The 57671-nt window shown below is 33.7% G+C and carries 50 protein-coding genes and 1 tRNA gene (2 of these 51 only partly in view); 29 read left to right on the top strand and 22 right to left on the bottom strand.

Annotation, left to right across the window (positions count from 1 at the left end; genetic code table 11):
• Together ACNQF8_RS06290 and ACNQF8_RS06285 are read right to left on the bottom strand one after the other, a co-directional pair.
• Positions 1-1109 carry the 5' end (the start) of a carboxypeptidase-like regulatory domain-containing protein gene (locus ACNQF8_RS06290; RefSeq protein WP_417953074.1) on the bottom strand. 1594 nt of this gene lie to the left of the window's left edge, so the window shows 1109 of its 2703 coding nt (coding positions 1-1109); the start codon lies at positions 1107-1109; its stop codon lies off the left edge, out of view.
• Between the two features lie 58 nt (positions 1110-1167).
• Positions 1168-2058 carry a GLPGLI family protein gene (locus ACNQF8_RS06285; protein WP_315208739.1) on the bottom strand — a complete coding sequence of 297 codons (891 nt, stop codon included), beginning with the start codon at positions 2056-2058 and terminating at the stop codon, positions 1168-1170.
• A 114-nt stretch (positions 2059-2172) separates the two neighbouring features.
• Here ACNQF8_RS06285 and ACNQF8_RS06280 point away from each other — a divergent pair, with 114 nt between their 5' ends.
• Complete coding sequence (locus tag ACNQF8_RS06280; RefSeq protein WP_417953073.1) at positions 2173-2964, top strand: hypothetical protein; 792 nt, start codon at positions 2173-2175, stop codon at positions 2962-2964.
• A complete protein-coding gene (locus ACNQF8_RS06275) occupies positions 2964-3578 on the top strand; it encodes a deoxynucleoside kinase (protein ID WP_099713600.1) in 615 nt (204 codons plus the stop codon). Before ACNQF8_RS06280 ends, ACNQF8_RS06275 begins: the two co-directional genes overlap by 1 nt.
• Before the next feature lie 125 nt (positions 3579-3703).
• Here the strand turns inward: ACNQF8_RS06275 and ACNQF8_RS06270 are convergent, their stop codons facing one another.
• From ACNQF8_RS06270 to ACNQF8_RS06250, 5 genes are all read right to left on the bottom strand, one after another.
• The gene (locus ACNQF8_RS06270) at positions 3704-6163 is read right to left on the bottom strand and encodes a sodium-translocating pyrophosphatase (RefSeq protein ID WP_417953072.1); all 2460 of its coding nucleotides are present in this window, start codon (positions 6161-6163) and stop codon (positions 3704-3706) included.
• A 111-nt stretch (positions 6164-6274) separates the two neighbouring features.
• Entirely contained in the window at positions 6275-6805 is a 531-nt protein-coding gene (locus tag ACNQF8_RS06265; protein WP_113637499.1) for an inorganic diphosphatase, read from the bottom strand.
• A 106-nt stretch (positions 6806-6911) separates the two neighbouring features.
• Complete coding sequence (locus ACNQF8_RS06260; RefSeq protein WP_417951217.1) at positions 6912-7514, bottom strand: DNA-3-methyladenine glycosylase family protein; 603 nt, start codon at positions 7512-7514, stop codon at positions 6912-6914.
• A gap of 100 nt (positions 7515-7614) precedes the next feature.
• Entirely contained in the window at positions 7615-10098 is a 2484-nt protein-coding gene (locus tag ACNQF8_RS06255; RefSeq protein WP_417951216.1) for a DUF5686 and carboxypeptidase-like regulatory domain-containing protein, read from the bottom strand.
• A 135-nt stretch (positions 10099-10233) separates the two neighbouring features.
• A complete protein-coding gene (locus ACNQF8_RS06250) occupies positions 10234-11214 on the bottom strand; it encodes a pyruvate dehydrogenase complex E1 component subunit beta (protein WP_091204253.1) in 981 nt (326 codons plus the stop codon).
• 290 nt (positions 11215-11504) lie between these two features.
• Between ACNQF8_RS06250 and ACNQF8_RS06245 the strand changes: the two genes are divergently transcribed.
• The 5 genes from ACNQF8_RS06245 (at position 11505) to ACNQF8_RS06225 (ending at position 16357) form a co-directional block, all read left to right on the top strand.
• Positions 11505-12251 carry an electron transfer flavoprotein subunit beta/FixA family protein gene (locus ACNQF8_RS06245; protein ID WP_417951215.1) on the top strand — a complete coding sequence of 249 codons (747 nt, stop codon included), beginning with the start codon at positions 11505-11507 and terminating at the stop codon, positions 12249-12251.
• Between the two features lie 103 nt (positions 12252-12354).
• On the top strand, positions 12355-13323 hold the full coding sequence (locus ACNQF8_RS06240; protein WP_315208720.1) for an electron transfer flavoprotein subunit alpha/FixB family protein: 969 nt from the start codon (positions 12355-12357) through the stop codon (positions 13321-13323).
• A gap of 145 nt (positions 13324-13468) precedes the next feature.
• On the top strand, positions 13469-14092 hold the full coding sequence (locus tag ACNQF8_RS06235) for a bifunctional nuclease family protein (RefSeq protein WP_121343254.1): 624 nt from the start codon (positions 13469-13471) through the stop codon (positions 14090-14092).
• 125 nt (positions 14093-14217) lie between these two features.
• Positions 14218-15501, top strand: coding sequence for a metal-dependent hydrolase family protein (locus tag ACNQF8_RS06230; protein WP_417953071.1), 1284 nt, complete (start codon positions 14218-14220; stop codon positions 15499-15501).
• Positions 15502-15532: 31 nt separating this feature from the next.
• Positions 15533-16357 carry a thymidylate synthase gene (locus ACNQF8_RS06225; RefSeq protein WP_417953070.1) on the top strand — a complete coding sequence of 275 codons (825 nt, stop codon included), beginning with the start codon at positions 15533-15535 and terminating at the stop codon, positions 16355-16357.
• Between the two features lie 24 nt (positions 16358-16381).
• On the opposite strand, the gene ACNQF8_RS06220 is transcribed toward ACNQF8_RS06225, so the two are convergent.
• Positions 16382-16678, bottom strand: coding sequence for an isoamylase early set domain-containing protein (locus tag ACNQF8_RS06220; RefSeq protein ID WP_417951212.1), 297 nt, complete (start codon positions 16676-16678; stop codon positions 16382-16384).
• A gap of 237 nt (positions 16679-16915) precedes the next feature.
• Between ACNQF8_RS06220 and ACNQF8_RS06215 the strand changes: the two genes are divergently transcribed.
• The 4 genes from ACNQF8_RS06215 (at position 16916) to porT (ending at position 19778) form a co-directional block, all read left to right on the top strand.
• Complete coding sequence (locus ACNQF8_RS06215; protein ID WP_417953069.1) at positions 16916-17248, top strand: 2TM domain-containing protein; 333 nt, start codon at positions 16916-16918, stop codon at positions 17246-17248.
• Between the two features lie 13 nt (positions 17249-17261).
• On the top strand, positions 17262-17744 hold the full coding sequence (locus ACNQF8_RS06210) for a dihydrofolate reductase (protein ID WP_417951211.1): 483 nt from the start codon (positions 17262-17264) through the stop codon (positions 17742-17744).
• Positions 17745-18319: 575 nt separating this feature from the next.
• Complete coding sequence (gene ubiE / locus ACNQF8_RS06205) at positions 18320-19051, top strand: bifunctional demethylmenaquinone methyltransferase/2-methoxy-6-polyprenyl-1,4-benzoquinol methylase UbiE (protein ID WP_417951210.1); 732 nt, start codon at positions 18320-18322, stop codon at positions 19049-19051.
• A gap of 22 nt (positions 19052-19073) precedes the next feature.
• Positions 19074-19778, top strand: coding sequence for a type IX secretion/gliding motility protein PorT/SprT (porT, locus tag ACNQF8_RS06200; protein WP_417951209.1), 705 nt, complete (start codon positions 19074-19076; stop codon positions 19776-19778).
• A gap of 3 nt (positions 19779-19781) precedes the next feature.
• Here porT and ACNQF8_RS06195 read toward each other — a convergent pair whose 3' ends face one another.
• Complete coding sequence (locus tag ACNQF8_RS06195; RefSeq protein ID WP_417951208.1) at positions 19782-20507, bottom strand: RNA methyltransferase; 726 nt, start codon at positions 20505-20507, stop codon at positions 19782-19784.
• A gap of 37 nt (positions 20508-20544) precedes the next feature.
• Between ACNQF8_RS06195 and tamL the strand changes: the two genes are divergently transcribed.
• The 3 genes from tamL (at position 20545) to accD (ending at position 25169) form a co-directional block, all read left to right on the top strand.
• On the top strand, positions 20545-23112 hold the full coding sequence (tamL, locus tag ACNQF8_RS06190) for a translocation and assembly module lipoprotein TamL (protein ID WP_417951207.1): 2568 nt from the start codon (positions 20545-20547) through the stop codon (positions 23110-23112).
• Between the two features lie 60 nt (positions 23113-23172).
• On the top strand, positions 23173-24240 hold the full coding sequence (gene fbaA / locus ACNQF8_RS06185) for a class II fructose-bisphosphate aldolase (RefSeq protein ID WP_417951206.1): 1068 nt from the start codon (positions 23173-23175) through the stop codon (positions 24238-24240).
• A 74-nt stretch (positions 24241-24314) separates the two neighbouring features.
• On the top strand, positions 24315-25169 hold the full coding sequence (gene accD / locus ACNQF8_RS06180) for an acetyl-CoA carboxylase, carboxyltransferase subunit beta (protein ID WP_099713614.1): 855 nt from the start codon (positions 24315-24317) through the stop codon (positions 25167-25169).
• A 115-nt stretch (positions 25170-25284) separates the two neighbouring features.
• Here accD and ACNQF8_RS06175 read toward each other — a convergent pair whose 3' ends face one another.
• Positions 25285-26535, bottom strand: a complete 1251-nt coding sequence (locus ACNQF8_RS06175; protein WP_315208686.1) for an ABC transporter permease — start codon at positions 26533-26535, stop codon at positions 25285-25287.
• A gap of 198 nt (positions 26536-26733) precedes the next feature.
• Between ACNQF8_RS06175 and purH the strand changes: the two genes are divergently transcribed.
• From purH to rodA, 6 genes are all read left to right on the top strand, one after another.
• Entirely contained in the window at positions 26734-28260 is a 1527-nt protein-coding gene (gene purH / locus ACNQF8_RS06170) for a bifunctional phosphoribosylaminoimidazolecarboxamide formyltransferase/IMP cyclohydrolase (protein WP_417953068.1), read from the top strand.
• 53 nt (positions 28261-28313) lie between these two features.
• The gene (locus ACNQF8_RS06165) at positions 28314-29342 is read left to right on the top strand and encodes a rod shape-determining protein (RefSeq protein WP_035668436.1); all 1029 of its coding nucleotides are present in this window, start codon (positions 28314-28316) and stop codon (positions 29340-29342) included.
• Between the two features lie 100 nt (positions 29343-29442).
• Positions 29443-30267: a rod shape-determining protein MreC gene (gene mreC, locus ACNQF8_RS06160; RefSeq protein WP_417951203.1), complete on the top strand. Its 825-nt coding sequence runs from the start codon at positions 29443-29445 to the stop codon at positions 30265-30267.
• Positions 30260-30766, top strand: coding sequence for a rod shape-determining protein MreD (locus tag ACNQF8_RS06155; RefSeq protein WP_417951202.1), 507 nt, complete (start codon positions 30260-30262; stop codon positions 30764-30766). The genes mreC and ACNQF8_RS06155 overlap by 8 nt, the downstream gene beginning before the upstream one ends.
• Entirely contained in the window at positions 30763-32715 is a 1953-nt protein-coding gene (mrdA, locus tag ACNQF8_RS06150) for a penicillin-binding protein 2 (RefSeq protein ID WP_417951201.1), read from the top strand. Before ACNQF8_RS06155 ends, mrdA begins: the two co-directional genes overlap by 4 nt.
• 5 nt (positions 32716-32720) lie before the next feature.
• Positions 32721-33956, top strand: coding sequence for a rod shape-determining protein RodA (gene rodA, locus ACNQF8_RS06145; RefSeq protein ID WP_417953067.1), 1236 nt, complete (start codon positions 32721-32723; stop codon positions 33954-33956).
• A gap of 38 nt (positions 33957-33994) precedes the next feature.
• Here the strand turns inward: rodA and ACNQF8_RS06140 are convergent, their stop codons facing one another.
• Positions 33995-34855 (bottom strand): DNA/RNA non-specific endonuclease, encoded by an 861-nt coding sequence (locus tag ACNQF8_RS06140; protein ID WP_417951199.1) that lies wholly within the window; start codon positions 34853-34855, stop codon positions 33995-33997.
• Positions 34856-35088: 233 nt separating this feature from the next.
• Entirely contained in the window at positions 35089-37266 is a 2178-nt protein-coding gene (locus ACNQF8_RS06135; protein ID WP_417951198.1) for a carboxy terminal-processing peptidase, read from the bottom strand.
• Between the two features lie 209 nt (positions 37267-37475).
• Between ACNQF8_RS06135 and surE the strand changes: the two genes are divergently transcribed.
• The 5 genes from surE to ACNQF8_RS06110 all read left to right on the top strand — a co-directional run bounded on the left by surE (position 37476) and on the right by ACNQF8_RS06110 (position 42419).
• The gene (gene surE / locus ACNQF8_RS06130) at positions 37476-38255 is read left to right on the top strand and encodes a 5'/3'-nucleotidase SurE (protein WP_417951197.1); all 780 of its coding nucleotides are present in this window, start codon (positions 37476-37478) and stop codon (positions 38253-38255) included.
• The gene (locus ACNQF8_RS06125) at positions 38248-38520 is read left to right on the top strand and encodes a hypothetical protein (RefSeq protein ID WP_417951196.1); all 273 of its coding nucleotides are present in this window, start codon (positions 38248-38250) and stop codon (positions 38518-38520) included. The genes surE and ACNQF8_RS06125 overlap by 8 nt, the downstream gene beginning before the upstream one ends.
• A gap of 105 nt (positions 38521-38625) precedes the next feature.
• The gene (gene lpxB, locus ACNQF8_RS06120; protein ID WP_417953066.1) at positions 38626-39738 is read left to right on the top strand and encodes a lipid-A-disaccharide synthase; all 1113 of its coding nucleotides are present in this window, start codon (positions 38626-38628) and stop codon (positions 39736-39738) included.
• A 47-nt stretch (positions 39739-39785) separates the two neighbouring features.
• On the top strand, positions 39786-40307 hold the full coding sequence (locus ACNQF8_RS06115) for a C40 family peptidase (protein WP_417951194.1): 522 nt from the start codon (positions 39786-39788) through the stop codon (positions 40305-40307).
• Positions 40308-40379: 72 nt separating this feature from the next.
• Complete coding sequence (locus tag ACNQF8_RS06110) at positions 40380-42419, top strand: ComEC/Rec2 family competence protein (protein WP_417951193.1); 2040 nt, start codon at positions 40380-40382, stop codon at positions 42417-42419.
• Here ACNQF8_RS06110 and ACNQF8_RS06105 read toward each other — a convergent pair whose 3' ends face one another.
• The 4 genes from ACNQF8_RS06105 to ACNQF8_RS06090 are packed head-to-tail and all read right to left on the bottom strand — an operon-like array spanning position 42420 to position 48462.
• The gene (locus ACNQF8_RS06105; RefSeq protein WP_417951192.1) at positions 42420-42881 is read right to left on the bottom strand and encodes a thioredoxin family protein; all 462 of its coding nucleotides are present in this window, start codon (positions 42879-42881) and stop codon (positions 42420-42422) included.
• A gap of 45 nt (positions 42882-42926) precedes the next feature.
• Positions 42927-44732, bottom strand: coding sequence for a peptide MFS transporter (locus tag ACNQF8_RS06100; RefSeq protein ID WP_315208643.1), 1806 nt, complete (start codon positions 44730-44732; stop codon positions 42927-42929).
• Between the two features lie 4 nt (positions 44733-44736).
• The gene (locus ACNQF8_RS06095; RefSeq protein WP_417951191.1) at positions 44737-46281 is read right to left on the bottom strand and encodes a peptide MFS transporter; all 1545 of its coding nucleotides are present in this window, start codon (positions 46279-46281) and stop codon (positions 44737-44739) included.
• A 9-nt stretch (positions 46282-46290) separates the two neighbouring features.
• On the bottom strand, positions 46291-48462 hold the full coding sequence (locus ACNQF8_RS06090) for a S9 family peptidase (protein ID WP_417951190.1): 2172 nt from the start codon (positions 48460-48462) through the stop codon (positions 46291-46293).
• Positions 48463-48641: 179 nt separating this feature from the next.
• Between ACNQF8_RS06090 and ACNQF8_RS06085 the strand changes: the two genes are divergently transcribed.
• Positions 48642-49958, top strand: coding sequence for a hydroxymethylglutaryl-CoA reductase, degradative (locus ACNQF8_RS06085; RefSeq protein ID WP_417953065.1), 1317 nt, complete (start codon positions 48642-48644; stop codon positions 49956-49958).
• Positions 49959-50009: 51 nt separating this feature from the next.
• Positions 50010-50927, top strand: coding sequence for a GYDIA family GHMP kinase (locus ACNQF8_RS06080; RefSeq protein WP_417953064.1), 918 nt, complete (start codon positions 50010-50012; stop codon positions 50925-50927).
• Positions 50928-51031: 104 nt separating this feature from the next.
• Here the strand turns inward: ACNQF8_RS06080 and ACNQF8_RS06075 are convergent, their stop codons facing one another.
• The 6 genes from ACNQF8_RS06075 to ACNQF8_RS06050 form a co-directional block, all read right to left on the bottom strand.
• Positions 51032-53128, bottom strand: a complete 2097-nt coding sequence (locus tag ACNQF8_RS06075; protein ID WP_417953063.1) for a peptidylprolyl isomerase — start codon at positions 53126-53128, stop codon at positions 51032-51034.
• Positions 53129-53236: 108 nt separating this feature from the next.
• On the bottom strand, positions 53237-54496 hold the full coding sequence (locus ACNQF8_RS06070) for a hemolysin family protein (protein WP_417951186.1): 1260 nt from the start codon (positions 54494-54496) through the stop codon (positions 53237-53239).
• A 3-nt stretch (positions 54497-54499) separates the two neighbouring features.
• A complete protein-coding gene (locus ACNQF8_RS06065; RefSeq protein WP_417953062.1) occupies positions 54500-54694 on the bottom strand; it encodes a hypothetical protein in 195 nt (64 codons plus the stop codon).
• A gap of 12 nt (positions 54695-54706) precedes the next feature.
• Complete coding sequence (gene lptC / locus ACNQF8_RS06060; RefSeq protein ID WP_315208620.1) at positions 54707-55261, bottom strand: LPS export ABC transporter periplasmic protein LptC; 555 nt, start codon at positions 55259-55261, stop codon at positions 54707-54709.
• 47 nt (positions 55262-55308) lie between these two features.
• Positions 55309-56559, bottom strand: a complete 1251-nt coding sequence (locus ACNQF8_RS06055) for a BamG family beta-barrel-assembly machinery protein (RefSeq protein ID WP_417951184.1) — start codon at positions 56557-56559, stop codon at positions 55309-55311.
• On the bottom strand, positions 56552-57286 hold the full coding sequence (locus ACNQF8_RS06050; protein WP_417953061.1) for a type III pantothenate kinase: 735 nt from the start codon (positions 57284-57286) through the stop codon (positions 56552-56554). Before ACNQF8_RS06050 ends, ACNQF8_RS06055 begins: the two co-directional genes overlap by 8 nt.
• Before the next feature lie 98 nt (positions 57287-57384).
• Here ACNQF8_RS06050 and ACNQF8_RS06045 point away from each other — a divergent pair.
• Together ACNQF8_RS06045 and ACNQF8_RS06040 are read left to right on the top strand one after the other, a co-directional pair.
• Positions 57385-57457 (top strand) — tRNA-Phe (locus ACNQF8_RS06045).
• 51 nt (positions 57458-57508) lie between these two features.
• Positions 57509-57671: the 5' portion of a GIY-YIG nuclease family protein gene (locus ACNQF8_RS06040; protein ID WP_417951182.1), read on the top strand. 119 nt of this gene lie beyond the right edge of the window; 163 of the gene's 282 nt are visible here — the first part of the coding sequence; the start codon lies at positions 57509-57511; its stop codon lies beyond the right edge, outside the window.

The raw sequence follows: 57671 nt of genomic DNA, 5'->3' as shown, positions 1-57671 counted from the left end.
AGAATTTCAGAAGAATTAGGCTGTAAAATATTCGTTTGTGATTTTGTTTCTAAATCTGTTTCTGAAGAGGAAAGGATTCCAAAACCGCTTAACGTCCAAGCTTTATTTACATTGTAGGAGAAATTTGTAGCTCCAAACTTTGTCTCAATTTCCTTGGCTCTATTATTTCTTAAAAGTGAAATTCCTAAATCATTCGAAGACACATTAAAACTGGAACCCCCTTTTTGCATCATTCCTCTAAAACCGCCCGTGAATTTAAAATAATCCTGAACTGTTAATGGCAATTCGCCAATATTATTAAAATTTGTAATTAAATTGATACTGTATTTTGGACTGTAATAAAACAATTTTGGATTAATCAAATAGCGACTTTCCTCATGCGCCACTCCAATTCCAGCGGTCATATCCCCAAACCAGAAATTTTTCTTTCCTGATTTTAGTTTAATGTTCATCGCAACATTATCCTGATTGTTCTCTACTCCTTTTAACGCACCAATTTCGCTGTAGTTTCTCAATACTTGGATTTTATCAATGGCATCTGCTGGAATATTTTTGACGCCTAACTTAGTATCGCCATCAAAAAAGTCTTTACCCTCTACCATTAATTTGGATACTTTTTTCCCTTCAACTTCGATTTCGCCATCAGCGTTAACCTCAACTCCAGGTAATTTTTTGAGAATATCTTCCAGTTTCCGTTCTGTTCCAGATTTGAAAGAATCGGCATTATAAACAATAGTATCACCTTTTATTGAAACCGGCATTTCACGTACAATTTCAACACCATCCAATTCAATTCCGCCTTCTTCTAATGCAATATTTTTAATGCTGTTTTCTGAAGTTGTGGTAATTTCCAGCTCTTTATTCTGCATTCCCAAATAACTGATTTTTAAGCTATACGTTGTATTTGGTTTTAGATTAAGAAGAAACTTTCCTTTATCATTTGTTATGGCATAAGAATCCATAGCTTTTGTGGCTTTATTTACTGCCATCACATTGGCCATTTCAAGACCAACTGTTTTTGAATCGGTTATGAGACCTTCTAATTTAACGGATTGTGCAAAGGAAATTGAGGTAATAAAAAACAGTGCAATTAGTATTGTATTTTTCATTTAGAAATTATGGATGAAATCTATAGTATTGGTTTTAAACTCTAATTTGGCTTATTTTTTATCCTCCAATTCTCATTCTCATTCCACCATTTCCGCCACGTCCTTGATTCATCTCTCTGAACTCTTCCATTTTTTTCAATACGATTTCGTCAAACTCTTTTTGAGTGGTTACTTTTCCTTTCGTTGCCGCTTTTATTTCGGTTTTAACTTTAGGATTCAGAACTACTTTTGAACATAAAATAACCGTTTTACCATCATTTACTTCTAATATTAAACCTGGCAATCCCCAGTAGTTTTCCGGCCCTTGATTGACTGGAATTTCAGGAGTATACCAAGCTGTAATTATAGTTTCTTTAGGCATATCCAATTCATCCATAAGATTCGTTTTCTTTGCGGCATCAGCTGGTTTTGTAGTTGCGGCATCTTCTTTTTTTGGTCTGAAATTTCTAAAATCTGTTTTGCTTACAGGACGCACCGCAGTTGCTTTAAAACAATTGTAACCACCAATAACTCGGGTTTCACCTTCCATTTTCCATTGTAAATTAGGCAATGAATCTTTTACAAGAAACTCTTTCCCCATGAACTCTTTATCAACGGTATATGATTTGTCTTTTACATTTTTATAATACGTTCCGCCACCACCGGTCATAGACATCATCATTCGCATTCCTCCGCCACCTTGACCGGGAGCATCGAGTTTTTCTTCTTCTTTATATATTGATGCCGATTTATCAAAATTAAGAATGAATGTTTTTTCGAACATTTTTTTCATTCTTTCCTCAATCATTTTTTGCATATCCGGAGTCATCTCCTTATTGCCTTCCATTCGCGTTTTAAAATCGGAGGTGCTGGTTTTCGATTCGTAAACTGCCATTCCTTGAAATTCCTGAGCGTGAAGTCCCATGAATGATGCGACTGCTAATACTAATGTGAAAATTACTTTATACATACTATTGGATTTTGATAAATAAGACTGAAAAATACTATTTTTGTTACAAGTATTCTGTTAAAATAATAATAAGACAATCATAATTGTATAAGGTTTAATTGTAATTTCGCTTTCATGAAAAAATTAGTGCTTTTACTCTTTATCGCCTCGTTTTCAGTTGTATTTAGTCAAAACCAAAAACTGACTCCCCTTAAAATTGATTCCATTCGTTTTGATGGAGATGCGTTTTTAGGATACGATTCATTTGGTTTTTATTACACCATTAAAAACAATGTTTTTTCTAAAATTAATACGCTAGATACTTTAGAATATAAAAATATTTCTTTGGGTAAAATCACCAAAGTTGACTTGCAAAATCCACTTAAAATCGTTTTGTTTTACGAGAATTTCAACACTGTTATAGTATTGGACAATCAATTGAATGAAACCCAAAAAATCAATTTTTCAGAAAATACAATTCCTATTGTGGCTACTGCAATTGGAATAGCTTCTCAAAATCAATTGTGGGTTTACAATACCATGAATCTGCAACTGGGACTTTATGATTATTTAAGTAATAATTACAAGACCATTTCAGTTCCTTTTACAGAAAGCATCAAGAGTTATTCTTCAGATTTCAATGTCTTTCATTGGGTTGACAATAAAAACAACTGGTATGTATGCGACATTTTTGGAAAAATAATAAGTAAAGGAATAATTCCTGATTTTGATTCCATTGTAATTATCAATGAGAATCAATTTTTTTATTCTAAGGACGCTGTTTTGATTTTATATGATTTAGAAAAAGGTAAAAAAACTGAAATTGAAATTTCAGAAAAAACGTTTAAAAAATTCTATTACAAGGACCAAATTTTATCTATTTTTACATCAGCAGGAATTACAAATTATAAAATCACAATACCGTAATGCACATAGCAATAGCAGGAAATATAGGTTCCGGAAAAACAACTTTAACTCGATTATTAGCGAAACATTTTAAGTGGGAACCGCATTTTGAAGATGTAGTTGACAATCCATACTTAGACGATTTTTACCATCAAATGGAACGTTGGTCGTTTAATTTACAAATTTATTTCTTGAATAGCCGTTTCCGTCAGGTGATGCAAATTCGCGAAAGCGGTAAAAAAATCATTCAGGACCGAACTATTTATGAAGATGCACATATTTTTGCTCCTAATTTATATGCAATGGGTTTAATGACCAATCGTGATTTCCAGAATTATTCTTCTCTTTTTGAATTAATGGAATCTACGGTTAAAGCTCCTGATTTATTGATCTATTTAAGAAGTTCTATACCTAATTTAGTGGGGCAAATACACAAACGTGGCCGTGAATACGAAAACTCAATATCTATTGATTATTTGAGCCGTTTGAACGAACGATATGAAGGTTGGATTCAAACCTACGACAAAGGAAAATTATTAATTATTGACGTTGACAACATAAATTTTGTTGACAATCCAGAAGATTTAGGAAATATTTTTAACCGTATCGATGCTGAATTGAACGGGTTGTTTTAGAATCCTCTCCTCTCCCGAAGCTTCGGGACTCTCCGAAGGAGAAGAATTAGAAACTGGAGATAAAAACACATATAAACATAAATGCCTCGCAATTGCGAGGCATTTATTATTTACAAGATTTTTAATTACTTCAAAGAATCAATCTTAGCCTGAACTTCTTCATCAGTTCCTTCAAAAGTTTGAATATCTACTTTTCCGTTAACACTTGTTTTAATAGTAGCTTTTACTTTTCCGTCAACATTTATTTTTTCGATAGAAACTTCTTTAGACATCATATGATTTGGCATTACAGCTGCATTCATAAATTTACACGTTTTACTGTCACATCCTTGAGCAATACACTCTTCTTTAGACATTGAAGTACACATTTCAGTTGTTGCGCAACAGGCTGCTTTATTAGAAATTGTATGACTTCCGTTTCCTAAAATTGGAGCAATTACTAAACCTATCAAACACGTCAATTTAATTAAAATATTCATCGACGGTCCAGAAGTATCTTTGAACGGATCTCCAACTGTATCTCCAGTAACCGCTGCTTTGTGCGCATCAGAACCTTTATATGTCATTTCACCATTAATCATAACTCCTGCTTCAAAAGATTTTTTAGCGTTGTCCCAAGCACCACCTGCATTGTTTTGAAAAACAGCCCAAAGCACACCAGAAACGGTAACTCCAGCCATATATCCACCTAACATTTCTGCAATTAATTGGTTGTTATCTGAATACACTAATTTCCCTAATAAAACAATCGCAATTGGGAAACCAATAGTCAAAATTCCTGGTAACATCATTTCGCGCAAAGCAGCCTTTGTAGAAATATCGACACATTTTGCATATTCCGGTTTTCCGGTTCCTTCCATAATTCCGGGAATCTCTCTAAACTGACGACGTACTTCATACACCATGTCCATCGCAGCTTTACCCACAGAATTCATTGCCAAAGCAGAGAAAACTACCGGTATCATTCCGCCCACAAATAACATGGCTAAAACAGGCGCTTTAAAAATATTGATTCCATCAATTCCTGTAAACGTTACATACGCAGCAAATAATGCCAATGAAGTTAATGCCGCCGAAGCGATAGCAAATCCTTTCCCCGTTGCTGCTGTTGTATTCCCTACAGAATCCAAGATATCAGTTCTGGTACGCACTTCTTTTGGTAATTCGCTCATTTCAGCAATTCCTCCTGCGTTATCGGATATTGGTCCGAAAGCATCGATTGCCAATTGCATTGCTGTTGTTGCCATCATCGCCGAAGCAGCCAAAGCCACACCATAAAATCCTGCAAAAGCATACGATATCCAAATCGCAGCCGCAAATAATAAAACCGTTGGAAATGTAGAAATCATTCCTGTCGCTAATCCTGCAATTACGTTTGTTCCTGCTCCGGTTGAAGATTTTTGAACAATTGCCATAACGGGTTTTGTACCCAATCCTGTATAATATTCAGTAACAGATGAGATAACAGCCCCAACCACTAATCCGACGATTGTAGCATAGAAAACGCGCATCGATGAAATTTCTTTAGTCCCTTCTCCAAAGAAATCCATTTTCATGGTTTCCGGCAACATGTATTGTACTAAGAAAAAACAAGCGACAGCCGTTAATAGAATAGAAACCCAGTTTCCTATATTTAACGCTTTTTGAACATGTGCTTCTTTTGCATTATCATCCGTAATTTTCACTAACATCGTTCCGATAATAGAGAATAAAATTCCAAAACCGGCGATTGCCATCGGTAATAAAATAGGTCCTATTCCGCCAAAAGCATCTTGAATATTTCCGCCCATATCTTTGATAACATAATTACCAAGAACCATAGCTGCTAAAACTGTCGCAACATAAGAACCAAATAAATCGGCTCCCATTCCGGCAACATCACCCACATTATCACCTACATTATCTGCAATTGTAGCGGGGTTACGAGGATCATCTTCGGGTATTCCAGCTTCTACTTTTCCCACTAAATCAGCACCAACATCAGCAGCTTTTGTATAAATTCCGCCACCAACTCTGGCAAACAAAGCAATAGATTCTGCTCCAAGAGAAAAACCGGCCAATGTTTCCAGAACAATGGTCATATCTTCTGTTGAAGTCCAAACTCCATTCATAAAAAAGTGAAAGAAGAAAATAAAGAAAGTGGTCAGCCCTAAAACGGCTAAACCTGCAACTCCTAATCCCATTACGGTTCCACCGCCAAAAGAAACTTTTAATGCTTGCGGCAAACTCGTACGTGCAGCTTGGGTAGTTCTAACATTTGTTTTTGTTGCTATTTTCATTCCCATATTCCCCGCTAAAGCAGAGAAAAAAGCTCCAAAAATAAAAGCAACTACTATTAATATATGTGTAGTAGGGACGATAAATGAAATTCCGGCTAAAACAACACTTGCTCCAATTACAAAGAAAGTCAATAACCTATATTCTGCTTTTAAGAAAGCCAAGGCTCCTTCGTAAATATAATCTGAAATCTCTTTCATCTTACCGTCACCCGGATCTTGTTTTAAAACCCATGCACGTTTTGTAAACATAAATGCCAGTCCAATAAATGCCATGGCTATTGGCAAATAAATCATTATTGTATTCATAATTTTGGTTTGGTTTTTGGTTAATATTAATAGTGTAACGAAACGAATTTAAACAAAAAAGCAATACTCTTAACAGAATATTGCTCTTTTTGTAAAAATTATGATGTAAAATTATTTAATACTAAATAATCCCTCTGGTTTATTTTCAATATCATTAAAACGCTTTGTACATTCTTTGATAATGGCGTACGCTTCGTTTACATCGCCCCAACCACCAACATCGACTGTTTTGTTTTCAAGATCTTTATAAACCTGAAAGAAATGTTCGATTTCTTTTAGTAAATGAGGATTCATGTCTGACAAATCGTTTAAAGAGTTCCAGATTGGATCTGAAACCGGAACACAAATTACTTTTTCATCCGGTCCTTTATCATCTGCCATGTGGAAAACACCGATAGGTTTTACTTCCATTACACATCCAGGAAAAGTTGGTTCGTTTACCAAAACCAAAACATCTAATGGATCTCCGTCTAATGCTAATGTTTCTGGGATAAATCCGTAATCAGCCGGGTACATCATGGAAGAGAATAACATTCTGTCAAAACGCATTCTTTTTATTTCGAAATCATATTCGTATTTATTTCTACTTCCTCTTGGTATTTCGATTAAGACATCGAAAGTTGTTAATTTGTCTGCAGTCATTTTAGTTTTTCTTATCTATATTTATGGGTGCAAAAGTAAGGAAAGTATCCCTTTTTACAATAAAAAATTCATGTTATCTCTTGATTAAATTTTAACAGTGAGTACTTTAGTAAACCACGGTCCTATTTCGTCTCTTTAAATAATGATGCCACAAAAGATAGGTTGCATAAGAACGATACGGACTCCATTGTTTTGCATGAATTTCCATAGCATCTTTATCGTGAATATCCAGCAATTCCTTTATGGTGTTTACGACCGCAATATCTCCTAAAGGCAATAAATCAGGGGATTCCAGACAAAACATTAAGTAAATATCAATGGTCCAGTTTCCTATTCCTTTGATTTTGATGAGTTCTTCGCGTACTTGATGAGCCGTTTTGGCTGGTAAACTTTCTAAATCTAGCTCTTTATTTAATATCGCTGTTGCCAAAGCTTTGATATAAGACGTTTTTTGTCGGCTTACGCCAAGATTCCTAAATTCCTCGTCCGATACGTGAAGAAGAATTTCAGGAGCTATGGCTTTTTGACTGGCTTTTATTTTTAAAAAAGTGGCTTTAGCAGAATCGATAGATACTTGCTGTTCCAAAATCAACAACACCAAAGTCTCAAAACCTTGTGGTCGTTTGGGAATGGTTGGCATTCCGTATTCTTCAATGATTGACTTGAAAATGGTATCTTTTTCTAAAAGGTAGTCGATAGCTTCTTGCATAATCTGATGTTTTGTTAGCCCAGATGGAAACGACATCCTTTTTTATAAGGCGATTTTTCTTCGCCTTATAAAAAGATATAGTGTACAGCTGGAATAGCTCCTAAAAATTAAACCCGAACGATCCTTTTACAGTAAAACGATTCGTGTCGGGCGTGTTGAGATAATTGCCTCGCCAAGAGAAATCGATGCGGAATACTTTGAAGATATTCCCGATTCCGGCGCTGTATTCCCAATAGCCTTTTTCAGGTGCATTGTAAATTAAACCCGATGCATTAATCGCTCGATTTTCATCAGAAATGGTTCCATAAACCCCTTTTACAGATACAATTTCTCTCCAATTGAGTTTACGCATGAACGGAATTCTGGAAAAAATTCGGCCATTGAAATTGTGATTCCACTGCAAAGTAGCATACTGGTCTGACACAAATTCATAGAAATTAAGGTTGCTAAATGTGTTTTCGATTGTAAAATAAGTCTGATTCCCAGGAATAACGCTCAGCAATCCTAACGGCACTTTCCCAAAGGTTTTCCCCACTTCCATAATAATATTTGTTCTTCCTAAAGGCCCTATAATTATGGGCTGTTTGTAATACAATTGTACTTTATCATATTTAAAATCACTGTTCAAAAGCCCTTTGAATCCATGACTGTAATTAATAAAGAAACGACTAAACGGACTGTCAACATTGCTTCTTTCAACCCCAAAACCTATTGTTTTTCGCTTTGGCGAATACTCAATCTGAAAGTTCGCTTCGGATTGTTTGACATCACTTTTAGTAATCGAGTTTGCTATATCCGTATAATAATCTAAACTAAAAGTTGGCGATGCGGACTCCAGCGTACGGTACGAAATACCAGCCTGGAAAATTAAATTTTTAACGGGCTCCATTTCTATCGCCATATTGGTCAAATTGATATTAGTCAATTTCCCGTTGCTACCGGACGAAAACACGGATGACGAAGCAAAACTTCTGCCCAAAACATCGTTGGTAGTGGTTAAACTGGCGCCTATTTGTTCAATGTCACGCCTATTTCCTCCGGACAAAATGATTCGGTTTTTCTTGTCGACCATCCATTTTCCCGAAAGTCCGTATTTGAATTTATCATCATCAAATCCATACGCCGTGTAGGCTTGAATACGCCAAGGATCGTTAGGTCCAAAATAGGTTCTTCCTCCTACTCGCAATCGCACTCCTTCGACTTCATTGTATCCAAATGTGGAAAAAACAGGCCCATAATCGAAGTTTTTAAACTCCACATAACCGCTTCCAAGAATAGAAACCAAACTATACAATCGCTTAAACTTATCTACTGTTTGCAACGTGTCAAGCATTTTATAAACGCCTAATTCATCCTTGCTTAAGTTCTCAAAACGATTTTCATTCCAGTATTCATCAGATTTATTGTAGACTTCGTCATCCATATAATTGACCTCATCCTTATAAAAAGCTACTGGTTGCTCCTTATTAAATTGATGATTTCTATAAAAACTAGTTCGTTTTCCATAAACGCCTTTTGAATTTTCTTTTTTATTCAAAGCAAAGTCCGACATCAAATAATCCTTCGTCAATAAGAAAACCGAATCACTTAATACTTCAAATTCTTGTTCTAAGTAAATATCTTTTACCCAGTTGATATTGGCACTTTTAGTAACCGCCATATTTATTTTCTTGATGGCAAATGTGGAATCATTCACCCAGAAATCCCCTTTGAAAGTCAATTCGTTTTTACGTCTTGGATAAAAAACAATATTATAACACCATTTATTGTCAATATACGCGCTGTCTTTCAACACATAATTATAAACATCAATCCCTGTTTTAGATAACGGACTGGTAAAGCTTTTGTCAAAAAAAGTCAAGTAATTATTATAGATATTATAATCGGAATACAAGTCTTTTACAAAAGATAAAATCTGTTGATTTCCATTAAAACCGGACGTTTTATTAGCTTTTATTTTCTCTTTTACCTTTTTTAATTTGTTGTCTCCATAAACATCATTGAGTGATTCATTTATAAAAATAGGCAAATAGGTTTTCCCGGTTACTCTGGAAGTGTCCATTTGATCGAATATAAATTCCATCCCTTTAAAAAGCTTGCTTTTCATAAAAGCACTATCAATAGAATTCATGTCAAATTCTATTTTTTCATACTTTTCCATCTGGTATTGATCAAACTGATACAACCCATTTTTACGTTTTCTTTCCCAAATTTTCCTAAGAATGTCTAGCGCAGGATTATTTTTTTTGGACGTTTTACCAGCAAAAACAACTACTTCGCTTAAGCTTTCGGCTTCGCTTAACTGAATCTTGAAATTATAATTTACGGGTTTGTCTAAAATAATTTCCTTCTCAGAAAAACCTACTGAAGATATTACTAAAGTGGTATATGTTTTTTGGGATTCTAGATAGAATCGACCATCTTCATTGGTAACAATTCCTTCGCTGGAATCTTTGAAAACCACATTAGCGAATGGAATGGGTTGATTTGATTTATCCAACACAACACCACTCACTTTTGTTTGTGCAAAAACAGCAGTTGCTGATACCAACAACAGCAGGAAAAACAAGAGATTCTTTTTCATAATCATTCAAAAAAAAAACTTCATCAAATTAAATAATTGATGAAGTTTCAAATATAGGTATTTAGACATCTAGATTATTTGAAATTTAGACCGTCGACTGTTAAAGTTTATCTAAAAATCAAATTCTAAAAAAATCTATTTTTTATACATTACTTTTTTAACCGCTTTAACAACATCACCTGCATTTGGCAACCACTCTTTCAATAATACTGGAGAATAAGGTGCTGGAGTATCTGCAGTTGTGATACGTTGAATAGGCGCATCCAAGAAATCAAAAGCACGTTCTTGAACAATATAAGTAATTTCTGAAGCGACACTTGCAAAAGGCCAAGCTTCCTCAAGAACTACTAATCTGTTCGTTTTTTTAACCGATGTTAAAATCGTCTCATAATCCATAGGACGTACCGTTCTCAAATCGATAATTTCACAAGAAATTCCTTCTTTGGCTAATTCGTCAGCAGCAATATGAGCTTCTTTAATAATTTTTCCAAAAGAAACGATTGTTACATCCGTACCTTCACGTTTGATATCAGCAACTCCAAGTGGAATAGTATATTCACCATCTGGCACTTCACCTTTATCACCATACATTTGTTCTGATTCCATGAAAATTACAGGATCATTGTCACGAATAGCCGCTTTCAACAAACCTTTTGCATCATAAACTGTAGATGGAACTACCACTTTAAGACCTGGAGTGTTCGCAAACCAGTTTTCTAATGCTTGTGAGTGAGTTGCTCCTAATTGTCCTGCCGAAGCTGTTGGACCACGAAAAACGATTGGCACATTAAATTGTCCTCCGGTCATTTGACGCATTTTGGCAGCGTTATTTATAATTTGGTCAATCCCCACTAAACAAAAATTGAACGTCATGTATTCCACAATCGGTCTGCATCCGTTCATAGCTGATCCTACTGCAATACCAGTAAAACCAAGCTCTGCGATAGGAGTATCAATAACTCTTTTCTCGCCAAATTCAGCAAGCATTCCTTTAGATGCTTTGTAAGCACCATTATATTCTGCAACTTCTTCACCCATTAAGTATATGGACTCATCGTGACGCATTTCTTCGCTCATCGCTTCGCAAATGGCCTCTCTAAATTGTATCGTTCTCATATTATATGTTGTATGTGTCTATTTTTCGAAAAGCAAAAATAAATATTTTATATCACTTAAAAGCATAAATTACCCTAAATTAATTCAGGATTTACTACGATAATTTTCAAGAGCTATTTCCGGTTATCCGCTGTATCTTCCTGTGGCTAAAGGAGCCACAGGAAGGATGCCGCTGCTATCCGGGCTACGAAATCGTAATAGTATTGAAAAATATTATGCATGCATAGTATATTATTCAAATTAATATTTTAAATTTGTAAAAGAAATTACGAATAATTAAAAATATAAGTATGAAAATATTAGTTTGCATCAGTCACGTTCCTGATACTACTTCAAAAATTAACTTTGTCAACGGTGATTCTGAATTTGACACAAATGGCGTACAATATGTAATCAATCCTAATGATGAATTTGGTTTGACACGTGCCATTTGGTTTCAAGAACAACAAGGCGCAACTGTTACTGTTGTAAATGTTGGAGGACCAGAAACAGAACCTACTTTAAGAAAAGCATTAGCAATAGGTGCTAACGAAGCTATTCGTGTCAACGCAACTCCTACTGACGGATTTTTCGTTGCCAAACAACTTGCTGAAGTAATCAAAAACGGAGCATACGATGTTATTATCGCCGGAAAAGAATCTTTAGACTACAATGGCGGAATGGTTCCTGGAATGATAGCCGGAATTTTAGGATACAACTTCCTTAATTCTTGTACCAACCTGACAGTTGAAGGAACAAACGTAAAAGCAGTTCGTGAGATTGATGGTGGAAAAGAAACTGTAGCTACTACTTTACCATTAATCATTGGTGGACAAAAAGGGCTAGTAGAAGAAAAAGACTTGCGTATTCCAAACATGAGAGGAATTATGACTGCAAGAACTAAAGTATTAACAATTCTGGAGCCAGTTGACGCTACTGTAAATACAAAAGCAGTAAAATTTGAAAAACCAGCTCCTAAATCAGCAGTAAAATTAATCTCTGCTGACAATTTAGATGAATTAATCAATTTATTACACAACGAAGCGAAAGTAATCTAACTGTCATAAAGTCGAATGTCCAAAGTCAAAAGAATAAAAGTTTTACACTAATTTTCCTTTATGACTTTAGACTTTAAAACTTTAAGACTAAAATAAAAAAATCATGTCAATATTAATATACGCGGAATACGCAGAAGGAAAATTTAAAAAAGTAGCATTCGAATTAGCTTCTTACGCAAAAAAAGTAGCGGAGACTTTAGGGACTACCGTTACGGCTGTAACAGTAAATGCAGGAGATGTTTCTGAATTATCAAAATACGGAGTAGACAAAGTATTAAAAGTAAACAACGATAAATTATCAGGATTTACTGCAAAAGCATACGCTGATGTCATCAAACAAGCTGCTCAAAAAGAAAACGTAAAGTTAGTTTTACTTTCATCAACTACAGACAGTATTTATCTTTCCTCACTTGTTGCAGTAGCTTTAGAAGCTGGTTATGCATCAAATGTTGTTGGGTTACCGGTGAGTACTTCGCCTTTTCAAGTAAAAAGAAATGCTTTTTCAAACAAAGCATTCAATATCACTGAAATTGCAACTGATGTAAAAGTGCTTGGACTTGCTAAAAACTCTTATGGGATTTTTGAAACGCCTTCAACCTTAACTGAGGAAGATTTTAACCCGACTATTGGAGACAATGATTTTGGTGTAAAAGTAGAATCAGTTGAAAAAGGTTCTGGAAAAGTTTCTATTGCTGATGCTGACATTGTAGTTTCAGCTGGACGCGGATTAAAAGGTCCTGAAAACTGGGGAATGGTTGAAGAATTAGCTACAGTTCTTGGAGCTGCAACCGCTTGTTCAAAACCAGTTTCGGATTTAGGATGGAGACCTCACGGAGAACACGTAGGACAAACTGGAAAACCAGTTGCTACAAACCTTTATATTGCGATTGGAATTTCTGGAGCGATACAACATATTGCGGGAATCAACTCTTCTAAAGTTAAAGTTGTAATCAACAGTGATCCGGAAGCACCATTTTTCAAAGTAGCTGACTACGGAATTGTTGGAGATGCTTTTGAAATTGTACCAAAATTAATAGAGAAATTTAAAGCTTTCAAAGCTCAGAATTCCTAAATTACAAAAAATCATTAAATCGATTTAAATGCTACTTAAAACAAGATATTTGTATCTTTGCTTTTAAGTAGCATTTTTTTTTACAAAAAATGAAACTTGATTTTCATCAAAAATAAGTACACTGTACTTACCCATTTTAAGAATTATGAGCTTAGTTAAATTATCCATAAAAGGAATTTCATACAGTCAAACTCAAAACGGAGCGTATGCTTTGATATTGAATGAGGTTGATGGAGAAAGAAAATTACCCATTGTCATTGGTGCTTTTGAAGCCCAATCTATTGCTATTGCATTAGAAAAAGAAATAAAACCACCGCGTCCTTTGACTCATGACCTATTTAAAAATTTCGCAGAACGTTTTGATATTGTGGTAAAACAAGTCATTATTCACAAGTTAGTTGACGGTGTTTTTTATTCGAGTATTATTTGCGAAAGAGATAAAATTGAGGAAATTATTGACGCTAGAACCTCTGATGCAATTGCGTTAGCGTTGCGTTTTAATGCTCCTATTTTTACCTACAAAAACATCTTGGACAAAGCAGGAATATACTTGAAAGCGAATCCATTAGAAGCCAATAAAGACTCTCAAGAAATCGACGATGTACTTTCTAATCCAGAAACATTTGGTCATGAAGAAGAAAGCAATCAATCTGGAGAAACCTATTCTAAACACAGTTTACAGGAATTAAACGAACTGTTAGACCAAGCGGTTTCTCATGAAGATTACGAAAAAGCAGCAAAAATTAGAGACGAAATCTCGAAGAGATAACTTTATCTTGATTTTCATTATTGCATTATTTGATACATAAACGATTAACCTCGTAAAAAATGTAGCTGTATTTAATGCCTCACTTTTTTATATATTTTTATTGACATCTGTTATAAAACTAATCTATGAAAACAAAATTTGTCCTTATTGCCGTAACCTTATTTATTTCTACAGTCGTATTTTCTCAAGATTATTATTTACACTGCGGAACAATTCTAAACACTCAATCTGGCAAAGAGTTACCCAACCAAACCATAGTTGTTTCAAAAAACAAAATCATAAAAATACAAGATGGGTTTGTATCTAAATCCAAACCCGAAGACATTGAAATCGACCTGAAAAACAAATATGTATTGCCAGGTCTTATCGATTTACACGTGCACATTGAAGGAGAGCACGACACTAAAAGTTACATGTCAAAATATTTAGACAATGAGGCAGACGTTGCATTTCAAGCAGTTCGTTGTGCAGAAATCACGCTTTTGGCAGGGTTCACCACCGTACGAGATTTAGGAGGAACTGGCGTTAATGTATCCATAAGGAATGCTATCAATAAAGGAATCGTAAAAGGTCCCAGAATATATACTGCAGGAAAATCGATTGCCACAACAGGCGGACATGCTGATCCAACGAACGGAAGCAATAGAAAACTTGTAGGCGACCCAGGCCCACATGAAGGCGTAATTAATTCTCCTGAAGAAGGAGTAAAAGCAGTAAGAGAACGTTATAAAGAAGGAGCCGATGTTATTAAAATTACAGCTACAGGCGGTGTTTTAAGCGTGGCAAAAAGTGGTAAAAATCCTCAATTTACTTTAGAAGAAATCAAAGCTATCACATCAACTGCCAAGGATTATAACATGCTTACCGCAGCCCATGCTCACGGAGATGAAGGAATGCAACGAGCCATATTAGGCGGGATAAAAACTATTGAGCACGGTACCTTTATGAGTGAGGAAACAATGGAAATGATGAAAAAATACGATGCTTATTTAGTTCCTACCCTAACTGCCGGGAAAGAAGTAGAAAAAAATGCAGAAATTACTGGTTTTTATCCTGACATAGTAGTTCCAAAGGCCAGAGAAGTTGGTCCACATTTGAAAGCTACTTTTGCAAAAGCATATAAAAAGGGTGTCAAAATTGCTTTTGGAACCGATGCCGGAGTTTTTGCTCATGGTACAAATGCAAAAGAATTTGGATATATGGTTGAAGCCGGAATGCCTTCACTAGCCGCGATACAATCGGCAACAACAACAAATGCCATGTTATTAGGTATTGGAAATGAAGTAGGTCAAATCAAAGAAAACTTTTTGGCAGACATCATAGCAGTTGATGAAAATCCTTTGAATACAATCAAAACTTTGGAAAAAGTCGTATTTGTAATGAAAGACGGAAAAATATATAAAAACTAAACTTGCTACCGCAAAATAGAATAAAGATACAATGAAGCAATATTTAGACTTAGTAAAACACGTAATGGAAAACGGTTGTCAAAAAGGAGATCGTACGGGAACAGGAACAAAAAGTGTCTTTGGTTACCAAATGCGTTTTGACCTGAATGAAGGTTTCCCAATGGTTACCACCAAAAAACTGCACTTAAAATCTATTATTTATGAATTGCTTTGGTTTTTAAAAGGCGATACAAATATTAAGTACCTTCAGGAAAACGGAGTTAAAATTTGGGATGCTTGGGCTGATGCCAATGGAGATTTAGGACCCGTTTATGGCCATCAATGGCGCAACTGGAATAGTGAAGAGATTGACCAAATCTCAGAACTTATCAAGGAACTAAAAACCAATCCTAACAGTCGCAGAATGTTGGTTTCGGCATGGAATCCTTCGGTTCTTCCTGACACTACAAAATCATTTGATGAGAATGTTGCTAACAACAAAGCCGCTTTGCCTCCTTGTCACGCTTTCTTTCAGTTTTATGTTTCTGATGGTAAGCTATCGTGTCAACTATACCAGAGAAGTGCTGATATTTTCTTAGGCGTTCCTTTTAATATTGCTTCTTACGCATTACTCACGATGATGATTGCACAGGTTTGCGACTTGGAGCCAGGGGAATTCATTCACACTTTTGGCGACGCACACATTTACAACAATCATTTTGAACAACTCGAATTGCAATTGTCCCGCGAGCCTAAACCATTACCAAAAATGATTTTGAATCCCAATATAAAAGACATCTTCGCATTCGATTTTGAAGATTTCACACTAGAAGGCTATGAACCGCATGCCTTGATAAAAGGCAGTGTTGCGGTATAACGTAATAAAAAAACGGTGTTTTAGTTAAACTACTAAAACACCGTTTTCATTTCCTGCAAACTCATTCCATTTGAAAGAATCTGCTTCTGGCTCATTTACAAATGCACCATCAATAACATATTTAAATTCATAAGCTGCATCTTTGTTTACATCGAATACACCTTTGAAAGTACCATTTTTTAATTTGCTTAAAGCACCTTCAGCAACACTCCAATTATTGAAATCTCCAACAACGGAAGCTTGACTTGCATCTTTTGCAGCTACCGAAAAAGTAACTTTACAAACTGGTTTTGTTTTAACGAATTGTTTCTTGATTGCCATAACTATTTCACTTATAGATTTATAAGGCAAAGAAAATAAAAGAATTTGAACTTCCAACAGACACCCGAAGATTTAATAGAATAGCCCAAACAATGTTAATTTATGAATAATTCAATAATTATAAGCGGGCTAAATTTACTATTCAAAAATCAGAAAACGTTTTCATTCTAAATAATCTACAAGCAAAATAGTGACTTTCCAAAATAAATTTTACCTTTATAATCTAAATTTGGATCAATGGAAAAAGAACTACACGAACAGTACGAATATGCAAGGAGAAGAATTAAACAAAAAAAAAGACTGTATTTTCATTTTGTTCTTTTCGTTTTAGGGAGTTTGCTTTTATTTATTGCTAATAAATTTTTCGAAATTGCCGTAGATTCTCACTGGTCAATTTGGGTAATTACCATATGGTTGTTCCTCTTTATTTTACATTTTATAAAAATTTTCATCACGGATCGTTTTATGAATAAAAATTGGGAAAGAGAACAAATAGACCGACTAGTCTCTTTACAACAAAAAAAACTAGATCAATTACAAACACAGGTCAACAACGACGACTTTAAATAACAGTAAATCAATTATGATAATAATGATTGCGGCCGTTGCCGAAAATAATGCTCTAGGGAAGAACAACGAACTGGTTTGGCACCTTCCAAATGATTTCAAAAGATTTAAATCCCTTACTTCCGGACATCATATTATAATGGGTAGAAAGACATTTGAAAGTTTTCCAAAACCATTACCAAACAGAACCCACGTTATAATCACCAGACAGAAAGACTATCAAGCCGAAGGCTGCATCATAGTTGACAGTATGGACAAAGCATTAGCCATTTGTCCAAAAGACGAAGACACATTTATAATTGGTGGTGGCGAAATTTACACTTTAGGGCTTCCTTTTACTGACAAAATAGAAATTACACGAGTGCATCACAACTTTGAAGGCGATGCGCATTTCCCTGAGATTAATGATGGTGAATGGAAAATAATAGCCTCAGAATTTAATGAGAAGGACGAAAAACATCTCTATGATTATTCCTATCAGACATTCATTAGAAAATAAAACAAAAAAACATCCTTTTTACGGGATGTTTTTTTTTTAACCATTAATCAAAGAGATGACCTACTCTTGAAAGAGTATTTGATAACATAAAATAAAAATTACAAATATTAGTAATACTCCAGAAATGAAGATTATAATATTTGATGTTTTCTGAGAATACATCTCAAAAAAGCCTTTAATACCAAATACCACGAAGGTACTAAAGACGAAAAAAATTAAAATTTCCAAAAACAAATTTAATCCTAAGAACGTATGTTGCGCTTTAACTACAACACTGCTATGTAAAACAGTGTTTTCAAAACAGCTAACAAGAACAAATGAGATAAAAAACGCTAAAATTATCCACTTGATTTGGTTGATCGATTCTCTTTTAATCATTTAATATGGTTATTTTCCTGAATAACAAATTTGTACAATAAAATCTTTAGTTGCAATACCCACTTTTAGTGATATTTCAAAAAAAATGAATATTAGTTTTTAGTGTATTTTAAAAACTAAAAATAAAACTTGTTTCTAATTTTTGAAACTGATTTTAAGTTCATCAAGTTTGTATTATATTTGTACAAAATAAAAAAATGTCAGAAAAAATAACGCCCTATAAAGATTCAGCTTTAGGTAAAAAAGAACAAGTTGCTAAAATGTTTGACACCATTTCTGGAAATTATGACAATCTGAATCGTGTCATTTCTTTCGGTATTGATATAAAATGGAGAAAAAAAGTGTTGCAAATTGTTTCAAAATCAAACCCGAAGGTTATTCTTGATATTGCAACCGGAACTGGTGATTTGGCAATTTTGATGGCGCAAACAAATGCTGAAAAAATCATTGGATTAGATATTTCTGCAGGAATGCTGGAAGTAGGCGTAAAAAAAATTGCTGCAAAAAATCTTTCCAATACTATTGAAATGATTTTAGCTGACTCAGAAAACATGCCTTTTGAAGACAATTATTTTGATGCGATAACGGTTGCTTTCGGGGTGCGTAATTTTGAAAATTTAGAAAAAGGCTTAGCTGAAATTTTAAGAGTTTTAAAACCTAACGGAGTGTTTGTAATCCTAGAAACTTCGGTGCCAGATAAAACTCCTTATAAACAAGGATATAGTTTTTATACCAAAAATATTCTTCCATTAATAGGCAAAGTCTTCTCTAAAGACGATGTTGCTTATGGTTATTTATCTGAATCTGCCGCTGCGTTTCCTTATGGAGAAGCGTTAAACAATATTTTGAGAAAAATTGGGTTTATTAATGTTGTAGCCTTACCACAAACTTTTGGTGTAGCTACCATTTACTCAGCTTCTAAAAAATAATATTGAAGATTTTAGCATAAACATGAGAAAAATAATTGTCTTACTATTTTTTGCTTTTATTATAAAAGGACACGCTCAAAAGTCTAAAAATATATTTAGCAGAGACCCTATTATTAATTTGGAAAATTTTCAAAAAAAGAGAATGTACTATGGGTTTTACCTTGGATTCAACTCGTATGATTTCAAAATAGACTATAAAACCGTAGGTCCTGATATTCTTATAAAAAGATCCACTGGGTTTAACGTGGGTATCGTTGCTGATTTGAAACTTCAAGAATACATTGACTTGCGATTTGAACCGGGTCTTTATTATACAAAAAGAGATTTATATTATCCAAATTTCACAAACAGTGGAGATGCACTGAGAGAAGTAAATAGTACTTACATCCATTTCCCATTATTAATGAAATTCTCCTCTCTTAGAACAGGAAATATTCGTCCCTATTTAGTTGGAGGTGTGTCTGCAACATTAAACTTATCCAGCAATTCTAAATTAATTGATGACAATTTAGAGCAACGCTTTAGAGTAAAAGCATGGACAACTAATTATGAATTGGGTTTTGGAATTGATCTTTTTTCAGAATATTTCATATTCTCTCCTTCCATAAGAGGTGTATTTGGCATGAATGACGAATTAATCCGAGACAAAGATCCAAATAGTCCGTGGACAAGCAATATAGAATCTTTGAAAACCAGAGCAGTCTTCATCAATTTTACTTTCCATTAAAACTTACCCTCTACAAAACTCGCTTAATACAATAGCGGTAGCGGTAGCGACATTAAGGCTTTCTGTTTTTTGAAGGTCTCCAAAACGAGGAATTGTGAGTCTGTTTTTGGCTAATTTTTCAAGTTCTGTTGAAACTCCATTAGCCTCATTACCCATAATAATAATCCCGTCTTTAGGTAAAACCGATTTGTAAATATTCTCTCCGTCCATAAAAGTACCAAAAACGGGTAGTTTTGTTTCTGCAACAAAAGCACCAAGATCAATATAATTTACGTTGACTCTGGCGATTGAACCCATGGTTGCCTGAACTACTTTTGGATTATAAATATCAACTGTTTCCTTAGAACACAACAACTGCTTAACACCAAACCAATCACACAAACGCAATATAGTCCCTAAATTTCCCGGATCACGAATAGCATCTAGCGCTACAATTAAACCGGTTTCAATAATTGGTTTTTCCAATGGCATTTTAAAAACTCCCAAACAGGTATTTGGGGTTGCCAATGCACTGATTTTTTTCAAATCATTTTCTTGAATAATCGTTTTTCTCGACACTGGAACTTCCTCAAAATCATTTTGAGTAGTATACAAATGTTCTAATTCAAAATTAGACTCCAGCAGTTCGTGAATCCCTTTTACTCCTTCGGCAAAAAATAATTTATTGACAATTCTATATTTTTTTTGCTGCAAACTCGTTATAAGCTTTATTTGGTTTTTACTAACCATAAAATAATGTACTTTTGAATTAAATATTTTAGAACACTTGAAAAAAACTTCCACAAAAATAACTGCATTTATTCTAATTGCAATACTAATTTGCGCTTGTAACGCTGTAAAAAGAGTTCCGGACGGAAAACTACTGCTTACAAAAAACGAAATTACTGTAAATGACAAAACAATCAAGGATGAAAATGTTTTTAATCAACTGTATCAAAAACCAAACAGCACGTTACTTGGATACCGTTTAAGATTGAATCTTTACAATCTTGCCAACCTAAACCCAGATTCAACCTATCAAGCCAAGTTTACAAATAATCCGGAAAAATTTAGAAGAAAATCAAAATGGCTTTCTGAAAAACAAGTCAATCGCCTTGGAAAATCGTTCTGGTATCACGGAATCCATGATTTCTTAAAAAAAACTGGAGAACCTCCCGTAATTATTGATAAAGACAGAGCTGATAAATCATTGTTGCGCTTGAAATACTATTACTTCAACGACGGCTTTTTTAATGTCAATGCCTCCTACAAAATAGACACTTTGAGCATCAAAAAGGGCAAGATTAAATACGATATAACTCCTGGAAATGCCTATTTTTTGGATTCCTTGAGAACTACTATTTTAACACCGGCTTTAGACTCTTTATATGAGTCAAACAAGTCAAACACGTTTATAAAATCAGGAAATCAATACAAAACAGAAGATTTTGAGAATGAGAAAAACCGAATCACCACTCATTTTAGAAACAACGGAGCGTATTATTTCCAACCTAATTATGTAACTTTTGATATAGACACCATTAAAAAAGTCAATCAGGCAAATATAAACTTGATGATTAGTAATTATTCTTATCAAGAGCAAGATTCAAGCAGAACCGAACCTTTTAAAATTTACAAAATAAGCGATGTAAATATTTACACTGACTATTCTCCAAACAATAACAGTATTAAAATTACGGACAGCACAACCTACAAGAACTTTAATTTATACAGTCAGAACAAATTACGATACAAACCACGAGCCATCACTAATGCTATCTTCATTACAAAAGGAGGTTTATTTGCAGATTACAAAACTGTTTTGACGACACGATATTTAAATAATCTTAAAATTTTCAACTATCCTTCAATACAATATGAAGTTGACCCTAGAGACTCAACTGCACAATCATTGATTGCAAAAGTATATTTAACACCAAGGAAAAAATATAGTTTCGGGTCTACATTAGATGTTACCCATTCTAACATACAGGATTTTGGTATAGGCTTAAGTGTTTCTGAAACGATACGAAATGTTTTCAATGGAGCCGAAACACTGGAATTAGCTGCGCGTGGCAATATTGGATCATCAAAGGATTTAGCGAATCCAAAGAATAATTTCTTCAATGTTTCTGAATATGGATTAGATTTAAAACTTAACATCCCAAGGATTTTCATGCCTTTCAGCACTGAAAAAATCATTCCTAAAAGCATGATTCCATCTACTCTGATTACAGTTGGTTTTGCAAAACAACAAAATATTGGTTTAGATAAAGAGAATTTCACAGGAGCATTATCATATAATTGGACTCCAAAAAGAAACAATACAGCTAGATTTGATTTGTTCAACACTCAGTTTGTCCGAAATCTAAATCCACAGAATTACTTTAATGTTTACGGTTCTTCTTATAATGCTTTGAATGAAATCAGCAAAGAATACAATACAAATCCCTCCTATTATAACAATGACATTGATAAAGATTTGCTTATTGAAGAAGGAACCGTTGGTTTTACTAATGATGTTCTCACTGGAAACGCAAATTTTTTGAAACCATTAGAACCCGCAGATTTTCAGTCTGTAAAAAGTATTGAGGAACGAAGACTAAGACTTACGGAGAATGACTTTATTTTAGCAACCAGCTTCACTTTTTCAAAAACAACCAAAAAGGATTTAACAGATAATAATTTTTATCTTTTTAAAACAAAAATAGAATCGGCAGGAACCATTTTATCCGCTTTTGCAGCAACAACAAATCAAAAGAAAAATTCAACTGGTAATTATGAAATATTCAATTTAGAATATTCAGAATACATAAAAACAGAATTTGACTACATTAAACATTGGGATTTATCCAAAGAAAAAATATTTGCCTTTAGATCGTTTTTTGGGATAGCTATTCCATTTGGAAATTCAGACTACATTCCTTTTTCAAGAAGTTACTTTTCAGGAGGTTCAAATGACAACAGAGCATGGCAACCATATGGTTTAGGACCTGGCAGCAGTGGCGCATTAGACGATTTTAATGAGGCAAATATGAAAATTGCGATTAGTGGAGAGTATCGATTTAAGATATTAGGCAGTTTAAAAGGAGCTCTTTTTGCCGATGCAGGGAATATTTGGAACGTATTGGACAATGTAGAAGATGAGAAATCTACATTTACCCAATTTAAGGACTTAAAAGATATCGCATTAGGCACTGGATTTGGGCTTAGATATGACCTAAGTTTTTTTGTAATTCGTTTTGATTTAGGATTTAAAACCTACAATCCAGCCAATGAAACTAACAAAAGATGGTTTAGAGAATACAATTTTGCGAACTCCGTTTTAAATTTTGGAATAAATTATCCGTTCTAATGCTAATTAATTCTTATTTTTGCAAACTAAAAACTAAATAAAATAACTAAAAAAATTACAATGGCACACAACATAAAACCAGGCGTAGCTACAGGAGATCAGGTTCAGGAAATTTTTAATTATGCTAAAGAAAAAGGATTTGCACTTCCAGCAGTAAATGTTACGGGATCAAATACTATCAATGGTGTACTTGAAACAGCAGCAAAACTTAATGCTCCAGTTATCATTCAATTTTCTAATGGAGGAGCACAATTTAATGCAGGAAAAGGACTTTCTAATGCAGGTGAAAAAGCAGCAATCGCTGGTGGAATTGCAGGTGCATTACACATTCATACTTTGGCGGAAGCTTACGGAGCAACCGTAATATTACATACTGACCACTGTGCAAAAAAATTATTGCCTTGGATTGACGGTTTATTAGATGCTTCAGAAAAACATTTTGCTGAAACTGGAAAACCATTATTTTCTTCTCACATGATTGACTTATCTGAGGAGCCTATCGAAGAAAACATCGAAATTTGCAAAGGATATTTAGAAAGAATGAGCAAAATGGGAATGACACTTGAAATCGAACTTGGAATTACAGGTGGTGAAGAAGATGGTGTTGACAACTCTGATGTTGATAGTTCTAAATTATATACACAACCTGAAGAAGTTGCTTACGCATACGAAGAACTTTCTAAAGTAAGCCCTAAATTTACAATTGCGGCTGCTTTTGGAAACGTACATGGAGTTTACAAACCAGGAAATGTAAAATTGACTCCAAAAATCTTAAAAAATTCTCAAGATTTTGTTCAAAATAAATTCAATACAGGACACAACCCAGTAGACTTTGTTTTCCACGGTGGTTCAGGTTCTACATTAGAAGAAATCAGAGAAGGTATTAGCTACGGAGTTATAAAAATGAATATCGATACTGATTTACAATTTGCTTTTACGGAAGGTATCCGTGATTATATGGTAAAAAACATCGATTATTTGAAAACTCAAATTGGAAATCCAGAAGGTGCTGATGCTCCAAACAAAAAATATTACGATCCAAGAAAATGGTTGCGTGAAAGTGAAGTTACTTTCAATGCACGACTTGAGCAAGCATTTGCTGACTTGAACAACGTAAATACATTATAATAAAAAGTTTAAAGTTTCAGGTTTAAGGTTTCAAAACTTTAAACCTTAAACCTGAAACAACAAAAACAATAAATATGGCTTGGTTTAAAAGAAAAGAAAAAGGGATTACTACTGCTACCGAAGACAAAATGGATATTCCAAAAGGACTTTGGTACAAATCTCCAACTGGAAAAATTATTGATGCCGATGAACTAGCTCGCAACTTATTTGTAAGTCCCGAAGATGGTTTTCACGTTAGAATTGGAAGTACAGAATATTTTCAAATTTTATTTGACAACAATGAATTTGTTGAATTAGATAAAAACATGACTTCTAAAGATCCTTTGCATTTTGTTGATACAAAAAAATATGCAGATCGTTTGAAAGATGTTATGGAAAAAACCAAACTTAAGGACGCAGTGCGCACCGGAGTTGGAAAATCAAAAGGGAAAGATGTTGTTATCTGCTGTATGGATTTTGCCTTTATTGGTGGATCTATGGGAGCTGTAGTGGGAGAGAAAATCGCAAGAGGAATCGATCACGCTATCAAAAACAAATTACCTTTTGTTATGATTTCAAAATCAGGTGGAGCAAGAATGATGGAAGCTGCATATTCATTAATGCAATTAGCTAAAACATCAGTAAAACTTGCTCAACTTGCCGAAGCAAAATTGCCTTACATTTCGTTATGTACGGATCCAACAACTGGAGGAACGACTGCTTCTTACGCCATGTTAGGAGATATTAATATTTCTGAACCAGGCGCATTAATTGGGTTTGCAGGACCAAGAGTAGTTAGAGACACAACCGGTAAAGATTTACCAGAAGGTTTCCAGACAGCTGAGTTCTTACTTGAACATGGTTTCTTAGACTTTATAACACCACGAAAAGAATTAAAAGACAAGATTAACTTGTATATCGATTTGATTCAGAACAATACCATTAGATAAATAAAAATCCCGAGCAATCGGGATTTTTTATTTTTAATTATTTCACTTCAAATAAAAACAGCTTTCAAATAATTTTGAAAGCTGTTTTTATATTTATTCATACGTTCGCCGTAATTTACATTCCTGTTCTAATGGCTTCCACTGGATCTAGTTTTGAAGCAGAAATCGCAGGAAGTATTCCAGAAATTACACCTACAATAATTGACAATCCTGAGCCAATAAGTATATTCCAAAAGCTCAAAACAAATTCAAAATCTAACACACTAGTTAAAAGCATTGATAGTAACCAAACTATCAATAGTCCAATAGCTCCACCAATAACACATAGAATAACCGCTTCAAATAGAAACTGGAAAAGTATAAATCTATTTTTTGCACCTAACGATTTTTGAATCCCAATTAAATTGGTACGCTCTTTTACAGAAACAAACATTATGTTAGCTACTCCAAATCCTCCAACTAAAAATGAAAAAACACTAATCAAAATTCCTCCACCGCGCATGGCACTAATAATACCATCTAATAAATCAGTAAATCCAGAAAGAACATTGATGAAAAAATTATCAGCTTCATCGATTTTCATACCACGATAATTCCTCAGTTTTTGAGCCAATTCCGCTTTAAATGCATCCATATCAACCCCTTTTTGAGGCTTTACAAGAATTACAGGCGTCATTGAATCATTATTATCACCATACAACTTTCTTAAAAAATTAACCGGAATAAAAACTGAAGTATCATTACTATCGCCAAACATACCTTCACCTTGCTTTTTTAACACACCAATAACCGTGAAGCGCTGTCCATACAAACGTAGGTTTTTCCCGATAGGTTCGCTTTCGCCAAAAAGATTGTTCGCAATTTCATAACCCAAAACAACTACAGGAGCTCCAGAATTAGATTCAGATTCATTATAAAACCTTCCTTTTGCAAACTCAAGTCCTTGAATTTCTATAAATTCGTGAGATACCGGAACAACATTCACACCGCTCACTGATTCCGATTCGAATTTCAGAACCTCTCTACCTACAAAAAATTGATAAGCCATTTGATCTATACCATTCATTGAACTTTTCAAGTATTCATATTCATCATATTTAACATCCGGAAATTGTTCTCTTTTCCATAGTGGAATTTCAGAAGGCCCAAATGAAAACCGCATTAAATAAATGGTGTTTTTATCCAAACTGCTTAAATCTTTTTTTATTTTTCTGTCCAAAGAATCAACAGCTGCAAGTACAGCTATAATCGAAAAAATTCCAATAGTAACTCCTAACAAAGAAAGCAACGTTCTTAACTTATTGTTTCGCAATGCATTCATTGCGAAACCAAAACTCTCTTTTAATAATCGAAGGTAAACTAGCATAAAATCTTTTTTGTATTAAAGTAAAATTCCATAAATATTATTCAAAAACCTAATGAAAAATGTATTCGTTGCCGTGTGAATCAATTATTTTATCTTTGCCAATGAAATAGCAGTAAAAATTACACATTATCTCATTTTCAAATGGCTTAATTTTCACATTAAAAAACTATTTTTGCACTTTATAACTATAACTACATAATGAACACAACAAAAAAAATTCAATCTGCATTAATCTCTGTCTTTTCAAAAGAAGGATTAGAACCTATAGTAAGACAACTAAACAGTCAAAATGTTACACTTTATTCTACTGGAGGGACTGAGGATTTTATAAAAAATTTAGGAATTCCTGTAATTCCTGTTGAAGATATTACTTCTTACCCTTCTATTTTGGGTGGTAGAGTAAAAACATTACACCCAAAAGTTTTTGGAGGAATCTTAAACCGCCAAGACAATGAGAGTGATGTACAACAAATGATAGAGTTCAACATTCCGCAAATAGATTTAGTAATTGTTGACTTATATCCTTTTGAAAAAACAGTAGCTTCCGGAGCTAGTGAATCAGATATTATTGAAAAAATAGATATTGGTGGTATTTCTTTGATACGTGCTGCCGCAAAAAACTTCAAGGATACAGTAATTGTGGCTTCGGTTGATCAATACAGTTTACTTTTGGATTTAATAACAGAACAAAACGGTGCGACTACATTAGAAGACAGAAAATTATTGGCTACAAAAGCATTTCATGTTTCATCTCATTATGACACTGCGATATTCAATTATTTCAACACTGACGAAACAATATACAAACAAAGTATTGCTAACGGTCAAGTTTTGAGATACGGCGAAAACCCACATCAAAAAGGTTTTTTCTTTGGTGATTTTGATGCTATGTTCAACAAAATTCACGGAAAAGAATTGTCTTACAATAATTTATTAGATGTTGATGCTGCAGTAAATTTGATAAATGAATTCAAAAATGACGGTCCAACATTTGCTATCCTAAAACACAATAACGCATGTGGTTTAGCAACTAGAACTACTATTAGCGAAGCCTATCTTACAGCTTTGGCCTGCGATCCAACTTCAGCTTTTGGGGGTGTTTTAATTTCGAATACAAAAATTGACGTAGCTACTGCTTCAGAAATAAACAAATTGTTTTGCGAAGTTGTAATTGCTCCAGAATATGATTCTGAGGCCATTGCAATTTTACAAGAAAAGAAAAACCGAATTATATTAGTCCAAAACGAAGTAGAATTACCACAAAAACAAGTTCGTACTTGCTTAAACGGAATTTTAGTTCAGGAAAGAAACAATATAACCGACAATAAAGAAGACTTAAGAACCGTTACTATAACTGAACCTACTGAACAAGAAATTCAGGATCTGATTTTTGCTTCCAAAATTTGTAAAAACACAAAATCAAATACGATTGTTTTCGCAAAAAACGGTACACTTATTGCGTCAGGTACAGGACAGACATCAAGAGTTGATGCATTGCAACAAGCAATAGAAAAAGCGAATAATTTTCACTTTGATCTGCATGGAGCAGTGATGGCTAGCGACGCGTTTTTCCCTTTTCCAGATTGTGTAGAAATAGCTAAAGAAGCTGGAATAACTGCTGTAATTCAGCCAGGAGGATCAATAAAAGACGAATTGAGTATTAATTATTGTAATGAAAATAAAGTTGCAATGGTATTTACAGGAACTCGTCATTTTAAACATTAATTTGTTTAACTTTGCCCGTCACAAATTTATAACTTTTAACCCTTAAAAAACTTATGGGATTTTTTGATTTCATGACCGAGGATATTGCGATAGACCTTGGTACCGCCAACACTTTAATCATACATAATGATAAAGTTGTCATAGACAGCCCTTCGATAGTTGCTCGTGATAGAGTTTCAGGCAAAATCATCGCTGTTGGTAAAGAAGCCAACATGATGCAGGGAAAAACACATGAAAACATTAAAACGATAAGACCTTTGAAAGATGGTGTAATTGCTGATTTTGATGCTTCAGAAAAAATGATCAGTATGTTTATAAAAAGCATCCCGGCATTGAAAAAAAGAATGTTTACTCCCGCATTAAGAATGGTTGTTTGCATTCCTTCAGGTATTACTGAAGTGGAAATGAGAGCTGTAAAAGAATCATGCGAAAGAGTAAATGGTAAAGAAGTTTATTTGATACATGAACCTATGGCAGCAGCAATAGGTATTGGAATAGATATCATGCAACCTAAAGGAAACATGATTGTTGATATAGGTGGAGGAACAACTGAAATTGCAGTAATAGCATTAGGCGGAATTGTATGTGATAAATCGGTAAAAATTGCCGGTGATGTATTTACAAATGACATCGTTTATTACATGCGTACACAACACAATCTTTTTGTTGGAGAAAGTACTGCTGAAAAAATCAAAATTCAAATTGGTGCAGCTATAGAAGACTTAGAAACTCCTCCAGAAGACATGTCAGTTCAAGGTAGAGATTTACTTACTGGTAAACCAAAACAAGTAGAAGTTTCATATAGAGAAATCGCTAAAGCGTTAGACAAATCAATACAAAGAATTGAAGATGCTGTAATGGAAACTTTATCACAAACACCTCCTGAATTAGCAGCTGATATTTACAACACAGGAATTTACCTTGCAGGTGGAGGATCTATGTTAAGAGGTCTTGATAAAAGGATTTCACAAAAAACAGATTTACCTGTATACATTGCTGAAGACCCATTAAGAGCAGTTGTTAGAGGAACTGGTATGGCACTTAAAAACATTACAAAATTTAAAAGCATTTTGATTAAGTAATCCGTTTTTGTTGCACTTGCCAGGCTTCAAGCTCAAGACAAATTAAAGCAATTAGATTACAAAACAAGACATACAGTTATTTACATTATACCGTTAAGAAATGCAGCAAATATTTAATTTTATTTTTAAAAACAGTAATAGATTACTGTTTTTGCTGCTTTTGGGTATCTCGTTATCACTCACCATTCAATCCCATTCTTTCCACAGAAGCAAAATAATTAGCTCTGCAAATTTTTTAAGCGGCGGAGTCTATGAAAAGGTGAACAATCTTAACGAATACTTAAATTTAAAAACTCAAAATGATGCGCTTGCTCTTGAAAATGCAAAGCTAAAAAGTATTTTATTTAATCGTAAAGACACTACTGCAATAAAAAAACTGGACAGTATTAAAGGGGTAAAACCAGATGATATTGTTGTTTCTAAAGTGATCCATAATTCATACAATGTTCATGAAAATTACTTAACCTTGAATTCAGGGGAATTACAAGGTGTAAAACCGGATATGGGTGTAATTAACAGTTTAGGAATTGTTGGAATCATAGAAAACACATCTCAAAATTATTCGACCGTAATCAGTATTCTGAACAAAAAGTCACAAATCAATGCTAAAATCAAAAAGTCAAATCACTTTGGGTCACTTGTTTGGGACGGAAAAAGCACTGGATTTGTTCAATTGGTTGATGTTCCTAGATTAGCAGCGATAAGAAAAGGAGACACTATCGTAACTGGTGGACAATCTGTAATTTTTCCAGAAAATATAGGAATAGGCACTATCGAAAATATCTATACTGAAGAAGAAACTAATTATTATAAAATAAACGTCAGACTATTCAATGACATGACAAATTTAGGCCATGTCTATATCATAAAAAGGAAAGATCGTGAAGAAATCACTAATTTAGAAAAAAGAGAAAAGGATGAATAGCGCATTGTTAGTCAATATCTTTCGATTTATTCTGTTACTGGCAGTTCAAATTATCATATTCAACAATATGAATTTTTTGGGTTACATAAGTCCTTTCCCTTATATATTGTTCATAATACTTTACCCTGTGAACGGAAACAAATCTGGCCTTGTAGTTGCGAGTTTCATACTTGGACTTATTATGGATATGTTTAGTAATTCAGGCGGAATACATGCCACTGCATGTTTAGTTCTAGCCTATTTTAGACCTGCTATTTTTAAATTTGCTTTTGGTCTAAGTTATGAATATCAAACTGTAAAATTAAATGACGTTTTGACACCTGAAAGATTCTCTTTTATACTACTTTCTGTTGTCATTCATCATTTTACATTATTTATACTGGAAGCATTCCAGTTTAGCTTTATTTTTGACATACTAATCAGAACTATATTAAGTACTGTATTCACAATCATTATTTGTATTATCATAATATACCTTATTAAGCAAAACAAAAGATGAGAAAAGTCTTGTTGCCTTCTTTAATCATTATAGCTACATCTTTGCTTGTAATGCGAATCTTTTATTTGCAAATTGTTGATGATACTTTAAAACTAAAGTCTGAAAACAATGCCATTAAAAAAAAGTATGAATATCCCGAAAGAGGATATATGTATGATAGAAATGGAAAGTTATTAGTTGCTAACCAAGCATCTTATGACATCATGGTCATTCCTAGAGAAGTAAAAAATATTGATACTTTAGAATTTTGTCAATTGTTGAATATTACAAAAGAAGATTTCATAAAAAAAATTGAAAAAGCTAAAATATACAGTCCACGCTTGCCATCTGCTTTTTTATCTCAATTGAACAAAAGTGAATTTGCTGCTTTCCAAGAAAAAATAAGAAAATATGAAGGTTTTTATTTTCAAAAACGTTCCCTTCGTGATTATGAAGTAGATTTCGGTGCTAATGTTTTTGGTGGCATAACTCAGGTAAATGAAAAACTAGTCGCTAAAAATCCGTATTATAATAGTGGTGATTTAATTGGGCGACAAGGAGTTGAAGAAAGCTATGAAGATATTTTACGTGGAGTAAAAGGCGTAAAATACATTCAAAAAGACAAATACAATAGGGAAATAGGTTCTTATAAAGAGGGGAAATACGATACAATCGCTGTTCAAGGAGAAGACATAAATCTGACCATAGATGCTGAAATTCAAAAGTATGGCGAAGAATTAATGATTAATAAAAGAGGTGGAATTGTAGCAATTGAACCAAGTACCGGAGAAATATTAGCACTTGTAACCGCTCCATCCTATGATCCAGGTATATTGGTAGGAAGACAACGATCTAAGAATTATACCGAATTGTACCGCGATTCTATAGCAAAACCACTTTATGACAGAGGCTTGCTCGCTGAGTATCCTCCTGGATCTCCATTCAAAATTTTAACTGGACTTGTTGCGCTTCAAGAAGGTGTTATTGATGAAAATTCGACTGTTTTTTGTAATCGAGGATTTAGTTATGCAAGAGGGCGCTTTATGGGATGCCACTGTCATGGAGGTGCACTTCAATTGCATAGAGGAATTTTTGAGTCCTGCAACTCTTATTTTGCAACGGCTTACATGAAAACAATCAATAAATATTCAAAACCTGCACAAGCAGTTGATATATGGAGTAATCATGTGAAAAGTTTTGGTCTTGGACAATTCATGGGATATGATTTACCAACTGGTAAAAAAGGAAAAGTACCCGATTCAAAAACATACAAACGCATTTATCCTAACGGTGGCTGGAGAAGCACTACTATTGTTTCTAATTCTATTGGACAGGGGGAAGTACTTATGACACCTATTCAGCTTGCGAACATGATGGCAACAGTTGCGAATGAGGGATATTATTACACGCCTCATATCATTAAAAAAATTGAAGGACACAAAATTGACGAAAAATTCACCACTAAACATGTAACTACAATTGATAAAAAATATTTCAAACCAATTATCAGTGGTTTATTTGATGTTTACAACCTAGGAACAGCAAGATCACTACGTGTTGAAGGAATTGATATTTGCGGTAAAACCGGAACAGCAGAAAATTTCGCAAAAATTGGTGGAGTACGAGTAAAAATGGAAGATCACTCTATATTTGTAGCTTTTGCACCAAAAGACAATCCAAAAATTGCAATTGCAGTTATGGTTGAAAATGGTGGATATGGGGCAACTATAGCGGGACCTATTGCCAGTTTGATGATAGAAAAATATCTGAGACAAAAAATCACAAGAGTTGACCTAGAAAAAAGAATTTTAGCAACAAGTTTACAAAGTCGATATGCAAAATTAGGAGGACTGTCTGAAGCTGTAAAATTACAATTAAGAATTAGCGATTCTCTCCTAAAAAAGAAAACTACAGTTCCAACTGTTAAAGTAAAAACAGATACTACTAAATCGAATAAACAAGCCATTTAATTCCGATGAAAAACCAAAGCATAACAAATAACATTGACTGGATCAGCATAATAATTTATGCATCATTAGTTATTTTGGGTTGGCTAAATATCTATTCATCCTCTCTTTCATCGATGGAAGACACTCATGAAAAACAGCTTATATTCATTATACTAACTATTCCTTTAATTTTTACTATACTTTCTGTTGATGGTAAATTTTATGAAAAATATGCCAGTATCATTTTTGGAATTTCATTACTTACATTAGCAGGATTATTTTTATTTGGTAAAACCATAGCGGGCCAACGTTGCTGGTATGCAATAGGAAGCTTTACGATTCAGCCTTCTGAATTTGCTAAAGCGGCAACAGCTTTAGCGCTAGCAAAATATTTAAGTGACACCCAAATCAATTTGAAGGAAGTAAATAGGCAGGTACAAGCCCTTGCCATTATTCTTTTACCTGTCATCCTAATACTTCCACAACCTGACCCAGGAAGTGCTTTAATATACAGTATATTCATCATCGTTTTATACCGCGAAGGCTTGCCGTCATGGTATGTTTGGACAGGATTTATTACCATACTTTTATTTGTATTAACGCTGGTGTTAGAGCCACAATATGTAATTCTTATAGCATTAATAACATTGATATTAGTCCATTTAAAATCAAGATTAGCGGATAGAAATATCATTTTAAGCAGTATACTTTTTGTGGTTATTTCTGGGTTTGTTTTATCGGTAAACTATGTTTTCGAAAATGTATTTAAACAACATCACAGGGACCGTTTTAATATACTTTTAGGCAAAACAGTCGATCTGAAAGGAATTGGTTATAACACCGATCAATCCGAAATAGCCATTGGTTCTGGGGGTTGGTTTGGAAAAGGGTTTCTTGAAGGAACACAAACCAAGGGTGGATTTGTTCCTGAGCAACATACTGATTATATATTCACGACAGTTGGTGAAGAATGGGGATTTGTAGGCTCACTAGTTGTTATTGCTCTTTTTGCAGGTCTATTTCTTAGAATAATATATCTGGCTGAAAGACAAAAAACAAAATTCAGCAGGGTATATGGATATTGTGTTGCAGGGATTTTATTTACACATTTCTTTGTAAATATAGCCATGGTAGTTGGTATTTTCCCAACAATTGGGGTTCCACTTCCGTTCTTCTCTTATGGAGGTTCTGGGCTTTGGGGCTTTACTATATTATTATTTATATTTATAAAAATGGATGCCAATAAAGTAAACGAGTGGTAATTAAATAGATTTTAAGTGAAAAAACCTATTCTTCAAAGCTAATTAAAACTCCAATTTTTATAATCATCCCTTTTTTCCAATTGATTTTCAATGTTATCATTCAATTTAGGAAAGAAGTTGATTCCAGTCAATTTTTCGATATAATCAACTGACACTACAAAACTATATAATGGTTTATTACTTTCTGTATTAGGAACCAAAAAACCAATCATTTTCAATTCCTCACCCGAATTATCCAATAAAATTTTATAAAAAGACTTAGGAACAGATACCTTCTCTTTCCCTATTGTCATCAATGAAGATTCCAAAACTCCACCTGTGATTACATAAATTCCATCATATTTTACAGCCCAATAACGTACTTTCTGCTCTAATCTATTCCAAACACCATTATTAAAATTACGCACTTGAGGAGAAATATTTGAAGTAAAAAAAGTATCATTATATGCGTCTAAAGCAAACTCCATATCACCTGCTGGACAAAGATGCCCTTTATCATACTTAGTGTTTTTATAATTTCTCCAATCAGCCGAACCTGTTTTTACTTTATCGTCTTCAATAAAAAAAGGGCGCTTAAAATTATTATTTTTAATATAATCCTTCTTCAATTCATACGCTACCCATTCTGCCTGTTCATGAACTTCATTATACGATAAAGTATAATACTGGTGCTTCACAACTTGATTAGTTGAAGAAGATGGTAAAAAATCAAAATTTCTCGTTATCGTTGCTCGATTATTATCAGCATGAGCAACTTTAGTTTTACTCTCATTTGAGATATATTCATTTCTTTCATGGTAAGCTGCTGAATTTTCTATTTCCAAATCCTTTTTACAAGATGTAAAAAAGAATCCATTAAGAAGTATAGCTATTAAAGCAAATGATTTTCTATTTCCCATTTCTAATCATGTGTAAAGATGTTAATATTCTTTAGTTTAAAAATCAAAACTAAACTATTTCCATTGATTAATAGATGCACCTATGGCTATTTCTAATTCATCAAATCCTAAAATTCAGTAAAAGGGACAAACCTAAGTTTACCAAACTAAAAACGCTCCAAAAATTCAAGAAGAATTTTTGGAGCGCAATAGTCATTCATGACAATACATCTTATGAATTAACAAATCCCTCATTAAGATTTTGCCAATTTATCTTTTTTTATTTTAACTGGAATATTTTTTTTTGAAATTGATTTAGGCTGTAAATCATCCAAAACGTTAATCGCCTCTTCAACATAAATATCTTTAGATAAAGATTCATGCCATATTTCTCTTTTCTCTTTCAAAGAGAGATCTTTACTCATCGCTTCTGTTTCATAAGGCAAAGAAGTAAATGTCAATGTGTTTTTATAGTTTACGATTGGCTTATATTTTTTAGCTTTCTCTTCAATATCAGCTTGAGCGATTTTAAATTTATCAATATTCAAACTATAAACATTCTCTTCACTTCTACTATCAATCCATTTTGCATTTTCTTCAATTAATTGAAACTGCGGATTTTTACTAATTCTGTTTTTACTATTGGCAATTGCTTGATTAAAGTTGGTATTATTATTCCAAACACTATAATCTGCCTGATCAATTTTATCCCAAGGCATTGCATTATCAATATCGCGTTCGCCCATTTTTAAATAAGCATATCTGTCTGGCATAACAATATCACTACGCACACCTTCTAATTGGGTAGATCCACCGTTAATTCTATAAAATTTTTGTGTAGTCGTTTTTATGGCTCCTAAATCCCCAACAGAACTACTTCTAACGAACTGATTTAAATCAATTACATTCTGAACCGTTCCTTTACCGTAAGTTTGTTTACTTCCAATGATAATCCCTCTTTTATAATCTTGAATTGCTGCTGCCAGAATCTCTGAAGCCGAAGCTGAGAAACTATTCACCATAATTACTAAAGGACCATCCCATTCAATTTTTTTATCTCTGTCATAAAGAACCTCCTTTTTAATACCAGCTGATTTAATCTGAACTATTGGACCTTGTTCAATAAACAATCCAGCAATGTCAACAACAGTAGACAAAGATCCTCCACCGTCATCACGAACATCAAGAATAATACCGTTTACACCTGATTTTTTTAATCGGTCTACTTCTAAAGCAATATCTTTTCCTGCGTCTCTTCCGTCTTTATTTTCAAAATCAATGTAGAATTTTGGCAAATAAATTACTCCGTATTTCAATCCGTTTTTGTTTACAATACTGGATTTCGCATACGTTTCTTCTATTTCAACAATATCTCTGATGATAGAAATAATCTTAATAGTTCCATCCACTTTTTTTACAGTAAGACGAACTTCTGAACCTTTAGGCCCTTTAATTTTCTTCACAACATCATCCAAACGCATTCCTACAACATCTACCGCTTCTCCATTTCCTTGAGCTACTTTCATGATTAAATCACCAGCTTCAAGCTGTTTTCCTCTCCATGCCGGACCACCAGAAATAAGTTCAGAAATTTCAGTAAGATCATTTTTCTTCTGTAAACGAGCACCAATTCCTTCTAACTTACCGCTAATACTTACATCAAAACGTTCTTTTTCTTCCGCGGCGAAATAATTCGTGTGTGGATCAAAACGTGCTGTTATGGAATTTACATAGACTGAAAACCAGTCGTTTCTATCTAAATCCTCTATAAAACCAAAGTATTCATCTAATGATTTTACAGAACTTTCTCTAGTCTCTTTTTCTAAGACCTCAAAAGATTTGATTTGATACGTTGCATCATTTTTCTTTTTATCTTCTTCTAACTTTTGTTTGTCAACAAGAGATGAAAGAGTAGATAACTTGATTTGCTTACGCCATTTGTCGCTAAGTTCAGCAACATTTTTTGTATAAGGTGCTTTTTCATAATCAATATTAAAACTTTCATCAACAGAATAGTCAAAAGGGGTACTCAAAACATCTTTGTAAATCTTTTTACTTTCTTCCATACGCTTGATTAAACGCTCATAAGTAAGATTGAAAAAACTTAAATCCTTATTCAATAACTGGTCGTCTAATTGCAATTCAAATTTTGAAAATTCATCAATATCTGATTGCAAAAAGAATCGCTTTGATGGATCTAATGCTTCAATGTAATCTTTATATATTCCTTTGGAGAACGTATCATCAATTGTAGCTGGACTATAATGTCCTTTCTCTATAACAAACGTCAATAACTCTAAAAGCAATTTATCTTTTTCGGGATCGGTTGATTTTGTTGCATTCATTTTGAACGCAAACAATGTTACCGAAAGGCATACGACAACAAGAAGTATTTTATAATTTCTTTTCATAAAGTTAATAATAGTATTCATGAATCTTTTAATCTAAGTTACGGTAAAAACTATGCCAACAGTAGCAGGGCCTCCATAAATTTTTGTTAAAGATATAAAAATGTTCTTTTGTTTTAAGTTAAATGAATCAACATAACATATTTTTATCTTTTGTTTACACATTCCATTCTGTGTTATTACATTTGTCTTCAAAATTATCAATAATCAATCCCTTTTTGCAACATAAAACAATGACAAAAGATAGACCTTTAATTTTAATAACAAATGATGATGGTATTTCGGCACCCGGACTTAAAGCTTTAATTGCCGTTATGGCAGAAATAGGCTATATTGTTGTGGTAGCGCCAGACACCCCTCAAAGTGCAATGGGTCATGCTATTACCATAAACAGCACTTTATATTTGAATAAAATTTCTAAAGAAAGCGACCCGTTTTTAGAATACAGTTGTTCTGGTACACCAGTAGATTGTGTAAAACTTGCCGTAAATGAAATTCTGAAACGAAAACCGGATTTATGTGTTTCCGGCGTCAATCACGGATCAAATTCTTCCATAAATGTGATTTATTCCGGAACAATGAGTGCCGCTGTTGAAGCAGGTATAGAAGGAATCCCTGCCATTGGTTTCTCTTTATTGGATTATGATTGGAATGCTAATTTTGACAATATAAAATCTTTTATTCGAAAAATATCATTAGAAGTTTTAGAAAACGGACTGCCGGAAGGAGTAGTTTTGAATGTGAATTTCCCAAAATTAGAAGAAAGAGAAATTAAAGGAATCCGAATTTGTCGTCAAGCGAAAGCAATTTGGGTAGAGAAATTTGACAAAAGAAAAACACCTCAAGGAAGGGATTATTACTGGCTTGCAGGAGAGTTTGTAAACCAAGATAAAGGTGAAGACACCGACGAATGGGCTTTGCAAAATGGATACATATCTGTTGTTCCTGTTCAATTTGACTTGACAGCGCATCATGCCGTACAACAACTTAATACCTGGAAATGGAATGAATAAAACAGACTTGTTTATCGGATTTTTAATTGGATTTGCCACTACCCTTCTTGGAAGTTATCTTTTTATAACTTTTTTTACTGAATTTAATTTCATTGCAGGAATTGAAATTATGAAATCACAGGGGAATTTAGGCAAAATCATAACTTTAGGTTCCATTCTTACGCTAATTGCATTTGGTATTTTACTAAAAATTAATAAAGAAACAATGGCGCGTGGTATAGTTTTATCAGTAATAATAATGGCAATTATAACTATGTTTATCTAAGAAACGTTATTCGTTTATCTTTGCAAATTGAAAAACAGATTATTAAAAAGAAATTTGATTTTATATGTTTAAAATCCAAACCTATAAACTCCTAATCAAGAAAGCATGAAATATTATATTATAGCAGGTGAAGCTTCAGGCGATTTGCATGGTTCAAATTTGATGAAAGAACTGTATAAAAAAGATCCAAATGCTGACATCCGATTTTGGGGTGGCGATTTGATGAAAAATGTTGGCGGTACTTTAGTGAAACACTATCGGGAATTGGCATTTATGGGTTTCATCGAAGTAATCTTTAACTTAAAAACTATTTTGAATAATATCAAAGTATGCAAAAAAGACATTGTTGAATTTCAACCAGATGTTCTTGTTTTCATAGATTATCCAGGTTTCAATTTGCGCATAGCAAAATGGGCCAAAGCGTTAGGCATGAAAACACACTATTATATTTCACCTCAAATCTGGGCTTGGAAAGAAAATAGAATAACTGATATCAAACAAGACATTGATAAAATGTATGTGATTTTACCTTTCGAAAAACAATTCTATGAGGACAAACATCATTTCCCGGTTGAGTTCGTGGGGCATCCGTTGATTGATGCTATACATAACCAACCAGCAGTTGATCCAATCCTTTTTAGAAAAGAAAATCAATTAGACGAAAAACCAATTATCGCCATTTTACCGGGCAGCAGAAAACAGGAAATCACTAAAATGCTATCTGTAATGTTGAGCGTTGTAAATGATTTTCCAGAGTATCAATTTGTAATTGCCGGTGCTCCAAGTCAGGAATTCTCGTTTTATAAAAATTTTATTTCTCATAAAAATATAAAATTCATCTCCAATAAAACATACGATTTATTGCGAAATTCAACTGCTGCATTAGTCACTTCAGGAACTGCAACCCTGGAGACGGCACTTTTTAAAGTCCCTGAAGTAGTGTGTTACAAAGGCAGCTGGGCTTCCTATCAAATTGCAAAACGAATCATTACACTCAAATACATCTCATTAGTAAACTTGATAATGGATGAAGAAGTGGTCACCGAATTAATCCAAGAGGAATGCACCACAAAACGCATTCGAGAAGAACTGAAAAAAATTTTGGAATCCAATCATCGCAATACGCTTTTAGAAAAATATGCGTTATTAGAAGACAAATTAGGTGGCATTGGTGCTAGTGAAAAAACCGCTAAATTCATTGTTTCTGATTTACAATAGCTTACAACTAAATTGCAACTATTTAAATTCATCAAAAATATATTCTTTTGAAACATTTCGCATTCCTATTACTGATTCTTGTTTTTTTTACGGCTTGTAAATCGACTTCCCCTATAGTCACTTCTAAAAAATCCGACACAAAAAAAGAGAAATTAACGAAATCAGAAAAAAGAAAAACAAATCGTTTGGCAGAAGAACTGATTGACGCAGCTGCTGAAAATCTTGGGGTAAAATATAAATATGGAGGTACAACAAAATCAGGTTTTGATTGTTCCGGCTTGATGTACAACATTTTTGATTCACACAACATAACGCTACCTCGCAACTCTTATCAACAGTCAAAAATAGGTGACGTTATAGATACCAAGCGTGAAGAGGCGCAAAAAGGAGACTTAATATTTTTTAAAACCAACAAAAATTCACAGATAAATCACGTAGGAATCGTCATTGAAGTCAATGATGACGAGATAAAATTTATTCATTCTTCTACTTCAAAAGGTGTAATTATTTCCTCAACGAAAGAACCTTATTATAAAAAGACCTTTGTTCAATTGAATCGGGTGTTGTAGACAATTAAAAAGCGGCGTTACTTTATAGTAAAAATAAAGTTGTTTCTTACTAAAAATCCGTACTTTAGATACATGAAAGTACTCGAATTTCCTTTAGCGAGAATAACAATTGGATTTATTTCAGGAATCCTTTTCGCCTACTACTTTCATCCATCACTATTATTACTCTTTATTTTACTTTCAATATTCATTAGTATTTTTGGAGTATTGTATTTTACATTAAAGAATAAAAGCAAGAATGTTTTCTATTTTGGTTTGACAACATATCTCCTGTCTTTTCTTATCGGAATATCAACTCAAGTAATTCACATTGATCATTTTCAAAAAAGTAATTACAGTCACATTACGACTATTTTTGAAGAACCGCATTCCATTTCCTTAATCATTCGCGAGAAGCTAAAAAGCAATCTGTTTAGTGACCGCTACATTGCCATTATAAACCGGGTAGATGAGAAAGAACAAACGGGTAGAATCATTTTGAACATTCAAAAGGACAGCATGCATCATGAATTTGAAATTGGGACTCCTTTACTTATTAAAGGAATTTTATCTAAAAACAGACCTCCAAATAACCCGAATCAATTTGACTACAGCAAATATCTCGAAAACAAACAAATCTATGCGCAACTGTATGCGGATGTTGAGGAAATCAAAATTGGAACTGAAATAGAGAAAAACATCTGGTATTATTCTTCTAAATTAAGAACAAGGATTATTCGGAATTTAGAAAAAAACAACTTCAACAAAACAGAATTGAACGTTGCCATTGCTTTAATAATGGGACAACAACAGGATATTTCGCCAGAAATCATAAAGGATTATCAATATGCCGGAGCTGTACATATTTTATCGGTATCAGGGCTGCATATTGGATTTATTTTGATTTTTGTTACCTTCATTCTAAAACCTATTCCTAACACAAAGCGTGGTTCATTTATAAAACTACTTATCATTCTTGCCTCTTTATTCACTTTCGGAATCATTGCTGGTTTAGCACCTTCGGTAGTGCGTTCCGTAACGATGTTTTCGTTCGTTGCCATTGGAAATCATTTAAGAAGAAGCGTCAATATATATCATACTTTATTAGTTTCCATCTTACTGATTCTGCTTTTTGAACCTTCCTTTTTATTTGATGTTGGTTTCCAGTTAAGCTATTTAGCCTTGTTTTTCATTATTTGGTTGCAACCTCTTTTGGCCTCTATTTGGTTACCAAAAAATAAGATTTCAAAATATATTTGGGACATTCTCACGGTTTCGTTTGCTGCACAAATAGGAACTTTACCGCTGAGTATTTATTATTTCCATCAATTTCCAGGCTTATTTTTTGTTACCAATTTAATTGTCATCCCACTATTGAGTATCATTATGATTTTGGGAGTTTTAGTCATGCTTTTAGCCGCATTTAACAGCATTCCAATCTTCCTTTCACAACTACTAGAATGGAGCATTTATTACTTGAATAAAATCATTAATACCATTGCTTCTTTAGAACAATTTATACTACAAGACATTCCATTGCATTTTTATTTGTTGCTTAGCAGTTATTTAGTAGTTATAACTGCAATTATTTGGCTCAAGAAACCTAGTTTTAATAAATTAGTAATGGTATTGATTTCAATTATTATTGCACAAATTTCGTATTTAAGTATTCAATGGAATATTCAACACGAACAAGAATGGATTGTTTTCAACATCAAAAGAAACACATTACTCGCAGAACGAAATGGCGAAAACATTACGGTCTACGCAAATGACAGTATTTTGAAAACCGCTCAAAAAAACAATGCATTAAAGTCGTATCGAATTGGGAATTTAAGTCGCATTAAAGCTAAAAAAGAATTGCAAAACCTTTTTTATTTCAATGGAAAGAAGATTTTCATTCTAGACAGTTCGGGAGTTTTTCCAAAAAACATACATCCGGACATCATTGTTCTGACCCAATCTCCCAAAATAAATATTGAACGCTTGTTACAAAATACAAAACCAAAGATGGTCGTAGCCGATGCTTCTAATTATAAAACCATTCAAAAACAATGGAAGGCGACTTGTATGAAACAAAAAATCCCTTTTCACGCTACGAGTGAAAAGGGATATTATAAATTGAATGACTAATTATTTCTTCTGAAGAAAACCATTTGCAACAGCTAACCATGCAGATGGTCCTCCAGCAACATATCCAGTACTTCCTAGACCTTGAAAATTCACTTTGCCATCTACAGTTGTAACATTCGCAAAATGGATTGTCGGGAATCCTTGAATAGCAAACACTTGTTGTAATTCGTCATTTTGTTTTTTTATCTCAGGAGTCTGTGGCGCTCTTCTAGGATAATCTAATTCTACCAGAACCACATTTTCTTTGGCCCAAGCCGCAAATTCAGGTGTTTTCAAAACCTCTTTTTGTAACCTGATACACCAACCACACCAATCGCTACCAGTAAAAAACAACAACATTGGTTTTTTAGTTTTGTTAGAAACTTCCATAGCCTTGACCACATTGGTTTCCCAAACTAATTCTTGTGCTTCAGCGGCAAATGAACCCGCAAACAATAATAAAGCAACTATTATTTTCTTCATATTTATAATTTTTAATTATTGACAAATCAAAAATGATGCCTAAAATTATCGAACACCGTGCATCAATTTCTTAATTACTGGACCCATCAAAATAGAGAATAAAGCCACAACAATAGATATTATTGCTAACATCCAGAAGAAATAACTCAATCCGTGTTCATTGGCAATTTTATCAATGTTTTCTCCAAACATACCTGCTCCTTTCATTCCTATTGCAACTGCAAGATACCAAACTCCAAACATAAATGCAATCATTCTTGCAGGAACTAATTTACTCACATAAGACAATCCTACAGGAGAGATACACAATTCAGCCATAGTGTGGAAAAGATAGACCAAAATCAACCAAATCATACTTACTGAAGCTGTTTTTGCACCCGCTTCGATTCCGCTTGCACCAAAAGCCACACAAGCCATACCAAGCGCTAATAATCCCATACCAATTCCGTATTTTAAATTAGCCGAAGGGTTGTATTTACTTTCCCACCATTTTGAAAATAATGGTGCTAATGAAATAATAAACAATGAATTTAAGGTCGAAAACCATGTTGCTGGAACTTCGGTCAATGCAGTAGTTACTTTATCAATTTTCAACGCTTGCAACGTCTCATCTGATAATGATAAATATCCTGCAGTATAATAATCTTTAGCCAACATCCATATTGCTATTGTCCAAATAATTATAAAGCTCACACTTAGAATAATATTTGCAAGAGCGTAAAATTTAAAAGTTTGTTTGAATAATAAAATCAATACCCAAGTAATAATTACTAATGGTAAAATTGTAATCAATGAATTCATCACTAAAAACACCACACTCCAATTACCTGTTAAAACTCGATCGGTATAATCATTTGCAAAAATGGTTAAACTGTTTGGAGACTGTTCAAAAATTGCCCAAAAGAAAATAGTCAGAAACGCAAAGAATGTAACGGCTATTAATTTTTCTTTAGTAATTTTAGAATATTGCGTAAATCTATAAATCAACAATATAATAAAAACAACCAGTGCTGAAACTATAGCAATAGAATTACCATTTGGCCCTAAGAAAGAAAAAACATTTACTTTTCCTCCAGATATTTTGGACGCAGGATCATTCAAAAGCCACAATAAAGCTAGTAATGATGAAAATGCAATAGCCGCTAATTGTATTGGTGAAAAAGGATTTCTTTTATCTGTATCCAAAGCTTCTGCTTTTGCTTTGCTTTCTTTGTTTGGTTTTAATCCAATGTCTCCAAAGATATTTTGAGACAACCAAAACTGTAACATTCCAAAGAACATGAAGATTCCGGCTAAACCAAATCCGTATGTCCAACCTACTTTTTCCCCTAAATAACCACAAAGTAAAATACCAAAGAAAGCCCCGGCATTTACACCCATGTAGAATAACGTATACGCACCATCTTTTTTCTCCGGACGGTCTTTGTACATTTCAGATACGATTGATGTCATGTTTGGTTTAAAAAAACCATTTCCAAAAACCAACAATACTAATCCTAAATAAATAGAAAATTCAGTTTCGACAGCCATAGAAGCGTGTCCTAAAGTCATCAAACTGGCACCTACAACAACGGCCCATCTAAAACCAATTACTTTATCGGCAAAATAACCACCTAACATCGTGGATAAATAAACCAATCCTACGTAGGAACCAAATAATGCAGAAGCATTTTCACGAGTCCATTCCCAACCACCATCTGTAAAGGAAGCAGTTAAAAATAATATCAATAAAGAACGCATTCCGTAGAATGAAAATCGCTCCCACATCTCTGTGAAGAATAAAACGAATAATCCCGCTGGATGTCCTAGAACGGTACTTTTAAAAAATTGGTCTGTAGTATTTTCACTCATATTATTAATTATTTAATTCTTTATCTACTCCGTGCATTAATTTTTTAATTATTGGCGAAAGTACTAATAGTAGCAATCCAAAACCAAGTCCTGTATAAAATAAATATTCAAAAAGTACTAAGTAACTCTGTTTTGCTAAATTCAAATCAGGTGCTGTACCATTTGAAGTATCCACAGAAGCTATGTTAGCTAAAATGGAAGCTATAAATTCCGAACTGGCTGTTGCCAAAAACCAAACGCCCATCATGAACCCAACGATTTTTGCCGGGGATAATTTAGTCACTGCAGAAAGTCCTACTGGTGACAAACTCAATTCTCCACAAGTATGTAAAAAATACGCTAATATTAGCCAAATTGCTGCTACTTTTCCTGCGCCAGAAAGATTGATACCCATCACTAACGCTCCAAAACCTAAACCAACTAGAGCTAATGCCAAAGCAAATTTTACCGCTGTATTCGGATTGTATTTTCCTAAATTTGGCCATATCCAAGCAAAAACTGGAGCTAGCAAAATTATAAATAGGGCATTAAAACTTAAGAACTGTCCAGCAGATACTTCATAACCAAATATAGTTCGGTCAAGAATTCTGTCGGCAAATAAATTCATAGAGGTATACGCTTGTTCAAATAATGCCCAGAATACAATTGTAAATACAATCAGAATAGTCAAGGCAATCAATTGGTGACGCGCTTTACCATCGAGTTGCGTCGCTGCGTAATAAACAATGTAAACAAAAGAAATTCCACCCGCAATTTTTAAAGCCCATGAAACCGCATCGTGATTTTGAACCATTTGCCAAAACAATAATGTTGACAAAACACTTCCCACATAAATTAACCATTCATTTTTAAGTCCAAACGATTTGTTTTCTAGGAAAGATGGGTTGTTTGATTCTCCTTTTCCCAACAATAATTTTCTGCCGGAAATAAAAGTCAATAATCCAAAAAACATTCCGACTCCAGCTGCACCAAAACCATAACTCCAACCATATTTTTCACCAAGCCAAACACAAATTAGCGTAGCCAAAAAGGAACCTAAGTTGATTCCCATGTAAAACAAAGTAAATCCGGAATCCCTTCTTTTATCACCCGTTTCATATAATTCTCCAACTAATGAAGAGATATTGGCTTTTAGAAAACCAACTCCGACAATTATTAAGGATAATGAAAAGTAAAATATTTGTAAGGCTGTTTCGTCTCGCGTAATCTCGCCAGTCATAGATTGTGTGGCGGCATTCCCTTCATAAGCCATTCCTAAATGACCCAACACAAGCATTATACCCCCAAAAACAATTGCTTTTCTAAATCCCAAATACCTGTCGGCTATAAAACCCCCTAAAACGGGCACTGCGTATACGAGTGCAGCGTAGCTTCCAATCAGTAAATTCCCAGAAGTATCTGAAAACAAATGGTACTTTGTCAGATAAAAAATCAATAAGGCTTTCATACCGTAGAACGAAAACCGTTCCCACATCTCGGTAAAAAACAATATAAAAAGCGCCTTTGGATGTCCAAAAAATTCTTCCTTATTCAATGCGTCGTTTGTCATAAAGCGCTGTTATAAATTTTCTTTGATAAAATTAGTCATTTTTGTATACAATTGAATTCTGGTTTTTCCGCCGTAAATCCCGTGATTATTGTCTGGGTAAATTTGTGAATCAAATTGTTTATTAGCCTGAATCAAAGCTTCCATCATTTGCATAGAGTTTTGAACATGCACATTATCATCTCCTGAACCGTGAATCAAAAGAAATTTCCCTTTCAATTTGTCCACATGGTTTATTGGTGAATTATCATCGTATCCGCCCGCATTTTCTTGCGGTGTCGTCATGTAACGTTCCGTGTACACACTGTCATAAAAACGCCAGTTCGTCACTGGGGCTACAGCAATTGCCATTTTGAAAACATCATTCCCTTTCATAATACAATTAGATGCCATAAAACCACCATACGACCAGCCAAATATACCAATTCTAGATTTATCAACAAATGCGTAATTTCCTATTACTTTGGCAGCGTCAATTTGGTCTTCCACTTCGTATTTTCCTAATTGCAATTGCGTCACTTTTTTGAAATCAGCACCTTTAAAACCAGTTCCACGTCCGTCAACACAAGCCACAATGTATCCTTGTTGTGACAACATCATAAACCAATAATCATCGGTACTATTCCACTCATTGTTTACTTGTTGTGAACCCGGACCAGAATATTGGTACATGAATACAGGATATTTTTTTGCCGGATCAAAATCTTTCGGTTTAATCATCCAAGCATTTAGTTCATTTCCTTTTGCTGTTTTTAAAACAAAAAACTCTTTAGCCGGTAAATTATAGCTTTTTAGCTTTGCAGCCAATGATTCATTGTTCTCAATAACTTGAATTTGTTTTCCAGCTTTAGCTTCGTTCAATGTATAAGTTGTAGGCTGAGACGCACTAGAAAACGTGTTGATGTAGTATTGAAAATTCGGACTGAATGTCGCAGCATTCGTTCCTGTATTTTGTGACAAACGCACTTTGTTTTTTCCGTCAAGACCTATTCTGTAAACATCTCTATTAATTGATCCATTTTCTACAGACTGATAGAAAACCGTATTTGTCTTTTCGTCTAAACCATAGTAATTCGTTACTTCCCATTTTCCTTTGGTCAGTTGGTTTTTCAATTTACCGTTCTTGTCATATAAGTAAACATGATTGAAACCGTCTTTTTCTGAAGTCCAAATAAAACTGTTGTCTTTCAAGAAAGTCAAATTGTCTGTCACATCAACATACGCTTTGTCTTTTTCATTCAAAACTACTTTTGCAGTTCCTGAATTACCATCGATAAATAACAAATCCAAATTGTTTTGGTGACGATTCAATACTTGCGCAGATAATGTATTCGCGTCATTTGTCCATTTCATTCTGGCGATATAAAAATCATTGTAATTACCAAGATTTACATTTTTTATCGCATTCGAATTTACATCATAAATATGTAACGAAACTAGTGCATTCTTCTCACCAGCTTTTGGATATTTAAACGTTTGCATCATTGGATACAACTCTTTTCCAAACATGGACATCGAAAATTCCGGAACCTGACTTTCGTCAAAACGAATGTAGGCTACTTTTTTGCTGTCAGCACTCCAGTCAAAAGCTTTTACAAAAGCAAATTCTTCTTCGTAAACCCAATCCGTAATACCGTTGATAATGCTATTTTTTTGTCCGTCTGTAGTTATTGGAGTCGATTTATTAGAAGCTAAATCATATACATACAGATTATTTTCTTTGGCGTAAGCAATCTTTTTTCCATCAGGTGAAAAAGTAGGCTCCTGAACTTGAAAATTAAATAACTTTTTTAATTTTTTATTTGCGATATCATATAAATAATAATCAGCAGTAAAAGAGTGACGGAAGATTTGATTGGTATTGCAAGCTAATAGAATCATTTTTTCTGAAGCGTCAAAAGTGTAACTGTCAATCCCACCTGATAACTCTCTGTGCGATTTTGTATCGATTAATGTAGACACTTTTTTTAATGTAGCAAAATCATACAAATCAATCTGCATACTTCTGGACTGCCTGTCAGCATTCAAAACCGTATACTGATTTGTGTTTTTCAACGATTGCAATTCATCCATTCCCTGAGCACGAAATGTACCGTTATAAAGTTCATCAATTGTGATTTTTTGTTGACCAACAACCGTAAAACACAAGAATAAAAATAATGCTATAATTTTTTTCGAATACATACTATTTATTTAAAGATAAAAACTGTCAATTTTAGTGAAAAAATTACAATTATCGGTCATTTTATATGTTAAATGTAAAAAGTAATATAAAAAATAACCTTTCACTGAATATAATTTGATTGTAAATAAAACGGCTAAAACCGTATATTTGCAACTAATTACACCATAATCAATTGAGAATGAACAAGGCTATTAGCGGATTTTCTAAATTATCCAAAGAAGAAAAAATTAAATGGATTGCCAATCAATATTTTTCAACACCTACAGAAGCCATCGCCTTGCTGAAAAACTATTGGAATTCTGATGAAAAAATACAGAAATTACACGATGAATTCATCGAAAACACGATAACCAATTTCTACATTCCACTGGGAGTAGCTCCTAATTTCCTGATTAATGGAAAATACAGCACGATACCCATGGCTATTGAAGAAAGCTCTGTGGTAGCCGCTGCCTCAAAAGCCGCTAAATTTTGGTCCACGCGTGGCGGATTTAAAGCAACCGTAATCAATACTGAAAAAATTGGGCTGGTTCATTTTATCTATAAAGGCGATGTGTCAAAATTGAATTTGTTTTTTGCTCAACACAAAAGCAAATTTTTCTCAGAAACAGAATCGATTACCACAAATATGCAAAAACGAGGTGGCGGAATTTTAGACATTGTTCTAAAAGACAAAACCGATTTGCTGCCTAATTATTTTCAACTACATGCTACTTTTGAAACCAAAGACAGCATGGGAGCAAATTTTATCAATTCGTGTCTGGAACAATTTTCCAAAACATTAAAAGAGGAAGCACATAATTACGACTTGTTCACAGAAACGGAGAAAGAGATTGAAGTAGTGATGAGCATTCTTTCGAATTATGTTCCAAATTGCATCGTAAAAGCCGAAGTTTCTTGCCCAATAGAAGAATTAGAAGAAAAACACATTCTACATCCACAGGAATTTGCCGAGAAATTTGTGCAAGCCGTTCAAATCGCCGAAGTCGAGCCGTATCGTGCCGTAACGCATAACAAAGGAATTATGAACGGAGTGGACGCAGTTGTTTTGGCAACTGGAAATGATTTCCGCGCCGTAGAAGCAGGAATTCACGCCTATGCATCACGAAATGGAAAATATTCCAGTCTTTCCCATGCCAAAATCGAAAATGGTATTTTTACTTTTTGGCTAGAAATCCCATTAGCATTAGGAACTGTTGGCGGTTTGACTTCCTTGCATCCATTGGTAAAATTGTCACTGGAAATGCTGGAAAAACCATCTGCCAAAGAATTAATGCAGTTTGTAGCCGTAGCTGGTTTAGCCCAAAATTTTGCCGCTTTACGTTCTTTAACCACAACAGGAATTCAGGAAGGACACATGAAAATGCATTTGAACAACATCATCAACCAGTTTGAAGCCACCGATGACGAACGCATTTTAATCCAGAAATATTTCAAAAAAAATACCGTTTCACATAGCGCCGTGGTGACTTATATTGAAAGTTTAAGAAAATAATTTTATCTTGAAGCAACAAAAAATAAGATTGCTTCGTTCCTCGAAAAGACAATGAAAAAAACATTTTACAGTAACGGAAAGCTTTTAATCACAGGAGAATACCTGGTTCTTGATGGAGCTAAAGCCTTTGCATTACCCACGAGAAAAGGGCAAAACCTTATTATTGAAGAAGGAGGCAACAAAGAAATCATTTGGAAAAGTTATGATGCGGATGGAAGCATTTGGTTTGAAGACACCCTTTTATTTTCTGATATTTCTAAAGAAGTTAATACTGAAAACGAATCGGTCAAGGCTACACTTACTACTATTTTACACGAAGCATTTAAACTAAATCCGAATTTTATTTTAAATTCAGATGGATACACTATTACTACTGAAGTTGGATTTCCTAAAAGCTGGGGTCTGGGAACGTCATCGACTTTAATAAACAACATTGCTCAATGGCTGCAAATCGATGCGTTTACACTGCTTAAAAACAGTTTTGGAGGCAGCGGTTATGATATTGCGTGCGCACAAAACGACACTCCTATTATATATCATCTGGAACACGGCAATCCTATGGTTGAAAAGGTAATCTTTAACCCAGAATTCACACAAAACCTATACTTTGTATATCTCAACAAAAAACAAAGCAGTAAAACCGCAATAGCGGCATATAACATTAATAAAAAAAATAATCTGACGAGAACTATTGCTTTAAATGACACTATAACTTCTGAAGTTTTGAATGCCACTACGCTTCAATCTTTTGCTACAGCAATACAAAAGCACGAAGTACAAATGAGCATTATTCTGGAAACACATACTATAAAAGAATCCTTGTTTCCAGATTTCAATGGCGTGATAAAAAGTCTCGGTGCCTGGGGAGGCGATTTTGTAATGGCAATTGCTGCTGAAAATCCCAGCGATTATTTTATCTCAAAAGGATATAAAACTATCGTTCCCTATACTGAAATGATATTGTCTTAGTTTCTATTATTATCTCAGCTTTCAACAACTACATTAAAACAAAAATCCCGATACATTAAACATGTATCGGGCTTTTTTATTTTGATTAATTACTTCTTATAAAATTAGTAATTGAAATCTTTTCTGATGTCTTCAATTTTAGCATTAGCTTTCAATGCAGGAATTACTCTATTTGCATCTGAAGCGCTTTGTGCTTTTAATTTAGTCACATAAGCAGCATGGCTTTTCAAAACCGGTGCTTTTACTGTGCTCATATTTTTCACCACATAAACTCCAGTATTTCCTTCAATTGGAGCAGATAATTTGTTTGCTACTAATGCAAATGCATTCCCAACTACTTTTGGCTCTTGACCTACACCAGGTAACATAGTGTTTTCCATAGTAAGACCAGTCGCTTGTTGTACTGTTCCTCCTACTGCTTTTGCAATTGCTTCAAGAGAAGAACCTGACATTTTTGCTTTGATAAGCTCTGCTTTTTTCTTGTTTTTAAGAATCGGCTCCACATAAGGTCTAACTACTGAAACGGCTACTAAACCAGAATCGTCAATGCTTTTCAATTTTGCAATAACGTGACCTACGTTAGCTACTTCAAATCTTTTTACAGCTCCTACTTTAATACCATCCTCAAAAGCCCATCTTACGATTGTTCTTTGATTTCCTAATGTTCCAAAGTTCTCATCCATTCCTTTTACAGAAACAGCCGGAGCAACTTTAAGTCCCAATTCTTTTGCTACTTTATTAAAATCTTTATCTGTAGCATCCATCTCTAATTTAGTTGCCTGAGTAAATATTTTATCAGAAGTTGCTTCTGAAGCTTCAATTTTTTGCGCTACAGTAGCCAAACGAATTCCGTCTTGTTTGTCCGTAATTTTAATAATATGAAAACCAAAATCAGTTTCTACTAAACCAACTTTACCAATACCATTATTAAAAACAAAATCATTAAAAGGTTTTACCATTTGATTTTGACCAAAATAACCTAAATCACCACCTTGTTGTGCTGATGAATCATCAGAATTTGTGAAAGCCAACATCATGAAACTATCTGGATTAGCATTTACTTGTGCCAAAATACTTTCTGCTTTTGCTTTTGCTTGTTCTTTTGTTCTTTTTTCTTTTTGGTTAGGAGTTTGTGTTCCTTCGTAACCAATTAAAATATGACTTGCTTTAGCATTAACTCCTGATTTCATTCCCATAGATTTTGAGATACAGTAGTATTTCCCAAACATATATGGTCCATAAACTGCACCTGGAGCTAGGTTAAATAATTTATCAGCATCTACAGCCGGCAAATCTTTCTTAGCGATATAAGTAGAATCATAAGGAACATCTGAATTTGAATTTACAAATTCTACAGTGTTTGTAGTAGTTCTAAATCCTGGCAATGTATCGTTTTTACCTGTAGCTTGGTTGTAAACCACACTTCCAGTTAACAACGCATTTATTTTTGTTTTAACTTCAGTTTCATCAGCAGCAGAAGCTTTGTCTTCGATCAAAACATATTCTACTTCACGAGACTCGTCAGCTTTGTATTTTTTTTCATTTTTCTTCATGAAATCAACAATCTCAGCATCAGTAACTTTTACTTCACTGTCTTTAATTGTAGAATATAAACCTGCAACGTATGCAAAATTTACTTTGTTTGCTTCCATTTCATATTTCAACTTTCCTTCACTTTCAGTCGTATAAACTGCCGCTTTAATCAAAGTATTATACATTTGGTATTTAGCATTCAAATCAGCATCTTTCTCTCTATCTTTCAAGAATTGAGCTTGTGCAGGATTTGCTTTGAAGTATTCTTTGAATTTTACAACATCAAAAACACCGGCAGCATTTAAAAACAATGGATTTCCACCAATATTTTGATCAGCTTTCAAAACTTCCAATAAGTGTTTTTCACCTACTCTAAGTCCTAATTTATCAAATTCAGAAGTTAATAAAGCAACAGAAACTTCTTGCTCCCAAACTCTGTTTGCTGCTTCAGTTGAAGTAATCCCTTGACCACTTTTTTCAACATTACTTACTTTAACTCTAAAATCTTCAAATGAAATATCTTTTCCATCGATGCTTCCTACATCTTTTGATGTACTGCTAAAACCACCGCTATTGAATATATCACCTATGATAAATGCTAATAAACAAAACCCGATAACGAGTATCAGAAGAAGTGAACGTTGTCTAATTTTTTGTAAAACTGCCATTTTATTGTTGTTAATTTTTATATTCAGTTTGCGAAAATACAATTATCTAATTAATAATTATACTAGTAGCGTTTTATTTTGCAAGAAATTTTATTTTCCTAAAAAAAATCACTCTTGTACGGTCATTTTTACTAATTCTATTTTCTTATTTGTGGCTTCTTCAATTATAAAATGATAGCTGCCTATGGTAATTGCTTCCCCTTTTTGAGGGATTTCTTTTGTAAAATCGACTATAAAACCACCAAGTGTTCCATAAGAATCACTTTCGGGAATAGCCAATTTATAGGTGTCGTTTAAGTATTCTACATCAAAACGAGTTGAAAAAACAAAAACTCCGTCTCCTAATTCTTTTTCTATCAATTCTTCGTCTGAATCATGTTCGTCTTCAATTTCGCCAAAAAGCTCTTCTACAATATCTTCTATGGTAATAATTCCCGACGTTCCTCCGTACTCATCTAATACTACAGCGACACTTTTTCGCTTTTTAGTAAGCAAATTCATGGCGTCTTTTATAAATATTGTCTCCGGAACAAACTCAACCGAAATCACAATTTCCTTGATATTATTAGGTTTTTTAAACAAATCAAACGAATGGACATAACCAATAATATCGTCGAGTGAATTTTGATACACCACAATCTTAGAATAACCCGTTTCGATGAATAATTCTTTTAGATTCTCTATTGAATCGAATACATCAACCGCAATAATTTCGGTTCTGGGACTCATCACATCTCTGGCTTTCACACCAGAAAACTCCAAGGCATTTTGAAACATGAGTATTTCAGAATCTACCATTTCGTTGTCCTCCACACTGCTCATTTGCTCGGTAATGTAATTCCCAAGTTCTATTCTACTGAAATACAACTGAATTGTATCTCCTTCAGTTTTGAAGAATTTCTTCAAAATAAAATCAGAAATCCCAATAAAAAAAGTAGAAATGAAATAGAAAAACTTATAAAAAAAATAAGCTGGAACAGCAAAAATCTTAATTAATGAGTTCGCATAAATTTGAAAAAAAACTTTAGGGAGAAACTCTGCAGTAATCAATATCACGAGAGTCGAAACCAGAATTTGAAGTACTAAACTTAACCCATCTGAAAATTGATATTCTAAAACAGCAAACCAGCGCAATAACAATTCGCCCATAAAAAAACCATAGACCACCATTGCTATGGTGTTCCCAATAAGCATGGTTACTATAAAATTAGTCGGTTTTTCAGTAAGCTTCGTAAGTATTTTTGAAACGAAATTATCTTGTTTTTTTTCAATCTCAAGATATATTTTATTGGAGGAGACAAAGGCTATCTCCATTCCTGAAAAAAAAGCACTTAGTATTAGACACAATATGATAATACTAATTTCCATTAATTAGGATTTTTTGTTTCGATCATCAAATTTTTTGGCAAATTTTCTTCTAAAGAAAAACATAAAAATAGCCAATCCTGCAATCATGAAACTCAACCAAAACGTTCCTTCGGGATCATTTAATTTAGTGATACCATCGTAAATGAAATAGGCTCCAAAAACAAGGTAAACGTATTGTGTATATTTTAGGTAATTCATAATGTATTTATATTAATCGGCGGATTCTATTTCGCCAGTTATTTTTTGAGAATTAATCACTTTGAAATCTTTACTAAAATCGATTCCTTGTCCATTTGAAGTTCCTTTTGGATCTGATAATTTAAATTTTCTTTCTGTAAAGAACCATTCATTTTTTTGATCAAAATACAATTGCTCGGTTTCTAAAGTCTGACCATCTTCCGTGAAAATTTTTACTTTTCCCTGTAAATCGATAATGTTTGTGCCTTTATACGAAATAGCATAATTAGACTTGATAAATGTTTTCTTCGCTTTTTTATCGAATAAAGTAACATCGATTCCTTTTGGAAATTCCGTAAAGGGAAAATCAACACTAGTATAATCTAGCATTTTAGCACTTACCAGAATTGCAGTAATTCGTCCTGAATCAGTGTATTTCAAATTTACCAAATCAGCGTCACTATTTGGAATAAACTCCGAAAAATTAATCTTCTGAATTTCCTTAAAATTACTTTCGCAACCAAAAAACAGTGTCACAGCAAAAACTGTGACAACTGATTTAAGATACTTTTTTTTGACTAAAGTCATACGCTGAACTTGACCAAGATATTTGGCACTTCTACCAATTCTTGTTATTAGTTGAATTTTCGTTTTTCAAACCATTTGTCATTAAGTGAAAAACTCACACTTAAGTTTGCATAGTTCTCCTGAACAAGATTTGCTTTTGTAGTTCCTTTTTTCCCTAATTCGAAACCAAAATTCACATTTGAGAAACTACCTGTTATAGGAAGTCCCAAACCAAAAGTTAATCCCATATCATTTATAGATTCAGAGTTGATAACCAATCCTGTTTTTTCATATTTAAGACCCGCTCTGTAAACAATTCTTTTTGCATAACTAGAAAACGAATTGTAATTAGGAATATAATATCCTCCTAAACTAACGCTGCCATATTTTCCATAACCTACATTAGCTGCATCATTGTATTCATTTGCCTGACCTGAAGTTTTACCGTAAGCTATCTTACCACCAACAAGCCATTTTCTAGCCTCTCCAATTCCTGCGCTCAACGATATTTTACTTGGCAATGTTATACTAGCCTCTGTTTTGACATCATCAAGAGCATCAACAACAGCCAAATCAAAATTTGAATTATAGATTACTGTCGAAATATTTCTAGTATTTTTAGATGTCAAAGTACTTTCCAATGAATAAGTCAAACTACTGAAAACCGATATTTTTTTGTAAATCTTAGTTTGATACATCATTCCAAGATTAAAATTCACTCCTGATAAATCTGCTGAATTCAATTCGCGTGTCCCAATAGGAACTCCAGTAATGAATTCAAGGTTATTGCTTTCAATTTTTCCAAAATTATAATTCACATCAGCACCAATGTTAAAATTTGGAGCAATTTTATATCCAACACCAAAAAAAGCTTTATTCAAACCACCTGTACCATTAAAACGTTTGTTGTTTTCTGTTCCACTGTCTGAAATAGATTCAATTTTATACCCAACAGAAGAATATGGAATCAATCCAAAACCAAAACCAAATTTACCCAAAGGCAAACCAACTGCTAGATAATCCAAAGTAGTTCTTGTCGCATTAGCTGATTCAGTATTGTTTTTTAAAGTTGTAGTCCCGTAAGTTCCTCCTAAAGTAAAAGTAGTTAATTTAAGATTTGCGTAACTGGCTGGATTTTGTAAGTTCATGTGTATACTATCCTGCTCAACAGCCACTCCTGCCATAGAGCGGTTTTCAAGCGTTCCTTTGAACCTTACATCCCCAATTCCGTAAAAAGAATATGGAGAAGATGTTCCTTCTTGAGCAAAAGACACTAATGATAAAAGCAAACATGCGCTTATTATAATTTTTTTAATCATTTTTGATTTTATATTGAAATGTTTGATTCAAACTCTCCAGAAGAAAATTTGAATTGGCAAATATGGTATTTTTTAATCGTTTAGCCAAAAAATCTGTGTCGCCACCCGTTAAAATTATTATAAAATTTGAATACCTTGCTTTATATTCATCGATAAAACCGTCAATCTCATAGACGAAACCGTTAACCACACCAGAATGAATTGATTCAGAAGTGGAGGTTCCAATGAAATCTTTTGGGCTTTCTAATGATAGCAAAGGTAGTTTTGCCGTAAAATTATGCAATGATTCGTAGCGCAATCGCAATCCTGGCGCGATGGCTCCGCCCAAATAATTATTTTCCTCATCAATAAAATCATAGGTAACACACGTTCCTGCGTCAATAACCAATCGATTCTGATTTGAAAACTGAAGCGTTGCTCCTGCTGCAAGAACCATTCGATCAATTCCTAAAGTTTTAGGAGTAGCATAACGATTCTGGAACGGAAAAGGATCTTCATGAGATAGAAAATGCACATTCAATACATTGTTATAGACTAAAAAAAACTGTTTTTCGACATCTCCAACAGACGAAACGATCAAATCAGTTATTTTTTCGAATTTTTTTAAAATATTTTCAATATTTTTTTGAAGTTCTATTTTAGAAAAAACAAAAATTTCAAAAAGGGTAGCATCCTCAAAGACAGCCGCTTTAATTCTGGTATTTCCAACATCGATAACTAAAATCATAATTTGGTTTTTGATGTTGCGAAGGTACGAATTGATTTTTTTTAAAAAATGTTTTGGATAAACTAAAAATCATTCTATATTTGCACCCGCAACAGCGAGGTACCTTAGCTCAGATGGTAGAGCAATGGACTGAAAATCCATGTGTCCCTGGTTCGATCCCTGGAGGTACCACAAAACCCGAATAGAAATATTCGGGTTTTTTGTTTAACATCATTTCTAAAGATGCATTATCTCTATATTCTTTATTCAAAATCCACAACTAAATATTATGTTGGCGAAACACATAATATAGAAGAGAGACTAATAAAACACAATCAACACACCTATTCTGGATCATTTACAAAAATCGCTAATGATTGGGGTTTAACCCTCCTTTTCAATTGTT

This window comes from Flavobacterium labens (assembly GCF_048286755.1).
Taxonomy (GTDB): Bacteria; Bacteroidota; Bacteroidia; order Flavobacteriales; family Flavobacteriaceae; genus Flavobacterium.
Note: the sequence above shows the minus strand (reverse complement) of the source record. Positions and strands in the feature narration are given on the sequence as shown.

Excerpts from the sequence above, each read along its gene's own strand:
- ACNQF8_RS06230 (WP_417953071.1), top strand. The coding sequence starts at position 14,218 with ATGAAAACAAAATTTGTCCTTATTGCCGTAACCTTATTTATTTCTACA.
- ACNQF8_RS06175 (WP_315208686.1), bottom strand. The coding sequence starts at position 26,535 with ATGCTAGTTTACCTTCGATTATTAAAAGAGAGTTTTGGTTTCGCAATG.
- ACNQF8_RS06210 (WP_417951211.1), top strand. The coding sequence starts at position 17,262 with ATGATAATAATGATTGCGGCCGTTGCCGAAAATAATGCTCTAGGGAAG.
- ACNQF8_RS06270 (WP_417953072.1), bottom strand. The coding sequence starts at position 6,163 with ATGAATACAATAATGATTTATTTGCCAATAGCCATGGCATTTATTGGA.
- ACNQF8_RS06105 (WP_417951192.1), bottom strand. The coding sequence starts at position 42,881 with ATGAAGAAAATAATAGTTGCTTTATTATTGTTTGCGGGTTCATTTGCC.
- ACNQF8_RS06085 (WP_417953065.1), top strand. The coding sequence starts at position 48,642 with ATGAACAAGGCTATTAGCGGATTTTCTAAATTATCCAAAGAAGAAAAA.
- rodA (WP_417953067.1), top strand. The coding sequence starts at position 32,721 with ATGAAAAACCAAAGCATAACAAATAACATTGACTGGATCAGCATAATA.
- ACNQF8_RS06075 (WP_417953063.1), bottom strand. The coding sequence starts at position 53,128 with ATGGCAGTTTTACAAAAAATTAGACAACGTTCACTTCTTCTGATACTC.
- ACNQF8_RS06235 (WP_121343254.1), top strand. The coding sequence starts at position 13,469 with ATGAGCTTAGTTAAATTATCCATAAAAGGAATTTCATACAGTCAAACT.
- ACNQF8_RS06095 (WP_417951191.1), bottom strand. The coding sequence starts at position 46,281 with ATGACAAACGACGCATTGAATAAGGAAGAATTTTTTGGACATCCAAAG.
- purH (WP_417953068.1), top strand. The coding sequence starts at position 26,734 with ATGAACACAACAAAAAAAATTCAATCTGCATTAATCTCTGTCTTTTCA.
- ACNQF8_RS06245 (WP_417951215.1), top strand. The coding sequence starts at position 11,505 with ATGAAAATATTAGTTTGCATCAGTCACGTTCCTGATACTACTTCAAAA.
- ACNQF8_RS06195 (WP_417951208.1), bottom strand. The coding sequence starts at position 20,507 with ATGGTTAGTAAAAACCAAATAAAGCTTATAACGAGTTTGCAGCAAAAA.
- ACNQF8_RS06110 (WP_417951193.1), top strand. The coding sequence starts at position 40,380 with ATGAAAGTACTCGAATTTCCTTTAGCGAGAATAACAATTGGATTTATT.
- ACNQF8_RS06070 (WP_417951186.1), bottom strand. The coding sequence starts at position 54,496 with ATGGAAATTAGTATTATCATATTGTGTCTAATACTAAGTGCTTTTTTT.
- porT (WP_417951209.1), top strand. The coding sequence starts at position 19,074 with ATGAGAAAAATAATTGTCTTACTATTTTTTGCTTTTATTATAAAAGGA.
- ACNQF8_RS06260 (WP_417951217.1), bottom strand. The coding sequence starts at position 7,514 with ATGCAAGAAGCTATCGACTACCTTTTAGAAAAAGATACCATTTTCAAG.
- ACNQF8_RS06065 (WP_417953062.1), bottom strand. The coding sequence starts at position 54,694 with ATGAATTACCTAAAATATACACAATACGTTTACCTTGTTTTTGGAGCC.
- mrdA (WP_417951201.1), top strand. The coding sequence starts at position 30,763 with ATGAGAAAAGTCTTGTTGCCTTCTTTAATCATTATAGCTACATCTTTG.
- ACNQF8_RS06265 (WP_113637499.1), bottom strand. The coding sequence starts at position 6,805 with ATGACTGCAGACAAATTAACAACTTTCGATGTCTTAATCGAAATACCA.
- lptC (WP_315208620.1), bottom strand. The coding sequence starts at position 55,261 with ATGACTTTAGTCAAAAAAAAGTATCTTAAATCAGTTGTCACAGTTTTT.
- ACNQF8_RS06055 (WP_417951184.1), bottom strand. The coding sequence starts at position 56,559 with ATGATTAAAAAAATTATAATAAGCGCATGTTTGCTTTTATCATTAGTG.
- ACNQF8_RS06125 (WP_417951196.1), top strand. The coding sequence starts at position 38,248 with ATGAATAAAACAGACTTGTTTATCGGATTTTTAATTGGATTTGCCACT.
- accD (WP_099713614.1), top strand. The coding sequence starts at position 24,315 with ATGGCTTGGTTTAAAAGAAAAGAAAAAGGGATTACTACTGCTACCGAA.
- ACNQF8_RS06215 (WP_417953069.1), top strand. The coding sequence starts at position 16,916 with ATGGAAAAAGAACTACACGAACAGTACGAATATGCAAGGAGAAGAATT.
- ACNQF8_RS06250 (WP_091204253.1), bottom strand. The coding sequence starts at position 11,214 with ATGAGAACGATACAATTTAGAGAGGCCATTTGCGAAGCGATGAGCGAA.
- ACNQF8_RS06280 (WP_417953073.1), top strand. The coding sequence starts at position 2,173 with ATGAAAAAATTAGTGCTTTTACTCTTTATCGCCTCGTTTTCAGTTGTA.
- surE (WP_417951197.1), top strand. The coding sequence starts at position 37,476 with ATGACAAAAGATAGACCTTTAATTTTAATAACAAATGATGATGGTATT.
- ubiE (WP_417951210.1), top strand. The coding sequence starts at position 18,320 with ATGTCAGAAAAAATAACGCCCTATAAAGATTCAGCTTTAGGTAAAAAA.
- ACNQF8_RS06225 (WP_417953070.1), top strand. The coding sequence starts at position 15,533 with ATGAAGCAATATTTAGACTTAGTAAAACACGTAATGGAAAACGGTTGT.
- lpxB (WP_417953066.1), top strand. The coding sequence starts at position 38,626 with ATGAAATATTATATTATAGCAGGTGAAGCTTCAGGCGATTTGCATGGT.
- ACNQF8_RS06090 (WP_417951190.1), bottom strand. The coding sequence starts at position 48,462 with ATGTATTCGAAAAAAATTATAGCATTATTTTTATTCTTGTGTTTTACG.
- ACNQF8_RS06080 (WP_417953064.1), top strand. The coding sequence starts at position 50,010 with ATGAAAAAAACATTTTACAGTAACGGAAAGCTTTTAATCACAGGAGAA.
- ACNQF8_RS06165 (WP_035668436.1), top strand. The coding sequence starts at position 28,314 with ATGGGATTTTTTGATTTCATGACCGAGGATATTGCGATAGACCTTGGT.
- ACNQF8_RS06240 (WP_315208720.1), top strand. The coding sequence starts at position 12,355 with ATGTCAATATTAATATACGCGGAATACGCAGAAGGAAAATTTAAAAAA.
- ACNQF8_RS06135 (WP_417951198.1), bottom strand. The coding sequence starts at position 37,266 with ATGAATACTATTATTAACTTTATGAAAAGAAATTATAAAATACTTCTT.
- mreC (WP_417951203.1), top strand. The coding sequence starts at position 29,443 with ATGCAGCAAATATTTAATTTTATTTTTAAAAACAGTAATAGATTACTG.
- ACNQF8_RS06050 (WP_417953061.1), bottom strand. The coding sequence starts at position 57,286 with ATGATTTTAGTTATCGATGTTGGAAATACCAGAATTAAAGCGGCTGTC.
- ACNQF8_RS06285 (WP_315208739.1), bottom strand. The coding sequence starts at position 2,058 with ATGTATAAAGTAATTTTCACATTAGTATTAGCAGTCGCATCATTCATG.
- ACNQF8_RS06155 (WP_417951202.1), top strand. The coding sequence starts at position 30,260 with ATGAATAGCGCATTGTTAGTCAATATCTTTCGATTTATTCTGTTACTG.
- ACNQF8_RS06255 (WP_417951216.1), bottom strand. The coding sequence starts at position 10,098 with ATGAAAAAGAATCTCTTGTTTTTCCTGCTGTTGTTGGTATCAGCAACT.
- ACNQF8_RS06220 (WP_417951212.1), bottom strand. The coding sequence starts at position 16,678 with ATGGCAATCAAGAAACAATTCGTTAAAACAAAACCAGTTTGTAAAGTT.
- ACNQF8_RS06275 (WP_099713600.1), top strand. The coding sequence starts at position 2,964 with ATGCACATAGCAATAGCAGGAAATATAGGTTCCGGAAAAACAACTTTA.
- fbaA (WP_417951206.1), top strand. The coding sequence starts at position 23,173 with ATGGCACACAACATAAAACCAGGCGTAGCTACAGGAGATCAGGTTCAG.
- ACNQF8_RS06100 (WP_315208643.1), bottom strand. The coding sequence starts at position 44,732 with ATGAGTGAAAATACTACAGACCAATTTTTTAAAAGTACCGTTCTAGGA.
- ACNQF8_RS06140 (WP_417951199.1), bottom strand. The coding sequence starts at position 34,855 with ATGGGAAATAGAAAATCATTTGCTTTAATAGCTATACTTCTTAATGGA.